At 64.4% G+C, this 53,595-nt stretch carries 64 protein-coding genes and 1 tRNA gene (2 of these 65 running past the window's edge); 23 read left to right on the forward strand and 42 right to left on the reverse strand.

Annotated features, from left to right (window positions below; translation table 11 throughout):
• The 22 genes from HNQ08_RS15045 to HNQ08_RS27945 all read right to left on the reverse strand — a co-directional run.
• Nucleotides 1-51, reverse strand: the beginning of a protein-coding gene (locus HNQ08_RS15045; protein WP_184133759.1) for a hypothetical protein. It extends 399 nt beyond the left edge of the window; the window shows 51 of its 450 coding nt (coding positions 1-51); it begins with the start codon at nt 49-51; the stop codon falls past the left edge of the window.
• Nucleotides 51-440 (reverse strand): hypothetical protein, encoded by a 390-nt coding sequence (locus HNQ08_RS15050; RefSeq protein ID WP_184133762.1) that lies wholly within the window; start codon nt 438-440, stop codon nt 51-53. Before HNQ08_RS15050 ends, HNQ08_RS15045 begins: the two co-directional genes overlap by 1 nt.
• 53 nt (nt 441-493) lie before the next feature.
• Complete coding sequence (locus HNQ08_RS15055; protein WP_184133764.1) at nt 494-823, reverse strand: hypothetical protein; 330 nt, start codon at nt 821-823, stop codon at nt 494-496.
• Nucleotides 823-1,215, reverse strand: a complete 393-nt coding sequence (locus HNQ08_RS15060; protein WP_184133767.1) for a hypothetical protein — start codon at nt 1,213-1,215, stop codon at nt 823-825. Before HNQ08_RS15060 ends, HNQ08_RS15055 begins: the two co-directional genes overlap by 1 nt.
• Nucleotides 1,212-1,370 carry a hypothetical protein gene (locus HNQ08_RS15065; protein ID WP_184133769.1) on the reverse strand — a complete coding sequence of 53 codons (159 nt, stop codon included), beginning with the start codon at nt 1,368-1,370 and terminating at the stop codon, nt 1,212-1,214. Before HNQ08_RS15065 ends, HNQ08_RS15060 begins: the two co-directional genes overlap by 4 nt.
• Complete coding sequence (locus HNQ08_RS15070) at nt 1,367-2,047, reverse strand: HlyD family secretion protein (RefSeq protein WP_184133772.1); 681 nt, start codon at nt 2,045-2,047, stop codon at nt 1,367-1,369. The genes HNQ08_RS15065 and HNQ08_RS15070 overlap by 4 nt, the downstream gene beginning before the upstream one ends.
• Before the next feature lie 2 nt (nt 2,048-2,049).
• Nucleotides 2,050-3,207 carry a major capsid protein gene (locus HNQ08_RS15075; protein WP_184133774.1) on the reverse strand — a complete coding sequence of 386 codons (1,158 nt, stop codon included), beginning with the start codon at nt 3,205-3,207 and terminating at the stop codon, nt 2,050-2,052.
• The gene (locus tag HNQ08_RS15080; protein ID WP_184133776.1) at nt 3,204-3,623 is read right to left on the reverse strand and encodes a hypothetical protein; all 420 of its coding nucleotides are present in this window, start codon (nt 3,621-3,623) and stop codon (nt 3,204-3,206) included. Before HNQ08_RS15080 ends, HNQ08_RS15075 begins: the two co-directional genes overlap by 4 nt.
• Entirely contained in the window at nt 3,620-4,450 is an 831-nt protein-coding gene (locus tag HNQ08_RS15085; protein ID WP_184133778.1) for a hypothetical protein, read from the reverse strand. Before HNQ08_RS15085 ends, HNQ08_RS15080 begins: the two co-directional genes overlap by 4 nt.
• A gap of 78 nt (nt 4,451-4,528) precedes the next feature.
• The gene (locus tag HNQ08_RS27155) at nt 4,529-4,735 is read right to left on the reverse strand and encodes a hypothetical protein (RefSeq protein ID WP_189366227.1); all 207 of its coding nucleotides are present in this window, start codon (nt 4,733-4,735) and stop codon (nt 4,529-4,531) included.
• A gap of 9 nt (nt 4,736-4,744) precedes the next feature.
• Nucleotides 4,745-4,957, reverse strand: coding sequence for a hypothetical protein (locus HNQ08_RS15095; RefSeq protein ID WP_184133782.1), 213 nt, complete (start codon nt 4,955-4,957; stop codon nt 4,745-4,747).
• A gap of 17 nt (nt 4,958-4,974) precedes the next feature.
• A complete protein-coding gene (locus HNQ08_RS15100; RefSeq protein WP_184133784.1) occupies nt 4,975-5,721 on the reverse strand; it encodes a minor capsid protein in 747 nt (248 codons plus the stop codon).
• 77 nt (nt 5,722-5,798) lie between these two features.
• Entirely contained in the window at nt 5,799-6,053 is a 255-nt protein-coding gene (locus tag HNQ08_RS15105; RefSeq protein ID WP_184133786.1) for a hypothetical protein, read from the reverse strand.
• Nucleotides 6,054-6,063: 10 nt separating this feature from the next.
• Nucleotides 6,064-7,815: a hypothetical protein gene (locus HNQ08_RS15110; protein ID WP_184133788.1), complete on the reverse strand. Its 1,752-nt coding sequence runs from the start codon at nt 7,813-7,815 to the stop codon at nt 6,064-6,066.
• A gap of 191 nt (nt 7,816-8,006) precedes the next feature.
• Nucleotides 8,007-8,309, reverse strand: coding sequence for a hypothetical protein (locus HNQ08_RS15115; RefSeq protein WP_184133791.1), 303 nt, complete (start codon nt 8,307-8,309; stop codon nt 8,007-8,009).
• A gap of 18 nt (nt 8,310-8,327) precedes the next feature.
• Nucleotides 8,328-9,989: a terminase large subunit gene (locus tag HNQ08_RS15120; protein ID WP_184133793.1), complete on the reverse strand. Its 1,662-nt coding sequence runs from the start codon at nt 9,987-9,989 to the stop codon at nt 8,328-8,330.
• Complete coding sequence (locus HNQ08_RS15125; RefSeq protein ID WP_184133794.1) at nt 9,977-10,468, reverse strand: terminase small subunit; 492 nt, start codon at nt 10,466-10,468, stop codon at nt 9,977-9,979. The genes HNQ08_RS15120 and HNQ08_RS15125 overlap by 13 nt, the downstream gene beginning before the upstream one ends.
• 202 nt (nt 10,469-10,670) lie before the next feature.
• Complete coding sequence (mgrA, locus tag HNQ08_RS15130; RefSeq protein WP_184133796.1) at nt 10,671-11,669, reverse strand: L-glyceraldehyde 3-phosphate reductase; 999 nt, start codon at nt 11,667-11,669, stop codon at nt 10,671-10,673.
• A gap of 199 nt (nt 11,670-11,868) precedes the next feature.
• Complete coding sequence (locus HNQ08_RS15135; protein WP_184133798.1) at nt 11,869-12,120, reverse strand: hypothetical protein; 252 nt, start codon at nt 12,118-12,120, stop codon at nt 11,869-11,871.
• Nucleotides 12,113-12,478, reverse strand: coding sequence for a DUF1064 domain-containing protein (locus HNQ08_RS15140; RefSeq protein WP_184133800.1), 366 nt, complete (start codon nt 12,476-12,478; stop codon nt 12,113-12,115). Before HNQ08_RS15140 ends, HNQ08_RS15135 begins: the two co-directional genes overlap by 8 nt.
• The gene (locus HNQ08_RS15145; RefSeq protein WP_184133802.1) at nt 12,475-13,077 is read right to left on the reverse strand and encodes a hypothetical protein; all 603 of its coding nucleotides are present in this window, start codon (nt 13,075-13,077) and stop codon (nt 12,475-12,477) included. The genes HNQ08_RS15140 and HNQ08_RS15145 overlap by 4 nt, the downstream gene beginning before the upstream one ends.
• Nucleotides 13,074-13,202, reverse strand: a complete 129-nt coding sequence (locus tag HNQ08_RS27945) for a hypothetical protein (RefSeq protein WP_268240017.1) — start codon at nt 13,200-13,202, stop codon at nt 13,074-13,076. Before HNQ08_RS27945 ends, HNQ08_RS15145 begins: the two co-directional genes overlap by 4 nt.
• 33 nt (nt 13,203-13,235) lie before the next feature.
• Here HNQ08_RS27945 and HNQ08_RS15150 point away from each other — a divergent pair, with 33 nt between their 5' ends.
• Together HNQ08_RS15150 and HNQ08_RS15155 are read left to right on the forward strand one after the other, a co-directional pair.
• Complete coding sequence (locus tag HNQ08_RS15150; protein ID WP_184133804.1) at nt 13,236-13,472, forward strand: DUF7669 domain-containing protein; 237 nt, start codon at nt 13,236-13,238, stop codon at nt 13,470-13,472.
• Between the two features lie 95 nt (nt 13,473-13,567).
• The gene (locus HNQ08_RS15155) at nt 13,568-13,783 is read left to right on the forward strand and encodes a helix-hairpin-helix domain-containing protein (RefSeq protein ID WP_184133807.1); all 216 of its coding nucleotides are present in this window, start codon (nt 13,568-13,570) and stop codon (nt 13,781-13,783) included.
• A 100-nt stretch (nt 13,784-13,883) separates the two neighbouring features.
• Here the strand turns inward: HNQ08_RS15155 and HNQ08_RS15160 are convergent, their stop codons facing one another.
• The 11 genes from HNQ08_RS15160 to HNQ08_RS15210 all read right to left on the reverse strand — a co-directional run bounded on the left by HNQ08_RS15160 (nt 13,884) and on the right by HNQ08_RS15210 (nt 20,220).
• Nucleotides 13,884-14,639 carry a hypothetical protein gene (locus HNQ08_RS15160; RefSeq protein ID WP_184133810.1) on the reverse strand — a complete coding sequence of 252 codons (756 nt, stop codon included), beginning with the start codon at nt 14,637-14,639 and terminating at the stop codon, nt 13,884-13,886.
• Nucleotides 14,636-15,937, reverse strand: a complete 1,302-nt coding sequence (locus tag HNQ08_RS15165; protein ID WP_184133812.1) for a replicative DNA helicase — start codon at nt 15,935-15,937, stop codon at nt 14,636-14,638. Before HNQ08_RS15165 ends, HNQ08_RS15160 begins: the two co-directional genes overlap by 4 nt.
• A complete protein-coding gene (locus HNQ08_RS15170; protein ID WP_184133815.1) occupies nt 15,934-17,010 on the reverse strand; it encodes a hypothetical protein in 1,077 nt (358 codons plus the stop codon). The genes HNQ08_RS15165 and HNQ08_RS15170 overlap by 4 nt, the downstream gene beginning before the upstream one ends.
• Complete coding sequence (locus HNQ08_RS15175) at nt 17,007-17,339, reverse strand: hypothetical protein (protein WP_184133817.1); 333 nt, start codon at nt 17,337-17,339, stop codon at nt 17,007-17,009. The genes HNQ08_RS15170 and HNQ08_RS15175 overlap by 4 nt, the downstream gene beginning before the upstream one ends.
• A complete protein-coding gene (locus tag HNQ08_RS15180) occupies nt 17,320-17,862 on the reverse strand; it encodes a hypothetical protein (protein ID WP_184133820.1) in 543 nt (180 codons plus the stop codon). The genes HNQ08_RS15175 and HNQ08_RS15180 overlap by 20 nt, the downstream gene beginning before the upstream one ends.
• 62 nt (nt 17,863-17,924) lie before the next feature.
• Nucleotides 17,925-19,037, reverse strand: coding sequence for a hypothetical protein (locus HNQ08_RS15185; RefSeq protein ID WP_184133822.1), 1,113 nt, complete (start codon nt 19,035-19,037; stop codon nt 17,925-17,927).
• Nucleotides 19,034-19,267, reverse strand: a complete 234-nt coding sequence (locus HNQ08_RS15190) for a hypothetical protein (RefSeq protein ID WP_184133824.1) — start codon at nt 19,265-19,267, stop codon at nt 19,034-19,036. Before HNQ08_RS15190 ends, HNQ08_RS15185 begins: the two co-directional genes overlap by 4 nt.
• Before the next feature lie 17 nt (nt 19,268-19,284).
• Nucleotides 19,285-19,443 carry a hypothetical protein gene (locus tag HNQ08_RS15195; protein ID WP_184133826.1) on the reverse strand — a complete coding sequence of 53 codons (159 nt, stop codon included), beginning with the start codon at nt 19,441-19,443 and terminating at the stop codon, nt 19,285-19,287.
• The gene (locus HNQ08_RS15200; RefSeq protein ID WP_221284217.1) at nt 19,440-19,721 is read right to left on the reverse strand and encodes a helix-turn-helix domain-containing protein; all 282 of its coding nucleotides are present in this window, start codon (nt 19,719-19,721) and stop codon (nt 19,440-19,442) included. Before HNQ08_RS15200 ends, HNQ08_RS15195 begins: the two co-directional genes overlap by 4 nt.
• On the reverse strand, nt 19,718-19,936 hold the full coding sequence (locus HNQ08_RS15205; RefSeq protein ID WP_184133828.1) for a hypothetical protein: 219 nt from the start codon (nt 19,934-19,936) through the stop codon (nt 19,718-19,720). The genes HNQ08_RS15200 and HNQ08_RS15205 overlap by 4 nt, the downstream gene beginning before the upstream one ends.
• Before the next feature lie 56 nt (nt 19,937-19,992).
• Complete coding sequence (locus HNQ08_RS15210) at nt 19,993-20,220, reverse strand: helix-turn-helix transcriptional regulator (RefSeq protein WP_184133830.1); 228 nt, start codon at nt 20,218-20,220, stop codon at nt 19,993-19,995.
• Nucleotides 20,221-20,325: 105 nt separating this feature from the next.
• Between HNQ08_RS15210 and HNQ08_RS15215 the strand changes: the two genes are divergently transcribed.
• From HNQ08_RS15215 to HNQ08_RS15235, 5 genes are all read left to right on the forward strand, one after another.
• On the forward strand, nt 20,326-20,847 hold the full coding sequence (locus HNQ08_RS15215) for a helix-turn-helix transcriptional regulator (RefSeq protein ID WP_184133832.1): 522 nt from the start codon (nt 20,326-20,328) through the stop codon (nt 20,845-20,847).
• The gene (locus HNQ08_RS15220) at nt 20,847-21,482 is read left to right on the forward strand and encodes an ImmA/IrrE family metallo-endopeptidase (protein ID WP_184133841.1); all 636 of its coding nucleotides are present in this window, start codon (nt 20,847-20,849) and stop codon (nt 21,480-21,482) included. Before HNQ08_RS15215 ends, HNQ08_RS15220 begins: the two co-directional genes overlap by 1 nt.
• A 343-nt stretch (nt 21,483-21,825) precedes the next feature.
• On the forward strand, nt 21,826-22,044 hold the full coding sequence (locus HNQ08_RS27955) for an excalibur calcium-binding domain-containing protein (protein ID WP_268240020.1): 219 nt from the start codon (nt 21,826-21,828) through the stop codon (nt 22,042-22,044).
• Between the two features lie 52 nt (nt 22,045-22,096).
• Nucleotides 22,097-22,456: a hypothetical protein gene (locus HNQ08_RS15230; RefSeq protein WP_184133843.1), complete on the forward strand. Its 360-nt coding sequence runs from the start codon at nt 22,097-22,099 to the stop codon at nt 22,454-22,456.
• The gene (locus tag HNQ08_RS15235; protein WP_184133845.1) at nt 22,453-23,604 is read left to right on the forward strand and encodes a tyrosine-type recombinase/integrase; all 1,152 of its coding nucleotides are present in this window, start codon (nt 22,453-22,455) and stop codon (nt 23,602-23,604) included. The genes HNQ08_RS15230 and HNQ08_RS15235 overlap by 4 nt, the downstream gene beginning before the upstream one ends.
• Before the next feature lie 82 nt (nt 23,605-23,686).
• On the opposite strand, the gene HNQ08_RS15240 is transcribed toward HNQ08_RS15235, so the two are convergent.
• A tRNA-Val gene (locus HNQ08_RS15240) sits at nt 23,687-23,761 on the reverse strand.
• A 168-nt stretch (nt 23,762-23,929) separates the two neighbouring features.
• On the opposite strand from HNQ08_RS15240, the gene HNQ08_RS15245 reads away from it, so the two are divergent.
• Nucleotides 23,930-26,725 carry a hypothetical protein gene (locus HNQ08_RS15245; RefSeq protein WP_184133847.1) on the forward strand — a complete coding sequence of 932 codons (2,796 nt, stop codon included), beginning with the start codon at nt 23,930-23,932 and terminating at the stop codon, nt 26,723-26,725.
• Nucleotides 26,726-26,796: 71 nt separating this feature from the next.
• Here HNQ08_RS15245 and HNQ08_RS15250 read toward each other — a convergent pair whose 3' ends face one another.
• On the reverse strand, nt 26,797-27,123 hold the full coding sequence (locus HNQ08_RS15250; protein ID WP_184133849.1) for a hypothetical protein: 327 nt from the start codon (nt 27,121-27,123) through the stop codon (nt 26,797-26,799).
• A gap of 274 nt (nt 27,124-27,397) precedes the next feature.
• On the opposite strand from HNQ08_RS15250, the gene sdhC reads away from it, so the two are divergent.
• Genes sdhC through HNQ08_RS15270 form a run of 4 tightly spaced genes read left to right on the forward strand, consistent with a single transcriptional unit; the run spans nt 27,398 to nt 30,754 of the window.
• Nucleotides 27,398-27,754, forward strand: coding sequence for a succinate dehydrogenase, cytochrome b556 subunit (gene sdhC / locus HNQ08_RS15255; RefSeq protein ID WP_184133851.1), 357 nt, complete (start codon nt 27,398-27,400; stop codon nt 27,752-27,754).
• A gap of 1 nt (nt 27,755) precedes the next feature.
• On the forward strand, nt 27,756-28,133 hold the full coding sequence (locus HNQ08_RS15260; protein WP_039684240.1) for a succinate dehydrogenase hydrophobic membrane anchor subunit: 378 nt from the start codon (nt 27,756-27,758) through the stop codon (nt 28,131-28,133).
• Nucleotides 28,134-28,171: 38 nt separating this feature from the next.
• Nucleotides 28,172-29,923: a succinate dehydrogenase flavoprotein subunit gene (gene sdhA, locus HNQ08_RS15265; protein WP_184133852.1), complete on the forward strand. Its 1,752-nt coding sequence runs from the start codon at nt 28,172-28,174 to the stop codon at nt 29,921-29,923.
• A 60-nt stretch (nt 29,924-29,983) separates the two neighbouring features.
• The gene (locus HNQ08_RS15270; protein WP_425321352.1) at nt 29,984-30,754 is read left to right on the forward strand and encodes a succinate dehydrogenase iron-sulfur subunit; all 771 of its coding nucleotides are present in this window, start codon (nt 29,984-29,986) and stop codon (nt 30,752-30,754) included.
• Between the two features lie 267 nt (nt 30,755-31,021).
• Here HNQ08_RS15270 and HNQ08_RS15275 read toward each other — a convergent pair whose 3' ends face one another.
• Genes HNQ08_RS15275 through hemB form a run of 4 tightly spaced genes read right to left on the reverse strand, consistent with a single transcriptional unit; the run spans nt 31,022 to nt 33,563 of the window.
• On the reverse strand, nt 31,022-31,534 hold the full coding sequence (locus HNQ08_RS15275; protein ID WP_229790075.1) for a hypothetical protein: 513 nt from the start codon (nt 31,532-31,534) through the stop codon (nt 31,022-31,024).
• Nucleotides 31,535-31,590: 56 nt separating this feature from the next.
• Nucleotides 31,591-31,902, reverse strand: a complete 312-nt coding sequence (locus HNQ08_RS15280; RefSeq protein ID WP_184133854.1) for an antibiotic biosynthesis monooxygenase family protein — start codon at nt 31,900-31,902, stop codon at nt 31,591-31,593.
• A 27-nt stretch (nt 31,903-31,929) separates the two neighbouring features.
• Nucleotides 31,930-32,505 carry a cyclin-dependent kinase inhibitor 3 family protein gene (locus HNQ08_RS15285; RefSeq protein ID WP_229790074.1) on the reverse strand — a complete coding sequence of 192 codons (576 nt, stop codon included), beginning with the start codon at nt 32,503-32,505 and terminating at the stop codon, nt 31,930-31,932.
• The gene (gene hemB, locus HNQ08_RS15290; RefSeq protein ID WP_184133856.1) at nt 32,502-33,563 is read right to left on the reverse strand and encodes a porphobilinogen synthase; all 1,062 of its coding nucleotides are present in this window, start codon (nt 33,561-33,563) and stop codon (nt 32,502-32,504) included. Before hemB ends, HNQ08_RS15285 begins: the two co-directional genes overlap by 4 nt.
• Nucleotides 33,564-33,641: 78 nt before the next feature.
• On the opposite strand from hemB, the gene HNQ08_RS15295 reads away from it, so the two are divergent.
• From HNQ08_RS15295 to HNQ08_RS15340, 10 genes are all read left to right on the forward strand, one after another.
• On the forward strand, nt 33,642-34,640 hold the full coding sequence (locus HNQ08_RS15295; RefSeq protein ID WP_184133858.1) for a heme-dependent oxidative N-demethylase subunit alpha family protein: 999 nt from the start codon (nt 33,642-33,644) through the stop codon (nt 34,638-34,640).
• 10 nt (nt 34,641-34,650) lie between these two features.
• Complete coding sequence (locus HNQ08_RS15300) at nt 34,651-35,109, forward strand: ribonuclease domain-containing protein (protein WP_184133860.1); 459 nt, start codon at nt 34,651-34,653, stop codon at nt 35,107-35,109.
• On the forward strand, nt 35,106-35,504 hold the full coding sequence (locus HNQ08_RS15305) for a barstar family protein (RefSeq protein WP_184133863.1): 399 nt from the start codon (nt 35,106-35,108) through the stop codon (nt 35,502-35,504). The genes HNQ08_RS15300 and HNQ08_RS15305 overlap by 4 nt, the downstream gene beginning before the upstream one ends.
• A 259-nt stretch (nt 35,505-35,763) precedes the next feature.
• Nucleotides 35,764-36,756: a protein-methionine-sulfoxide reductase catalytic subunit MsrP gene (msrP, locus tag HNQ08_RS15310; protein WP_184133866.1), complete on the forward strand. Its 993-nt coding sequence runs from the start codon at nt 35,764-35,766 to the stop codon at nt 36,754-36,756.
• A 2-nt stretch (nt 36,757-36,758) separates the two neighbouring features.
• Entirely contained in the window at nt 36,759-37,439 is a 681-nt protein-coding gene (locus HNQ08_RS15315) for a protein-methionine-sulfoxide reductase heme-binding subunit MsrQ (protein WP_184133868.1), read from the forward strand.
• Nucleotides 37,440-37,572: 133 nt separating this feature from the next.
• Nucleotides 37,573-38,595 (forward strand): phosphate ABC transporter substrate-binding protein PstS, encoded by a 1,023-nt coding sequence (pstS, locus tag HNQ08_RS15320; protein WP_184133871.1) that lies wholly within the window; start codon nt 37,573-37,575, stop codon nt 38,593-38,595.
• A 193-nt stretch (nt 38,596-38,788) separates the two neighbouring features.
• The gene (gene pstC / locus HNQ08_RS15325; protein WP_184133873.1) at nt 38,789-39,799 is read left to right on the forward strand and encodes a phosphate ABC transporter permease subunit PstC; all 1,011 of its coding nucleotides are present in this window, start codon (nt 38,789-38,791) and stop codon (nt 39,797-39,799) included.
• Nucleotides 39,799-40,662, forward strand: a complete 864-nt coding sequence (gene pstA / locus HNQ08_RS15330; RefSeq protein WP_425321353.1) for a phosphate ABC transporter permease PstA — start codon at nt 39,799-39,801, stop codon at nt 40,660-40,662. Before pstC ends, pstA begins: the two co-directional genes overlap by 1 nt.
• A 97-nt stretch (nt 40,663-40,759) precedes the next feature.
• Nucleotides 40,760-41,518 (forward strand): phosphate ABC transporter ATP-binding protein PstB, encoded by a 759-nt coding sequence (gene pstB / locus HNQ08_RS15335; RefSeq protein ID WP_184133880.1) that lies wholly within the window; start codon nt 40,760-40,762, stop codon nt 41,516-41,518.
• Nucleotides 41,519-41,677: 159 nt separating this feature from the next.
• Nucleotides 41,678-42,292 carry a phosphate signaling complex PhoU family protein gene (locus tag HNQ08_RS15340; protein WP_184134131.1) on the forward strand — a complete coding sequence of 205 codons (615 nt, stop codon included), beginning with the start codon at nt 41,678-41,680 and terminating at the stop codon, nt 42,290-42,292.
• Nucleotides 42,293-42,650: 358 nt separating this feature from the next.
• On the opposite strand, the gene HNQ08_RS15345 is transcribed toward HNQ08_RS15340, so the two are convergent.
• Complete coding sequence (locus HNQ08_RS15345; protein ID WP_184133882.1) at nt 42,651-42,914, reverse strand: acylphosphatase; 264 nt, start codon at nt 42,912-42,914, stop codon at nt 42,651-42,653.
• 150 nt (nt 42,915-43,064) lie between these two features.
• On the opposite strand from HNQ08_RS15345, the gene HNQ08_RS15350 reads away from it, so the two are divergent.
• Nucleotides 43,065-53,015, forward strand: coding sequence for a translocation/assembly module TamB domain-containing protein (locus tag HNQ08_RS15350; RefSeq protein ID WP_184133892.1), 9,951 nt, complete (start codon nt 43,065-43,067; stop codon nt 53,013-53,015).
• A gap of 82 nt (nt 53,016-53,097) precedes the next feature.
• Here the strand turns inward: HNQ08_RS15350 and HNQ08_RS15355 are convergent, their stop codons facing one another.
• Both HNQ08_RS15355 and HNQ08_RS15360 read right to left on the reverse strand, forming a co-directional pair.
• Nucleotides 53,098-53,553, reverse strand: a complete 456-nt coding sequence (locus HNQ08_RS15355; RefSeq protein WP_184133894.1) for a hypothetical protein — start codon at nt 53,551-53,553, stop codon at nt 53,098-53,100.
• A gap of 36 nt (nt 53,554-53,589) precedes the next feature.
• Nucleotides 53,590-53,595 carry the final stretch of an ABC-F family ATP-binding cassette domain-containing protein gene (locus HNQ08_RS15360; RefSeq protein WP_184133896.1) on the reverse strand. The gene runs 2,139 nt beyond the window's last position, so only the last 6 of its 2,145 coding nucleotides appear in the window; its start codon lies off the right edge, out of view — the gene reads right to left on this strand; its stop codon occupies nt 53,590-53,592.

Genomic DNA, 53,595 nt, shown 5'->3' on the forward strand with positions numbered 1-53,595 from the left:
GGACTGCACCAGCTCTGCCTTCAGGGCGTCGATAAAGCCGAGGACGCCCATCAGCGCATCGCCTGCCGGATGGTCTGGCGCAGGAACTGCGGGTACTTCTTGCGGGTGGCATCCAGCGCGTCCCTGGCCCAGCGGCGTTCAGGCAGCACCACGCGCATGGCCGTGCGCCAGCCCACACCGGGAATGAAGAAGCGCAATCGCTGGGCCTTCTTCGGCACGATCACCGCGCCCCGGTCATGCACCCAACCGTAGAAGGCCATGCCCAGCGACAGCTCGCCGCCGTTCGGTTTGGCCTTGAGGTAGGTACGGATCGAACGCAGCAGCCGTCCAGAGCGGACGCGCAAGCCATTCGGGCCGCCCTTGCTGGCGTTGCGCCGGGCCTCGTCGCGCAAGAAGTCACGCGCCGTGTTCAGGGCACGGTACGCGGCATCCTCGGGCATCTTCTCCAGCCGCTTGACGGACCTGGGGACCTGGATGGAAGCAGAATTCCTGGTCATGGTTCATACCCGGAGGTGTCAGCTTCTGCCCGCACGTACAACTTCCAGATGCCCGCCTGCTTATCAATCCCATTCCGGAGGATCCGGAAGCTCTGCAGGCGGTCCGGCTCCACGTCCACCGTCACCAGCGCGTTGTCCACCAGATCAGCCGGCGGATTGCCCAGTGCAACATAGACGGGGATGGTGTGCGTGGCGTTATCGCTGACCACCCCGCCGGGCCTGCCGCTAACGCCAAGAGCCAGCGGATTCAACTTCGGCGGGCCAGCTTTAATGACCGCACCCGAAGGCGTGGTCAGCTGGCGGAACGGGCGAGCATCGACCGACACTAGAAGACCGCCTCAACAGGGGCGCTGCCGCTGGGCACCTGGCCCCACTCCTCAGCCGTGCTGGGCAGCAGATGCAGGATCCCAGCCAGGGCGTCCATCTGCCGCTGCTTGGCCTTGAGGCTCTGGAGCTTGCGGTCAATCCGGGCAGCCAGCCCAGAATTGACCTCGTACTCCGTGTTTTCCTCGATCAGCCGCGCCGCTGTGGCCCAGGGCCGGACGTGAAACTGCACCCCCTCCATGCTCGGCGGGCCGTCATGGATTCCATCCACCGATAGCGCACGGGTAAGTGTGGCTGGATCAGTGGCCCCGCCATAGTTGCTGCCCAGCGCGTCTTTCAGATGCGTCAGGGCGTCAGCTTCCGACAGAGGGAACTCAGGGGCAGTCAGGGTCACTTCAGGGCCTGCCTTTTCCCTGTATCTGCGCGAACCACGACACGCGGATTGGGCAGAGTCACCGGACGGACCGTGAGAGCGGTCAGGACCTCAGCGCGCGGGTCAGGCGCCTGCGCGAGCATGTTCACGCTTTCAGCGCAGCGGACGGTGCTCATTTCAGGGCCGCCTCAATGGCCATCAGGGTCTTCTTGCCAATGCCCTGAACGTTCTCCACAGGCGACTTCTCAGCGCCGTCTAGCTTGACCAGTCCGGCCCTGACCTTCTCCAGCGAGTCGAACCCGCTTTCCAGCAGCAGGTCCCGCATGGGGAAGTCCTCAGGCAGAGGGGTGCTGCTGGTCACAGCCTCAATCTGCTGAGAGGCAGCGTTCAAGGCTGCCGTGTTGGCATCCAGAGCGGCCCGCGACTGGTCCAGCTTGAGGAAGCTGATCTCGCTGTCTGCCTCTTCCAACTTCTGCTTCAGGTCAACGCACTCGGCTTCCAGCTCGGAGACACGAGAGGTCAAGGTGGAAACTTTGGCCTCCTGCGCGTCAGAGTAGGCCGCATAGCCGTCGCGGGTCTTCTCGTGCTGCTGCTGCTCGTGGGCGAAGTCGGCGCGGGCCTGGTCCAGATCAGCCTTCAGGCTTGCGTTCGCGTCCAGCAGCTGCTGAACGTCCGCGCCCTCTGCCTCATCAGCTTCAGGCTCACCCGTGTACTCCGGTGCGCCGCTCACCAGCGCCACCCACAGCGGCACTTCCAGGAACGGACGTTCCGCCGTGGCCCGGAAAGGGCCGAAGCCCTTGCCGTCACGCCGATACGTCTGTCCCAGCGCCGTGACTTTCACGGTATCGCTCATGGTTACGCCTCGCTCTCGATGATGAACAGCCGCTCGCCGTTGCGGATCACGGGCAGCCCGTTTTCCACGCCTTCCCCCACCAGCAGGTAGGGGTTGTTCTCCGGGCTGTAAATGCGGCCCCAGCGGCCCAGCGCTTCGCCGCGCCAGGTGCCTTCCACCGTCGGAGCGACGTGGTAGTACCCCAGAGCCTGCTGTGGCAGCGGCGTGCCATTGAGCGACACCAGTTCGTTAGAGGTATTGCGCCCGATCACCGCCACCACGTTGTCCGGCACCATCTGAACACCAATGGTTTCCCCAGGCGTGGTGGGGTCAATGATCTGGCCCTCGCGCCCGTAACCGATCAGGGTGGCGCTCGTCCGCTGGTCGCTCGTGGTCTCCGCCGTGTACCCCACGCCGCCGTCTGCCGTGGCCACCATGCGGGCCAGCTTGCGGATTTGCACGGTGCGGATGTTGCGCTCCGGGCTGTAGACGTCCGACACCACTTCAATCCGGTGAACGGGATTGTCCAGAATCACCTGCAAGGTGTCCTGGCTCATGACGACGCCCACGCTCCCCTTGACCTTCTTCTCGCCAGCCGTCAGCTGTTTCCAGAACTGCGAATCAGGCCCGCTGAACTTGGCGGTGCCGGTCAGGCTGACGCGGTTCGCAGCGGGCACCTTGTAATCGACCTTCAGCTGACGTCCGTTGAACGTCCAGTCGATCTTGCCGCGCGTCAGGGCCTGCATGGTCAGGTACTCGGCAGAGTCGTCCAGGGACTGCACCACGCCCTTCGTGAACAGGTTCAGGCCTGCCTCACCCATGAAGTCCTGCACGCTGCGGCCCTGAGCCTGCCCGGCCTGAGCCAGCAAGAGCAGCTTCTGGAGATTGCGGGCGGGTTCTTCACCCAGCTCGATGGCCTGCGCCAGCTTGGCCGTCTTGTGACCGTAGTCGCGCAGCTGGATGGCGCTGCCCTGGGGATAGGCGCTATCCATGCCCACGTGTCCGGCCATGACGCTGCGGATCTCTATCTGGCCGCCAGCGATGTCGTAGTCGGGACGCTGGACGCGAGGCAGGAAGCGGCCACCCAGGTATTCAGCGGCAGCGGGCGGGGTATTGGCAATCTGAATCAGCGCGCGGCCTGCGGACAGGCTGGCGATCACTTGCGCCCAGGTTAGATTCATCGCTTGTCCTCGTAGGTCATGAAGCGGAAGTAGCTTCCGAGCTGCGTCTTCAGAGCGGCGCTCAGGACGCGGGGATTGCCGCTGGCATCAGGGAGCAGGGTTTCGTAGACCACGCCGCCGCTGTACGCGCCGTATCCGGTCACGGCGTCTGCCCGGCTGTCTTCCTCGGCGTCCGTCTTGAGAATCAGGGCCAGCTTGCCCGCGGTGCCGCTGGCTGGGCCGCACAGGTAGGCAGGTGCGTCAACGTCGGCGACGGGTTCAATGACGGTGCCTGCGGGAATGATGCGCTTGCCTGCAGTACCGTATTTGGCGTCCACGAACTTCGAGAAGTCGAGCTGGACGCCCGTCCCGAAGGTTTCCATGCTGTCTCGCGCGGCCACAAAAGCGGCTAGGGCGAAGGTGCGGAGTTTCGTCATGCGGTGTTGCCTCCAGTTGAGGGAGTGGGATTGGCGGCGGCTTGACGTTCAGCGAGAATTCGGGCGGCGTAGCTGCTCACGCCGTCCCCTGCATTGCCGCCTGCGCCCGCCTGCGGAGTGACCACCGTGCCTTGCACCTTGGGCGTCGTGGTGGTTTGGGCGGGGAACAGTGCTGGGACGTAAGCCACCTCATGCTGGGCAGCCCAGGCCCGGGCCTCGCCCACGTCCTTGCCGTCCTTGTCGAACAGGTGCACAGCCCGCTTGTCCTCTTCACCAGCCTTGGGCGCTTCGCCCTGCACTTTGGCGGTGAGGTTGTGGCGGGTCAGTACGTCGCGCAGCACGCCGGGATTGGCTTTGACAATGCCTGCCGTGCTTTCGATCTCGCGTTCCTGCTTCAGCGTCCCCAGTTCCTTGGAGGCGACTTCGCCGCTTTCCAGGGCGGTCTTGAGGTCCGCTGGTTTCTTCCCGAGGGCGCGGTAGGCTTCCCACTCTTTGGCCTCGTCGGGGGTGAGGGCTTTGCCCCCATCGGGGGTTTCACGTTGCCGCAGCTTGAAATTGGTGGCCTCCAAGTCGATGACCTTTTGCATCAGGTCTTTCATGTCGGCATCGGCCAATTGCGTGCGGCGCATGGCCCGCCATTCGGCGTCGGTGAAGCGGCGCTCGCCGTCTTCTTTGGAGCCGGTGGCTGGCTTGTCCTGGGGGGGCGCTTCGCCTCCATTCCAGAGGGTGCGCGGGCCTGCGAACAACCCGGTGCGGGTCTCGTACAGGTGCGCGAAGGGGTTGGCGGCTCCTTGAGCCTTTGTGCTGGATTGCGGGCTTCCCGTCATTGGTCAAGCATGAATTCCGTGCTGACACCCCAAACAAAAGAAACCCCGCTCTGCGCGGGGCGTAACTCCTACGCTGGATCAGTCGTTTTCAACCACAACATCTCGAATCAGGGTGATGTCGATGCTATCAACCCCCAAGCCATCACTTATGACAACTGGCAAGATGTTCGGGCCGGGTTGCTCTTGGAATTGCCTGAACAGCCCTTCAACCTGTTGGCACTCTTCTTGCGATCCAGTGCGCTCAACAACACTGCCATTGCGTAGAAATACCTTCAATGTCGCCATCTCTGCACTTTACCGCTTGATCTTGATGATCACGCCTTCCTGGAACCTCGGTACGCTGCCCACGAACGGCTCCTTGTGCAGGCCGAGCTCGATCAGGTAGAAGGGCTCCTCAATCCAGCGCCGCGGCGTGGCCTCTTTCGGCGCAGGTACCTTCTTGGGTGGCGTCTGAAGTTCGAGCAGCTTGGCGGCCTTGGCTTTGCGCTGCTGGCGACGGGTGGACATGGTGCAGCCAGCATGGGTCAGGGGCTGACAGGCGGCGGCGCAGCGATGCACCGGCACCTCACCGCCTGCCCAGGTAGCTCGGGCGCACCCCGGAAGCTGTAGACCTGCCCGTCCCGCTCCTGATGCGCTTTACGCACGTCGCCGTCCCGCCGGCTCACCCACAGGAAGGACGTGAAGCCGAGGTCCCGCATGCGCTTCTGGCTCGCCAGCTGGGCCACCGTGAGGGTCTGGTCCACCGCGATCAGCACCGCCCGTGAACGGTGCACCCCCAACCGCGCTTGTAACAGGTCCGCCACCTGCTCCGGATCCAGGCCACGTCGCGCCGCTTCCCGCATGGTGGCGGCCACGTCACCCATGAAGCGGTCTCCTTCTTTGGTCCAATACTTCCGCATGACCTGGCGCTGCCGGGTGACGGCCGCCCGCTGCAGCTCGCCCGAATCGTTGAACTTCAGCGCCGGGTTGGACAGTGCGGCCAAATCATCCGTGTTCAGCACCCGGTCACGCACGGCAGCGCGCAGCACTGGCCCCAGGTCAGCCGGGGGAATGCGGAGGGCACGAGTCGCCGTATCCACCAGCGCCACAGCCTCACGGATCGCTTTTGGCCTCTGACTCTTTGGAAGGTTCAGCGCAGCCTTCAGCGCTTTCTCGGCGTCCACCAGGGCCACTTGCCGGAAATGGGTCAGCACCAAGCCCCTTGCGGCAGTCAGATGGGCATCCTGCTGACGCTCAGCCAGGGCCAGCAGGCGCCTGTGTGCTGGGGTCATGGCCATGCTTCAAAACTAGGCGGCAAGATGACACGGCAAAGCCGCCCCGAAAGGCGGCCTGACCTTTTCCCCTGCCCCTACTCCACTCCAAACGGTTGAAACTCGTAACCCTGTTGCAAAAACATGGCTGGCGGCCCTACAGGCAGCAGCACCGCCACCCTAGGGGCGAGATGATCTCTGACCCGCACGCGAATGTCGTCGGGAACCGTTGCCGCCGCAAGCAGCGCATGGGACTCCTGATCAGGATGGACAAATAGCCACCAGCCCGTCAGGGAAGGGAGAACCTCGTCAATGCCCCTTCGGAGCCAATCGGTGTCGATCACGGCGCTCATCGCCGCGAGTTTAGGGTTGCGCAGGATCTTCCGCCATGAGGTCAGTGGGGGGTATGGGGGCAGCCAGGTCCATGTCCCGCTGGGCTGCCACATCTGCCTCGGAGATGCCGAGCGCAGGCAGGGCCAGCATGAGCGCTTTCAGCACCACCCACTCTGGCGCACCCGCGTTGCTGATCATCTCCACCAGATCAAGCGTGATGCCTTCAGATGCCAGCGCTGCTGATTCTGCGGCCTCATCGTCAATGCCCACGCGGGCGTACAGGCTCTCGCGGCTGATGACGCCTGCCTTCCGCAGCTTCAAGGCCACATCAATCTCGGCGGGCGTCGGCTGGACTGCACTCAGCCGGGCCTGCGCGGTCACACGGAACTCTTCGGCCTCTTCCCTGCGCCCGGTGAAGTGCAGAGCCATCTGAAGCACCGTGTTCAGCAGCCAGCGCACCAGTTGTTCCAGCGCCATGCGGGTAGGTTCCAGGCTGCTGATGAAGTCGTTGACCGCCTGCTGCCGGCTGACCCCGGACGCGGAAGCATCCCCAGTGATCAGGACGTGCAGCTGGTTCGCCTCGTCCAAGATCATTTCCCTGGCCTTCTCGAACGCCTCAGAAAATACGGTAAACGCCGTCGGGTCCTTGTAGACGATGCTGGGCGTGGCGAACTGACCCGAAGGTTCAAGCGCGCCCGTCTCCGAATTCTTGGCGTACAAGCTGTGACCGGTCAGGAAGTTGGTCACGCCTGCGCCCACGTTGTACTTGCCCGGCACAAAGACCTTGCTGCCGTCCTGCATCGTCTGATAGCCGCCCGGCATCTGCCCGTTCAGGATGGTGCGCTCCAGGAAGCCACCCAGGTCCACGTTCCGGCTGCCCATGGTCAGGGTCTTGTTCGCCATCTTCAGCAGGCGACGCACGCTGTCCGTGATCAGCGGATCGAGCCGGATCTCGTAGATCAGCAGGTCCGGCACTGGGTAATCGACGGGCGGTTCAAGGTCCGTCCCACCATCTCCAATGAAGGGATGCACGCGGGTAGAGGTCTGGCCGTTCGCCTTCACGCGCTCCTGCAGCTCCCAGCGCGTCTTGCCCTGTTCCTCCTGGCGGGTGAAGTACGCGCCAGTCACATGGCCGTCCAGGTCACGGGTCACGCCAGCCTGATCCCAGGCAGGAGCATGGATGCTGATGCGCCGGGCCGCTTCACTCAGGGAGAGGCCAGCCGGAATCATGCGCTGCTCAATGCCCTGATCGTCTGTGATGGCGAGAGTGCTGTCCGCGTGAATGTACAAGCGCACTGTGCCGTGGCCAAGGGCCAGCGCGGTATCCAGCGCCTTCTGGACGGCGAGCCACGCGCCGGAATCGTCCCACCAGTCGGTCAGGGCGCCAGAGTATTGCTCAATCCGGATCTGTTCCTCGCCTGTGGGTTTCTGGCCCTTCTTCAGCGGCCTGCGCGGCAACACCGTCCACAACGGCTCACGGCCTGCCACGCCCGAACGGTGACGGCGCACGATGTCCCGCGCGAGGTTGCGAGAAACGAAGGTGCGCTCGATCTCGGCAGTAACGGTGGTCCGGTCTACCGAGTTGCCTGGCTGAGCTGCTGGAAACGGGCCGCCCCACCCCTGACCATCGGCCCAGAGATCGCCAGTCAGCAGGGATTGAGTCAGCTTCAGTGTCGCGTCCCCGCCTCGTTTCTGCTGCTGTTCTTTGGCCTTCCGGAGCAGCAGTGTCTCTGCGGGCAGGGCAGCCCCGACGGGCAGGACAATTCGGGACACGGCACTCATGGTCTACAGCGTGTCAGAGCGGGTGACACGCCCCTCGGACTACTCAGGGAGACACCACCCACGGATGCCGACGTCTACGGTATGCCCATTGAGGCACATAAGTGGCATTTTCGTAATCCTGGCTGTACGCCAGGGTGGATCCGTGCCGTGACCTCTTGGCGGCGGCCAGTCCTCCTCTTGGAACTCTTGAGTTAGGGTGCGCGACGACGCAGGTGAGGAGCAAGCCAACTCCAAAGTCCTACAGCGAGGAGGAGCACAACAACAACCAGCTCTATGTAGTCTAGGAGATCATCAGCAACCCAGTACAAAAACGGTTTCCAAGCGGGAACAAGCTCGGGAAGTACCAGGAACACCGCGAGGAAAGCAAAGATCATTGCGGCTGCACGTCCAACCTCTTGCCAAGAATCACGTTTGAGAACCTTTTTATAGACCAAGAGATAGGCGGTGAGAACGGCTACGCCGATCAATACATTTTGCACGGACGGCCCTAGCATGGTTCTAGGGTAAGCCATTTAGTACGTGCTGCCGGCCTCTCCGAAACCCATAGAAACGGTCCCAGGATCGTAAACCTCAGCAGGCGCAGGCGCTGCAGGCGCGAACGCGTACATGATGACCTCGGCCAGATCCGGCGAGGCTGACCCGTTTCCCTTCTTGTTCACCCTGATCTTGTCCGCCACGCCCGCCTTCTCGTAGGTGGCCTGAGACAGTTGGGCGCGCACCGCGCTCTCAAGGGGATGCCCACGCAACTCCGCGAGGCTGATGCACTCTTCGTCCGGGTGGTACTTGACCAGCGTCTCGCGTTCAAACGTCGTCTTGAAGCGCAGCCGCAGACGCCACCACAGCTCGGCGGCCAGGTTGGCAAAGCGTTCTTCAGCCCTGGCCTGTGCATCTGGGTAGACCGTGCTGCTGGGCTTGTGGCTGTTGGCAATGCCACGCACCGTGAAGGGCAATCCCTCCACCTTGGCCAGGGTGGCGGTCAGGGACGCGCCCACGCCCAGCTTGTCGTAGTTCAGTTCGGTGATGCCATCCGCCTGACCAGTTTCGATCAGGTCAGAGGCCCGGTGCAGGCCCTTGAACTGGCGCAGACTGGGCAGCACCACCGGCCCCTGCCGAGCGGCATATGCGCTCTTGTCCGCGCCGTCGTCGGCCACGTCCACCCCTGCCGCACCATCCGTCCCCCTGGGCAGCACCAGACGGAAGGCCGCCTCCACCCACTTGGCCGGGATGACCACACCAGCCACACTGGCGGTGTAATCGATGTCCACCTCCTGCGCCAGGATCAGCGCATCCAGGTTGGCCTTCTGCTTTTCGTACCAGGGAAAGGCGAGCTGCCCTCCTACATCCAGCGTGAAGTTCTTGTCCGGGTTGTCCTGCCAGCGCATCGTGAACACGCTGAAGCGGCCTGAGAAGCGCTCGGTGTAAAACACGTTGCCCACGCCGTTCGGGGTGCTGCCCTTGATCACGACGTTCGTGTTCTGACTGATGGCGGCGTTGACGCTCTCGGGGTTGTCCACGAAGGCCCACTCGTCGAGCAGGTACATGGTGGTCCGGCCACCGCGCCCGATGTTGTCTCCAGCCTCGCCAGTCAGGCTGGCGCCATTGACCGGGTTGAGGATCCGCATGTGGTTGTCATGCAGTTTGGGGCTGAAGCCTGCGGGCATCATCCAGCCGGGCAGGTGGCTGATCATGTCCCGGAACTTCCAGAACAGCGATTTAGGATCGCCCTTCCGATCCACATACTCTTCCTTGCGGCTGCCCACGCCCGCGGCAAATCCCGGAGTGAACAACCAGCGGTGCAGGAAGTAGGCCAGGACCACGTAAGACATGCCCTCGTCCCGGCTCTTTTCCACCAGGCCGTGCGTCTGGGTGGACTCGCGCTCTTGGAGCCATAAGACCAGGCGTTCTTGCGTGGGCCGCAGCACGAAGGGCACCACAGGGGGCAGGTTGCGGCTGATGTTGCGGGGGTCATACGTCCACACCCAGTCGTTGATGAAGCTGAGCGGATCGGCGGCCAGCACCAGCAGCACCGCCCGCTGTCGTTCATGGTTGCCCTGCAGTTCCATGGCAAAGCGGGCGCGGCGCAGGATCTCGGCGTGATAGTCGCCCAGCTTGCGGGCCGCCTGTTCCTTGAGGGCCGCTTCGATCAGGGCAGGCTGAAGGTCTAGCGCGTCCATGTCTTGTACAGCGCCATCAGTTCCTCGATGGATTTGCCTTCCAGGCTGAGCGCCGTCTCCTGCTGGATCGGGCCGCCCGCCTGGCCAGTCAGTTCATGACGCTCCACGAAATCTGCCTGCGCCTTGCCCAGCAGCTCGGAAGCTTTCAGGCGATCGGCGAAGCGTGGTGGCTCATCCCCCTGAGGCTCGCCGCGCATCACAGAGGTCCAGAATTGCTGTCGCTCTGCCCTACTGGCAATGCGTGACTGTTCGGCGGGTTGCGTCAGTGTCGCAACGTACCGCATCACTTCAGCATTTTTCAGCATCCGGTCTGATTGACTGCGCGCACTGTTCGGGGAATACCCCGCTGCAATCGCACTTTGCAGGGCGTTGCCAGATGCAGCGTAATGCTCAGCCCAGCGCCGTTGCCGTTCGTTCAGTGCCTTCTCGGGTGCCTGTGCTAGCCCCTTGGGCCGCGCTTCTCGCGCCTTGCGCGTCATGGGGCCAGAATGCCGCCCAGGATGACACGCAAAGAACAGCCGCCTGGCGAGGGGCGACAGATGGGCGAGGAGGTTGTTAAAAACGGCGTAGGTTGACGCCTATCTCAAGTGGCTGATGAACCGTAAGGACCATTCAGTACGTTGCCAGAACACTCCGCTTGGAGACGCTCCGTCTCTGTCCGATCGTTTGCCTTTGTTACCCTCAGGCCAGCAACTGCTCAATCCGACCTAGCTCTTCCTCACTGAAGTTCAGGTCTCTGAGCGCGCCCACAGCGTCGTCAATCTGCTCAGGACGGCTCGCGCCGACGAGAGCGGACGTGACTTCGGGGCGGCGCAGCACCCAGGCGAGCGCCATCTGTGCAAGGGTCTGCCCACGCTCTCCGGCAAGGTCGTTGAGCCCCCGAGTCCGGGCCAGCACCTCGTCGGTCACGTGTTCGGGGCGCAGGAACCGTCCAGAGGTCACGGCACGTGAGTCAGCGGGGATGCCTCGCAGGTACTTGTCCGTCAGCAGGCCCTGTTGCAGCGGGCTAAACACGATGGACCCGATGCCTTCCTCTCGCAGCACGTCCAGCAATTCGGGCTCCACCCAGCGGTTGAGCATCGAGTAGCTTGGCTGGTGAATCAGGCAGGGCGTCCCCAGCTCGCGGAGCAGGCGGGCAGCCTCACGGGTCCCTTCCGGCTTGTAATTGCTGATGCCCACGTACAGTGCCCGCCCACTGCGAACGATATGGTCGAGGGCCGCCATCGTCTCCTCCATGGGCGTTTCGGGGTCAGGCCGGTGGTGGTAGAAGATGTCCACATAGTCCAGGCCCATCCGTTTCAGACTCTGATCCAGGCTTGAGACCAGGTATTTGCGCGATCCCCAGTTGCCGTACGGCCCTTCCCACATGTCGTATCCAGCCTTGCTCGAGATGATCAGCTCGTCGCGGTAGGGGCGAAAGTCTGCTGCCAGCACGCGCCCAAAGGTTTCCTCGGCACTCCCAGGCGGGGGCCCGTAGTTGTTGGCGAGGTCGAAGTGCGTGACGCCGAGGTCGAAGGCGCGGCGCAACATCGCGCGGGCGTTTTCCACACGGTCCACGCCACCGAAGTTGTGCCAGAGACCCAGCGAGATGGCCGGGAGCTTCAACCCACTGCGGCCTGTGCGGCGGTAGAGCATGGCGTCGTAACGGTCAGAACGGGCCTGGTAGGGATCGTGCAACATGGGTGCTCCTGGGGATTAAGCGGGACGGAAGTGAGGGCAAACTGTCCAACCGGCGCTCAGCATAAACGCCTCCTCGCTCCCTGAAGTCAGGGAAAGGACCACAGGAAAAAACGGACCTCTAACTGCATCACCCTCTGGCAGATGGGTCTTGCCTCAACTACAGTCAGAGAGCGGATCAGCCATACCGGCAGCTGATCGCTCATGCTTCATCCCAAGCCAGCTCAGGCACCGGTATGGTCTCGCGCTCGCGCTGTTCGGACAGCAACCCAGACTGATTACGCCGCCGAGGCTGGCCGCCCTCATCAAGCAACTCTTCCAGCGCAGCGATGCGTTCGGCTTGGGCCTGCAGTGTGTCCTGTGCCTCACGCAAGGTGGCCTTCTCTTCCTTGCTGGCCTCGCGGGCTTCCCGAAAGCGGTACAGGATTTCCAGCCTAGCGGTGAGGTCAGGCATCCTGGCCACCAGTCGTGGCGATCTCAGCCACCCAGGTCTTGCGCTTGAACGTCAGGGACCGCACCACCGCCCACGGGTACAGCACCTGGAGCTGGCGCATCTTGGCCCGGTACACGGCGGTTTCCATGCCTTTGGGGTCATCGAACGTGCAGGAGCCATCGGCCCAGAACACCAGGAAGTCGCAGACGTACCGCACGCTGCCGGGCAGGTGGAAGGGCACCTGCCGAAGGAAGCCCACCACCTCACCTGCCTTCATCAGCCCGGTCAGGTGATCGAAATAAGCGGCTTCCAGCTTCGAGTCGAACTTCTGGCCTCCGCGTTGACTGCGGACGGCGCTGAACTTGTGCCGGGCAGTCATCTCGCCCCTCTACAGACGGGGGTGGTCTCGCGTTCCCTCAGCTCCGCCAGCAACCCGGAATGGTTCATCCTCGGATTGATCCCTACCGCCAGCGCGCAGCCCGCCTTCAACCGGCGGCGGCAGGTCTCCAGTGGAACCCCAGACAACCTGGACAGCCATGCCGGGAAATCGCCCGCAACCGCGTGCCGGGTGAAGTCCAGCCAGAGCCCATGCGCCGCAACAGCCGATCTGTCTAGACCAATTCGGCCCACACCGCCAATGTTTGCCCACTCTCGCGCCTTGTTTTCCAGCGCCAGCACATCGTTTCTCAACTTTCTGTTCCCAAAAACCTCAGTTTGGGGGCAATTTTGGCCTGTTTCGGGAAGCAGTTCGCCCCGTTTGCGCCGGACCCGCTTGATCGGATGGCGGGCCTTGACCTTCTCCCTGGCCTTCCTGCCGTTCTCTCTCCAGAACTTCGACGCCTGCCCCAGCATGAAGTTCTGCCACTGGAACTCCGACCGGGCTCCAGCGTCAATGGCCTCTTGAGGAGAAGTGAAGGCCGTCCCGCGCAGAAAGTCACGGGCAGCCTTGTTCGCGTAGTGGCGTTTCGGGATGGTCACTGCTTGCTCCCAGCCATGACCTCAGCAGTTTGCGGATCGAACTCATTCCGCAGCTCGCCCCTTGAGGCCCTGCGGGCTTCACGCCAGCGCATGGAGGTCTTGAAGCGGACTGGAAGATCAGTCATTCGGGACCCCAGTCGGCAAGGCAGAATGGAGGCATGACTTGCCGTGATGAAATTCTTACCGTCGCCCGCAAGTTGAGCCGAGAGCGCACCGACGGGATCTTTACGGCCCAGGAGATCGTCACCGCCATGCGCGAACGCGGCACCCGCCACCTGGACACCACCATCCGACGCCATGTGGCCACCGAGATGTGCATCAACGCCGTCGGCCCCAAGGCTGGGAAGTACCACGATCTGGAACGCGTGGGGCGAGGCCAATTTCGGCTGCTCTGACGTCATTCCTCAGACCCCTTCTTCCCTTCTCCCGTCCAATTCTCGCCCTGCGGCACAATGCACAGCATCACCTCGCGCCTACAGGAGGACGAACGATGAACACCCCCCCCGCAAGCGATCTTCCGCAGAATCTGGGCAGACCGGCCCAGCGTGCGCTGGATCAGAAGGGCTATACCCGTCTTGAACAATTCACAGCGGTTACGGAAGCGGAGATCTTGAGCTTGCACGGCATGGGGCCCAAAGCGATCAGACTCTTGCGTGAGGCACTGGAAGCCAAAGGGCTGGCCTTTGCCGCCCCTGGCCGCAAGTAGTCCCCGCTCCAGCTCGGACTCGTGATCATTTGTGCTGACGGGCGTGTCATTTCGTGTCCTGGCCTGAATCTCCGGGCCGTCTACCGGGGTAGACAAAAACTCACTGCTCGTCACGGTTCGCCTCCCCTTCCCACAGCTGGCGGGCATGCCGAATCGCGTCCCAGATGTTCTTTCTGCCCGGCCCCAACCGCGCTTCACCCGTTGCCCGGTCAATTGCGGTGAACTGCCAGCCAGCGGCGTCACCGCTCAACATGACGTCAGCCACACTGCGCATGTCTTCCGCCCACACCCACGGCTTCACGTCATCGGTGCCTTGGAAGTCGCGTCGGTCCTGTGCGCCGCGCTGCACCGCTTTGGTGATGGCTTCCACGCGGCGCTCGGGGGGAATCTTGCTGAGGGGAACGGACTCCTGGGTGTCCGGGTGCTCAACCTGCATCCCAGCGGCCATGTTCCGCACCGTGTCAGCCACGCCCTGCACGTCTGCGCTGCTGGGCAATTGCTTGCCAGTCACGGCGCGGGTCACGTCCAGGACCAGGCGGTAGTCCTCCGGGGGCACGCCGCCCAACGCGCGCGCCACCCGCTCAACGGGCACCTCCAGACCCTGCGCCTCAAACTCACCCGCAGCGGCGGCGTAGTCGATCAGCTGGTAGGCCCGTGGGCGCGAGAAACGGAACCGCGCCAGGGCGTATTCCTCGAAGGTGGCAAACTCGCCCCGGTACAGGCGGGCGTCCCGGATCTCGGTCAGGGCCCGGCCTGCCAGCAGGGCAGCGGACGCACCGACGAGCACCTGTTCTTCCAGCTCGGCCAGGCGAGCGCGTTCCTCGGGCGTCAGGCGCTGCAACAGGGCCGCCGTCATCCCACCACGTCCCGCGCCAGGTTGCCGAACCGCACGAACTCACTGCTGTAGCTCAGCAAGACGCTGCCCACCGGGCCGTTGCGCTGCTTGCCCAGGATGATCTCCGCCACGCCCTGCTGATCGGTGTGCGGGTTGTAGTACTCGTCCCGGTAAATGAACATCACCGTGTCCGCGTCCTGCTCAATGGCCCCGGACTCCCGCAGGTCACTCAGCATGGGGCGCTTGCTGGGCCGCGCCTCCACACCCCGGCTGAGCTGCGACAGCACCACCACGGGAATCTGCAACTCCATCGCCAGCTTCTTCAGGCTGCGGCTGATCTGGCTGACTTCCTGCTGCCGGTTCTCGCCCCCGTTCTTGCCGGACTCGATCAACTGCAGATAGTCGATCAGCAGCAGGTCCAGCTGCCCGGCGGCGTGCAGCACACGGGCATCACGGGCAATACTCGCGCCGGTCTGATCGGTGGCGTCCATGAACTGAATCGGTAGGGAGCGCAGACGGTGGCCAGCTGCACCCAGGCGGTTGCGCTCCATCGGGCTCAGGGTGCGATGACGAATGCGGTTCAGGTCCACACCGGCATCCGTCGCCAGGGCGCGCAGACTCAGGGCCTTCGGGGACATCTCCAGGCTGGCCACGGCCACGCCATGTCCCGCGCGGGCCGCATTCAGGGCGAAACCGTACCCCAGGGCCGTTTTCCCCATAGCTGGGCGGGCCGCCAGCACGTACAACGCTCCCGGCTCAAAGCCCAGGATTTCCTGATCAAGATCCGGGAAGCCGGTATGGATGGCGTCGGGTACCGGGTTATCCAGATCCGCCAGCGCCGCGTCAATGGCCTGCGCGTGACTCACGAACTGGTGCCGGGCGCGCTGGTCCAGCGGCGTGACCACCTGCGAGGCCAGAGTCGCCAGCTCTTCACCCGTCAGGTCACCCTCGGCGGCGTGGTGGATCAGCGTGTAGGCGGCCCGGATGGTCAGGCGGCGGGCGTGCAGACCGCGCACCACAGCGGCGTACTCGGTGGCGTAGTGTCCGCTGGTTTCGGTGGCCATGACGCCGCTCAGGAAGGCCAGGTCAAACGATGGGTGGGCGTGCTGCTGGCCCTGCTGGGCAATCAGGCCAAGGTCATCCACCGGCAGGCCGGCGGCATGCAGGGCGGTCATGGCCTCGAACACGCCACGGCAGCCGAGGCTGTAGAACGTTTCGCTGGGCAGCTCGGCAATCACCGGCCACTGATCGGCGTCGATCATCACGGCGGCCAGCAGCTGCGCCTCGACGTGGGGGTCAGACGGCGGCGGGCGGGTCACAAGATCTCCAGCGTCCGCAGGCGGCCCAGGGGCACATCGGGGGAGTCGGGATGATCGGTGGCAATGCCCCGGCTCAGGACGGACAGCACCGTGGCCTCGCTGCCATCGGGGTAACGGACGCGCTGGCCGGGCTTGAAGTTGGTCTTGCGTTCCACCTCGACAGCGGGCAAGGGGGCGGGTCCGGCGGGGCGGGTCATCCGGTGCTTCAAGGCGGCCCAGGGCATGTTGTACGTCCCGGCCTCAATCAGCGCTGTGACGTGGGTTTTCAGTTCCTCGGCCTGTCCGCCTGTGACCCACTCGGCCCATTGCAGGGCGTGAAGTTCCTGGCTCACGCGCTTGATGCCCGTCAGGCGCACCCAGCCGCGCCAGGTGTCCTGCAATCCGGCCCCAGCCAGCACGGCCATGGCCTCGCGCGGCGTCCGGCCGGGCGGAACCTTTTCAGAGTCAGTCACGTTATCGGTCTCTCCGTTGCCAGTCACAGTTTTTGAAGCTGTGAAGGGGTTGAGGGTGGGGTCGGCCTCGCCAGAGGCCACGCCGTCAGGCGTCTGCCCTTCCGTCTCGCCTGCGGCGTCGAGTTGTGGTTGCGGTTGCCCGTCCGCCTCGCGCGTCTCTTGAAGACCAGGAACAACATCTTCTTTCCTTCCAATTCCTTCTAATTCCTTCGGGGCTTGAGATTCTTCGTCCTGCACGGTGATCTTGCTCTTAACTGACGTACGGTCATTCGCACATGCGTTCGCAACTCCGTTCGCACGGACGTTCGCTTTGCCGGGCTGGGTGTAGATCACGCCACCCTGAACGCGGCTGCAAAAGCCCTGCTCGATCAGTGCGGCGATGGCCTTCTCGGTGGCGCGTTCCTTGAGCTGGCAGGCGGCCATCAGGTCAGGAATGGTCATGGCCCTCTGCCGGTAGTTGCTGCGCTCGGAGAGGGCGGTCAGCACGCGGGTGACGGCGCTGCCGTTGACCTTCTGGAAGGCCACCACGGCGCTGTCGGTGGTGGTGTAGGTGCCGGCCTCGCGCTTCGCCCTAGTCTTCTTGGCGGGTGCGGGGAAAGGGATGTTGGTGATGGCACTCATGGCGTGCCGCCCTGGCTGACCCGGTAGCCCAGGGTGCAGCAGATGGTCCACAGCTCATCGATCTTGGCCGGGTTGTGGATGGCGGCGGTCTGGAGTGCGGCGGCGAACTTCGACAGCTCGTCGTCGGTCATGGTCTTAACGCCCTCCCCCCGGTATTCGGGGGCGGCGAGGTTTTCAGGCTGGTAGATGGCGCGGAAGGCGGCGGGGTCTGTGGGGTAGATGGTCTCAACAGCGGGCGTCAGGTAGGCGTTCTTGTACTTCGGCAGGCGGGCGAGATCAGGATGAAGAGGGGCCGAAGCCCCTCCAGTTTCAATCGGCGGCTGGTGCATCCTGCCCCCCGTTGTCAGGGCCATCGGTGTCCATGAAACGGAACTCCGCGTCCTGAGCCTCGCTGCTGGGCAGGGCCTGAACCTCTTTCGGCGCGTTTAGGACGCCCATGGCCACGGTCTGCGGCTGGTCATCCTCGGGTTGTTCTTCGTCCTGGTCAAACAGGCCAGCACCCTTGTCAGCCTCATGAACCTGGACGATCAGCGCCAATTCATACCGGGAGGCATCGAACAGGCTGTTCAGGTTGTCGCCCGCGTTCGCCCACTTCTGGAGCGTGGCCACCGGCACGAAGTCCTTCATCTTGCTGCCCTTGCTGGTGAAGACCAGCTTGCGGAAATCGCCGTCGCTGCGCTGCGCCACCCGCACCGTGAAGGTCACTTCCTTGCTGTCCTGGGCATTGTGAGCGGCGCGCAGGAATTCCAGGGCATCGGCGGGCACCTGCACGTCCAGCAGGCTGATCAGGTCATCGTGGGTGTCGTATTTGGTTTCGGTGCGGTAGGCCCGGACGGTGTATTCGTTTTGCATGGTGGGTTCCTCGAGTTGAAAGCAAGAAGTAAAGCCGGGAAACCCTTTCCCGGCCTGTGAGTTCAGAACGCCAGCACTTTCTTCTGGGCTTCGGCGAAGACCTGTGCGGCTTCGTGGTTGTCCCAGCTGCTGAAGGTGTCGAGGATGCCCACCGCCTGTTCCTGGTTCAGCTCTTTGGTGCCGATGGCTTTTTCATCGTTGGCGAGGTAGCCCCACAGGACGGCCCGCTCCGCGCTGGTCTTGGCCCCGGCACGGGCGGCGTGCTGGCTCAGCAGTTGCCGCTGTTCACTGGTGGCCAGAGCGGGCGTCAGCACGGCGTCCACAACATCAGGTGCGGTGTGGGCTTGCTCGGCCTCCTGATGGGCTTCTACCTTGGTGGGCAGCCTCCCCAGCACGGCTTTCAAGTCCTGGCGCAGTGCGGCGGCCTGACCAGCATTGGTGCGCCATTCGCTGTACTTCGCGGCGTAGGCGGTCTCGTCAATGTGGGGGCGGGCCTCGGTCCACAGCGTCTTGATCTCCCCCGTCAGGGCTTCGCTGGGCGCGGCGGTGCGGACAGGTGTTCCGGCCTGCTCCTGAATCTCACGGGTAATGTTCGCGGGCCGGGCGGTGGGAGCAGCCTTGACCTCCTGAGTCACCGTCATGGCCCCGTCTTCGTCTACCTGGACGTCCGCGCCCATTTCCTCAGGCGTGTACAGACCATCGATCACGTCCGGGAACACCACGCGGGCACAGGCAGCCACCGCGCGCCACTGGTACATGACGGGGGCCTGCTTCTGATAGTTGTCCTTGCCGTCCAGCTTCATCGCCCGCGCCTCAGTTGGGCCGAATTTGGCGGTGAAGGGGGCGCGGCCCCGGCGCTTCATGGTCACGCAGGCCCCGTCCACACCAGTCACAACTTCGATGTTTTCCAGTTGTCCGCTGCGGTTGATCAGGCTCAGCATCAGTTGGGGGCTGACGGTGGGTTTGCCCTGGATCACGGTGATGCCGTTCAGGGCGGCCATGGCGGGCAGGCCCAGTTCCATGCCTTTGACCATGATGGCGACGGCGGCCTCTGGACTCTGAACGCTGCTGGGCAGCATGCGGCTCTTGACCAGCATGGCACCGAATTCCAGCAGTTGCATGGCCTGTCCGGCGAGGGCCAGGGTGTTCGTTTCGCGGTGCATGATGGCGGTCATTCCGTCACCGTTCCTTCGCCCCGGCAGTGGGGGCAGTTGATCAGGGGTTGATTGCGTCCGCCGTCGGTGCAGTCGCACAGGCGTGACGCGCCGGGCGTCTCGGCCCAGTCCGCTGCGTAATCGACACGCCCCGCGCGGTAGACGACGAGGCTGCACCGGCCTTCGGCCCACAGCTCACGGGCCAGGGTGCCGGTGCGGACGGGGAGGCCCACGCGCACGCGGCCGTCCATGGAAAGCGTGAAGGCGGTCATCCGAACATCACCAGCAGCTCGTCGATGTCGGCCATCTTCCAAGCCTTGAGGCTCAGCCCAGCACCCGCACCGATCAGGAGGGGCGATTCCAAGACACCGCCCAGCGCGAGACAGACGATGGCCAGCACGATCATCAGGAACGTGGCGCGCCTCACGCCGCACCGCCCTGCTGGTACGTGGCCAGCGCGTTTTCAGGGATGCGGATCTGGCGGCCCACGCGGGTGTGGGTGATGCGGCCGTCGCGCACGTCTTTGTAGATGGTGTCGGGGCAAACGTTCAGCAGCGCAGCGAACTCAGGCACGCTGTAGTACGTGGTGGGACTGAGGGTGGCAGCGGCAGGTGCGGGCGTGAACTCCGCCAGCGCTTCAGACACGGCCAGCCGCACCAGCGCGGCCAGTTCCTCGCCGGTCATGACGACGATGGGGGCGGTCATGCCCGTCCGCCTTTGATCTCCGTCAGATCCCAGCCTTCGCAGGTGGCGCCGTCGATGGTGGGGTGGCTGGCGTTGCAGCCGCGTCCGATCATGCCCAGGCCGTGAACGTGGCCGCAGGAGTCGCAGCGAAGGCCGGTCACGCCACGCGCGCGAGCATCAGCGGCGAGGACAGCCCAGGTAGGGCGGAGGGTGCGGGTGGGTGCTAAGATGGTCATGTCTAAAACCTCCGGGTAGGCGGGCGCGTCTGATACACGCGCTCTTTTCGTTTGCCTCAGGCCACTGCTTTTAACGTTACAGCCTTAAGCTGTGCCGAAAAAAGGTCATCCAAACGAAGCTCAAGAGCCGCCGCGATTCGGAACGCGATGGACACGTTGACATCGGTGGTTCTGCCGTACTCATGGGCCTCGATCGTCTTGGCAGAAACGCCAGCAGCGCGAGCCAGGGCTTCGCGAGAGAGCCCTTGAGCTTCTCGGTGTTCACGTAGCCTGTCCATTCGCATAGCCCTAATATAAGTCTATGACATTCATACGTCAATAGGAATAGAGCTGTAGCGTTTTGATAGTGGGGAACCACTAGCCTACTATTTGCGTAGTGCTATGGCGTTATGACATTCGTTGCCGTCGCCTACCCTTTTATGGCCAGAAACCGCTCCACTTCCCCTCAATACGAGCCGACGCAAGCAAGCTTGGCGTTGAAGATGCGGCGCGTCGAACTGGGCAAGAGTCAGGCGGATGTTGCATTCGAGTCTGAGGTGTTGACCCAGACTACCGTGAGCGAACTGGAGCGCGGGAAGTATGGCCCTGAGGATCTGACCGCTGCGCGATTGTCAGCACTGGCTAGAGGGCTAAACTGGACAGTTGCCGAATTAGAAGCGGCAACGGGCCTCAATCTTGGTCTGAGCCCTGCATCCGATGATCAGATGACGGTAGTTTTGCGCCCGCTCCCCGAAGGCCTGCAAGCCGCGATCGACATCTACGGCAAGCGCTTCAGCGATCTGCTGGACCCTACCTGGCAGCAATACATGGCCAAGTTTCGCTGGCGCGAGGGGCAACCGGAAGACGCTGAATCCTGGCTGGATCTCTATCGTGACCTCTCCCGTGCCGGAATCGTGCCGGGCGAGAACTGATGCGGGATGCTTCCCACGCTGCGCTGGCCTACGCTGCAAAGATTCACGCACAGCATGGCTATGAAACCTGTCCTGAACGCTTGTGTGCGGCCCTGGGCATCCGCGTCATTCCGGGCCGCGAGAACCGCGCCGTCAACGGGCCGCCCAGCATCATCACCTTGCGGCAGGACCGCTACGCGCCGCGCCAGAAGTTCACCATGCACCATGAGATTGCCCACGTCCTGATTCAGCGGGCGGGTCTGGAAGATGCGGTGCTGAACGAAGTTGACGGGGATGATGCGAACGAACATCTAGAGGCGGTGGCCAGTCACATGGGCGCGGCGCTGCTGATGCCTGCTTCGCTGGTGCGGCAAGCCATACGGGATTGGGGGGATCGTCCCGAGGCGATCTTGAGGATTCAGCAGGGCAGCGGCGCAAGTTTTCCCGCTGCCCTGGTGCGTTATGTGACCCATGACCTTGAAGCCAGCCGTGGGGCGTTCGCCACCAGCGGGAGCTATGTGGCGCACGCGGCCAGCATCAACATGCGTCCGATCTACCGCTATGACCGTGTCCCAGATCCGCGCGCCAGTTTCCCAGAGGCGGCGCTGCTCAGCATTCCCAACCGCGCCCGCACCGTGGGCGTCATGGTCTTTTAAGGAGAGGACGATGAAAAAGTTGCTCGCGCTTGCCGTAATGGCACTCCCTGCTGCGGCGGCCGTCCCGGCCAGTGGACAATTTGGCGCATCCGCAAAAGTGGCGTTGTTGATGCTGGAGGGCAAGACTGCGCCATGCAAAAACCCGGCCCTGAATACAGCCGCCTTTCAAACGGCCTGCGCCACAGTCCCATAATATGCGGCGGCGTTCAAGGCAAACTGGCCGCTGGTGGAAGAAGTCTCGTTCCCCGGTCTCACGCTTGTGCAGGACTGGAAGGCTGATCCAGATCCCGCGTCTAAGGGTGCCTTCTCACGTGCTTACGCCTTGAACGAGACGCCCTTCCTGGTGTACTACCAGCCCACCGGCACCACAGGCCACCTCACCTTGATTTACAGATCTGATCTCCAGCCGACTGCGCCAGCGCCTGCTTCCAATGCATCGTCTCCCAGGTTCAGTTCCTGCGCCGCTGCCCGTGCCGCTGGCTACAGCAACATGCGACGGGGTCAGCCGGGCTACAGCAGCAACCTAGACCAGGACAATGACGGGGTCGCCTGCGATCAGTGAGCAGCCCCCGCACCATCGGCGTCATGGTTTTTTGAGGAGATCCGTGAAAAGAATGTTCCTTCTTCCCTTGCTGCTGGCCGCCTGTGCGCCAGCGGTGCAGACCAACCCAATCACCACCGCCAGCCGCACGTATGCCGCCAGCTGCCCAGCCGTCCTTGACGCCCTGACCGCCGTGGCGATCCGCACCCAGCCCTCAGGTGCCGTGGGGGTTGGGAGCTGGTCGCTTCTTGGCCTGGTGTCTCGTACCGAGAGCACAGCGACTTATTCCAGTCAGTCCATGAATCAATTCGCCACAACGGTCCAGGCCACCTGTACGGGTGAGGCCACACTGACACTCGACAGCGCAGGACAGACCCCTCCCCTGCTCAACGCTCTGAATTCCACCCTGCTGGATGGTGTCAAGCTGCCATGACCCGCAAACCCCCAGCCAAACGCGGGAACGGGGAAGGGACAACCCGTCAGCTGCCCAGCGGCAACTGGCGCTGGGAAGTGATGGTGGAAGGCCGACGCCACGGCGGGACCGCCCCCAGCAAGACGCTGGCCCGTCAGGCCGCCGCCCGTCTGATCGCCGACGCCACACGGGGCGGCGTGGTGGACCCGAGCGCCGAGACGCTGGGCGAGTACCTGACGCGCTGGCTGGAAGGCAAGCAGGCCAGCCGCGCCGTCCGCACCCACCAGATTCAGTCCGATCACCTGGAGCGCCATATCTTGCCCGTGATCGGCAAGGAACGGCTGCAGAAGCTCTCCCCTGCCCACATGCGCCGGTTGTTCGACTCCCTGAACAAGGCTGGGCTGGGGGCGTCCTCTCAGCGCCAGGTGCATCAGATGCTGATCTCGGCATTAGGCGAGGCACTGCGCCTGGAACTCGTGACCCGCAACGTGGCCGAGGTGGTCAAACCCACACCAGCCAGAGGCAAGGAGAAGACGGCACTGGCCAGCTTCACGGCTGAGGAGGCCGCCCGGTTCGCTGCTGCCGCTGCTGCAGACCGCTGGGGCGCCCCGTTCCTATTTGCCCTCAGCACAGGAATGCGCCGCGGTGAGGTGGTGGGCCTGCGCTGGCAGGACGTGGATCTGGACGCGGCCCAGGCCCACGTCCGCGAGATCGTGACCACGCCCAAGACGACGGGCAGCCGGCGGACGGTGTACCTCTCCCCCGATACCGTGACGCTGCTGCGCAGGGTGCTGGCCAGCCAGGCGGAGCAGCGGGCCGCCCTAGTGGGCAGCGTGCGCGGCCATGCCAAGGGGTATGAGCGCAAACGGCAGTGGGCGGACAGCGGGCGGGTGTTCGTGAACAGCTACGGCGGGACGCTGCTGCCGGGGAACCTGAAGCGGGATATGGGGCGGATCTGTGGGGCAGCTGGCGTGCGCGAACTGCCGATCCATGGGCTGCGCCACACCTATGCCTCGCTGGCCCTGCGTGGCGGTGTCCCGGTGGAGGTGGTGAGCAAGCAACTGGGCCATGCCTCCCCGGCGTTCACCCTGACCCAGTACCGGACTGTGTTCACCTCGGAGCGGGAAAAATGGGCCTTGAATCTGAGTCAACTGGTGGGGGCGGATTGAGCGGTTACGCACGCGTTACGCACGGAGCACCTTGGACCCTTTTGGTTGAAATGAAAAAACCCGCGCTAGGCGGGCTTTTTATTGGTGGGCGGTATAGGATTTGAACCTACGACCACTCGCTTGTAAGGCGAACGCTCTACCGCTGAGCTAACCGCCCACGCTGGGGGCCTATGCTAAGGGGTCAGACGGACAGGATCAAGGGGTAGGCCCATCCTATTCAATACCCCGCTATCTAGTCCAGCATCTTAATGAATGCGGGGGGCGCGACGGAACAGGCAAATCTATAGTTCACTCTATCGGATAGATATTAGAATCCTGAAGTTTTATGAAGAAACTTCTGATTCTCCCGGCTGTTCTCAGCCTCAGCGCCCTTCTCTCTGCCTGTGGCGGCGAGGGTGGCACATCCAATCCTCCACCCACTTCCAAGTTCGTAATGACAGTCCAGATTACTGGCGCTGCCACCGCCCCAGTGACGGTCACTAACACCACGAGCAAGGCCACCGTCTTCAGTGGGATGCTGACGGGCAACAAGACCTTTAGTGATCTGGCCGCCGGAAGCGTGCTCAGCGTTCAGGGCGGCGCGGTCAACGGGTACACGACGCCCGACGTGCAGACAGTCACGCTGGACGGCAACAAGAGCGTGACCCTGGAATATAAGGCGTCCTCCATAGTTGGCACGGCCTGGAACAACACCAGTATTGCTGGCCAAGTTGTTGGCACTGATCTGCAACTGAGCAACGCATATCTGGGTAGCTTCAGTGATGACCTTTTCGGCAAAACCACGCTGGTGAACAACGTCGTTTCTTTCGATCTCTCTGCCTTGGTACCTGGGCCACGGGAATTGCTCCCCGATTATTACGGCCCCCGATCTGGCTGCATCGGCAACAACAGTGATCCCGACGCGCAGATCTACGGTAGTACGAACATGACTGTTTTCGGTCCACAGGGCGATCTGCTGGGATACATTGACGAAAAAATTGTGGCTGGGCCGGATTCCGCGCTTCCGCAGGCCACCTTAAACCGCCTGTATTCGGATCGTCGATTCACATACAAGGGTACCTGTACCTTTTACGACAGTGCCGGGAATCCCTACACGGAAACTGTGGATGTCAACATCAGGCGTGGTTGGAACACGTTAGTGGTGTCGCAGGAAGCAAAGGCATTCAACACCCGCAACGCCTCGTCGGATGACCGGATCAAATTGGCCTTCACCTCTGCCGAGCCAAGAGTGGTTGTCGCTCTCGGTGATACCAACCTGAATTTTGTGAACAGTGAGAACGTCACAGTCAACGCTGAGATGATTCAGGTGGGCAATTACTCAGGCGAGATCAGCCTCAGTACCGATCTGCCTGGCCTGACGGTAGAACCTGCCACATTGACCCTCAATCCTCTACCAAAGGTGTCGGCCCAAGCTGCTGGGAGCCGCCCCCCCCATTTCTCAGCTCTCAGTCTGCGTTCTCAGAGACTCAGTGCCAAGCTGACCTTCAAGTACAGCGGCAATGAAAACGTCTACAACCGATTCTTCTCGCTACTCGTCAAAGATTCGGGCGGCAAGCAGGTTGGTCAGGGCAATGGCTTGATCAACGTTTCACGTCCTGGAATCAGCGTAGCAGTGTATGGACCAGAATTGGAACTGGCCCCCAGCAGCACCAGAAGCTTCCCAGTTTCATTGACCGCCGTAGGGAACTTCAGTGGCGAGGTCACGGTCAGCCTCAGCGGTCTGCCTGCCGGGGTGAGCGCTCCCGCCAGTAAGGTCAATCTCCAATATTTCGGTTCTACCGAACTCACGCTGACCAGCGGGGCAACCGTCAAGAGCGGCACCTACCCCCTGACCATTACCGCGCAGGGCGGCGGCAAGAGCGCAACAACCACCATTAATCTGGTGGTTCCCAAATCCAGCGTAAGCGTCAGTCTGGAGAACTCCTCGCTCGCGGTCGCTCAAGGCGAAAAGGCGACCATCGGGGTCACGGTCCAGAGTCGGAATGGATTTTCTGGTTCCGCAACGGTACAACTCACGGGATTGCCCAATGGAATCACAAGTGATCCGACGACAGTCGTTGTGACGCCCAACACCACCACGACCGTCCGGCTCCCTGTCACAGCCGCAGCGAGCGCCACGCTGGGAGAAACGCAGGTGACCGTCACGTCCCCGGACCTCGATCCCCAGCAGTCCAGCTACGGCAACACCTTCACCCTTCTGGTGCGGCCCGCCCGGACAGCTCTGGGAAACAACCTTTCCAGTATTCTCGTGGCAGGCAACAGTGGGGTCTGGACTCTGACTTCAAACTACAACTCCAGCACCTATACCACCACCTCAACTTTCAAACATCTTGTCGACGGGAAAGTGACTTCCACGGCAACCGTGAATGGCGAAATCAATAAGGCGTACTCTCTTTCTGACGGATCGATTCTCGCCTACCACATTTACGATACAAAAGCGTATGTGATCAACGATACCGGCATTCAGACCATTACGAGCAGGCCCTCTGGGCTGGCCGGATATTACAACAGCAATGCTGCAGTAGATGACCAGGGCCGTCTCTGGTTCACACAAGAGAGTGCATCAGGCGCCATGTCCGGTTATTCATTAATGTCCTGGAATCCAGTGACCAGCACTCTCAAATCCTACGTCACCACCAACGACCTGACCTACTTTGGTTCGTATATTGCCAGTAACGATGGCAAGCATCTCGTTTATCAGTCGAGTACTTCGGCAGACTTCAAAATCGATACATCAACCGGAGAAATGAGCAGCCTGGGCACCAATATTTCAACGTCGCCTGAAAACGCAGCTCTCAAGAATGACGGGGTAATCTACTTTACCGATTATTACGGCAGTTCTCTGAAGCGTCTGAATCTGGATGGCACCATCACCGGCTTTCTAGAATTCAATAATATTAACGGCGTGATTGGCATGGACAAGGGCAACGATAACTATCTGTGGGTGAGCACTTATTATGGCGTCGCAAAAATCAACTTACAGACGAACGCAATGACAATAACAAAATTTGATTCTATCTCAGGAAAAATTCTCCTCACTGAGGGGGGAATTGGTGTGCTCACTACAGAAAGCATAAATGGAAACACCGGAACACAAGCTTACTTAACTCTCGTCCGCTAAAAGGCCCTTCAATTAAAATCCGCCGCAATAAACGCGGCGGATCCCATTTTTATCCTTTCAGTCTACATTACTTAGTCCAGTTCCATATCGATCATCAAAGGGTTTTCCTTTGCGTCCTTTCCGCCAGCCCGAACGTCAGGAATCGCGATAGGTGTGCTGCGATCCATCTCTTTAGGAGGCTGACCAGGTTTGACCCAGCGAGTGCCGGGACCCGCTGGCCCAACAGCAGGTGCCGGTGTGACCGGGTAAGCGGCCAATCGGGCGGCGCGCAGGATCGAGTCCAGTTCGGGCGAGGTCAGCAGGCCCTTATTTTCCAGGGTGCTCAGCAGGCCCAGCACCAGCTTGCGCGTGAATTCGGCCTCCTGTTCGGGAGTCTTGAAGGGATTGGCATCGGTCATGGGGTTCAGAGTAGCGCGGCTGGGCTGTTCGCAGGAACCACCTGGGGGCAGGTGTGCTCCCCACCGGGTGACAGCTCCGTCCGGTGCCTGCGGACTAGTCCGGGGCGTCAGGGAGGAGGTGGGTGTTATCCTGGGCAGGTTGAAAATTACCGGATAGAAACGGTCATGATGGTTACCCACACGGCAAAATGTTCGCCTTAAAATATGGACTGAGCAGAAGTCCGGGCTGTGGGTTTGGGTTCAAATGGCCCACGGGCAACCTGGGGAGGAACGAATGTACAAGGGAAGAGAGGGGCAATGGGCATTTTTGCTTCACCGCCTGTCGGGAATCGCGATCCTGGCTTATCTGCTGATTCACGTTTTCAGCATCGGCTCGTTCATCTTTGGTGAGCGGTTCTACATGGCAATTCACGAAACGTACGACTGGCCGATCTTCCGTATCGGACTGGTGTTCATCACGGCGGGGGTGGTGTACCACGCCTTCAATGGCCTGCGCATCATCGTGATGGACTTTACCGGGGCTGGCGTGGCCTATCAGCGCCAAATGTGGTACGCCGTGATGGCGCTCACCGTGATCAGTGGACTGTACGCAGCCTGGACGCTGCTGCCGCGCCTGCTGGGAGGCTACTAGAATGATCCGCGCGAGAACGTTTATCGACGCCAAACAGCAGTCGCACAGCAACGCCGAGCTGAACTGGTGGATCTTCATGCGCATCAGCGGACTGATCCTGGTCTTCCTGGTGCTGGGTCACATCTACATGACCTTTATCCAGGTTTCCGAATCCGATGCCACGTTTACGGCGGTGGTGGGCAAACTGGCGAATCCGGCCTGGAAGTTCTATGACTGGCTGATCCTGGCACTGGCGCTGATGCACGGCACCAATGGGGCGCGGTATTCCATTGAGGACTACATCCGCACCCGTCCCAACCGGGCCTGGGTCAAGGGCGTGTTCTACACCGTGGTGGCGCTGGTCTTCGCTTTCGGCACCATCGGCCTCTTTTCCATCTGAGCACCTTCTCTTTGAGCTTTCAAAGGACGTAACTAACTATGCAACATCGTTATGACGTACTGGTCATCGGCGCAGGCGGCGCAGGACTGATGGCCGCACTGTACGCCGCCAAGGGCAATGTCTCGGTGGCGTGCATCTCCAAGCTGTATCCCACCCGCTCGCACACCGGGGCGGCACAGGGCGGCATCGGCGCAGCGCTGGGCAATGTCGCCGAGGACCACTGGGAATGGCACATGTTCGACACCGTCAAGGGCGGCGACTACCTGACGGACCAGGACGCCGCCGAGGTGTTTGCCAAGGACATCATCGATGCCGTGTACGAGTTGGAGCACATGGGGTTGCCCTTCTCGCGCACCCCGGAGGGACGGATCGCCCAGCGCAAGTTCGGCGGTCACACCCGCGAGTTCGGCAAGGCCGCCGTGGAACGCAGCTGCTACGCCAAGGACCGTACCGGCCACATGATCCTTCAGACGCTGTACCAGCAGAACGTCAAGGAAGGGACCAAGTTCTTCAACGAATTCCACGTTACGGACCTATTGATCGAGGATGGACGCTGCCGCGGTGTGGTGGCCTATGAGCTGTCGACGGGCGAGATTCACACCTTCCATGCCAAGGCTGTGATTCTGGCGGCGGGCGGCTACGGGCGTATCTTCAAGATCACCAGCAACGCGCTGACGCTGACCGGCGACCTGATGAGCATCTACTACCGCAAGGGCCTGCCGCTGGAGGACATGGAGTTCTACCAGTTCCATCCCACCGGCCTCGCCAAGCTGGGCATTCTGGTCACCGAGGGCATCCGTGGTGAGGGCGGCATCCTGCGCAACGACAGCGGCGAACGCTTCATGGAACGCTACGCACCGACGATCAAGGACCTTGCCCCGCGGGACATCGTCTCGCGCAGCATCATCAGCGAGATTCGCGAGGGCCGGGGCGTGGGCCGTGATAAGGACGCCGTTAACATCGACCTGACCCACCTGCCGCGCGAGGTAATTGAAGGGAAGCTGGCCGAGATCACCGATCTGGCTCGCACCTACTTGGGCATGGACCCGGTCAAGGATCTGGTGCCCGTGCAGCCCACAGCGCACTACGCGATGGGCGGTATTCCCACCGACCTGAACGGCCTGTGCCTGAGTGACGGTAACGGTGGCAGCATCGAGGGGCTGTACGCGGCGGGTGAGCAGGCCTGCGTGTCGTTGCACGGCGCGAACCGTCTGGGTACCAACAGCCTAGGTGACCTAGTGGTGTTTGGCCGCCGCGCAGGGATCTACGCGGCGCAGTACGCCCGCCAGGTGGAATTCCCCGATCTCCCCGACGATCCCCAGAGCGGCACCAAGGACATGTTCGATGGCCTGCGCAATGGCAGCGGCAAGGAAAACCCGGCGCTGATCCGCAAGGAGATGCAGGAGTCGATGATGAATAACGTCGGCATCTTCCGCAATGGCCCAGACATGGAGCGGCAGGTCGAGATCCTCAAGGAGCTGAAGTCGCGCTACCAGAACGTGAACGTGGGCGATCCCAGCCTGCGCTACAACAGCGAATTGATTGAGGTGATGGAGCTGGGCTTCATGCTCGACTGCGCCGAGGCCATGACCGCTAGCGCCCTGAACCGCACCGAGTCACGCGGGGCGCATGACCGCGCCGATTACCACACCCGCGACGACATTAACTGGCTCAAGCACACCATGGCTTACAAGGACCTGGACCGGCCCGGCAATGTCCTGATTGGCTACAAAGATGTGGCCCTGAAGGGATTCACCCGCGCCTTCGAGCCCAAAGCCCGCGTTTACTGACCCGTGACTGAGGAGATGGAGGCAGGGTCAGCCCGCTTCATCTCTCCAAAGGAACTTCAAATGACCCAAACGCAACACGAACTCACCGGTATTCCCGCCGCTGCCCAGCAGGGGTTGGCCATGATGCACATCAAGGTCAAGATTCTGCGCTTCGATCCCGAGAAGGACCGCAAAGCGCACTGGGAAACCTACACCATGGACGCCCAGGCCGGGGACCGGGTGCTGGACGTCATCAACGAGGTCAAGTGGTATCACGACCAGAGCCTGACTTTCCGGCGCTCATGCATGCACGGCATCTGCGGCAGTGACGCCATGCTGATCAACGGGCGCAACCGTCTGGCCTGCAAGACCCTCGTCCGGGACGTGGTGAAGGACGGCGGCACCATCACCGTCGAGCCGATTCGCGGCCTGAAGGTGGAAAAAGATCTGCTGGTGGACATGGAGCCGTTCTTCGACTCCTACAAGGCGATCATGCCTTACTTCATCAACGAGTCGCCCGCCCCCGCTGCCGAGCGCATCCAGTCCGAGGAAGAAGCCGAGCGCATGGCACAGTCCAGCAACTGCATCCTGTGCGCGTGCTGCACCACATCCTGCCCGATTTTCTGGGTCAACGGCTCGTACCTGGGACCGGCCAGCATCGTGCAGGCGCACCGCTTCATCTTCGACAGCCGCGACCAGGCCACCCAGCAGCGCCTGAACATCATGAACCAGAACACGGGCGTGTGGCGCTGCCGCACCGCCTACAACTGCACCGAGGCGTGCCCACGCGACATCCCGATCACCCAGCTGATTGAGGAAGTCAAGCGCGCGGTGATGTACCAGCAGTCGTAACCCGAACTCAGAAAGGCGCGGAGGCTACAGCTCTCCGCGCCTTTCGCCGTGGGCGTCCAATCGGCGGGTGGTCTGGGACGCTCGCTTTCGTCAGCGTCGCCGCCAACCCAACCCAATACGACCCGTTTCTCTCTAGCAGTGACCCCTTGGCCAATTCACAGACCTTAAGTCCCAACGCTTGGGCCGCCGCCTACAAACAAGTGCAAGTCGAACTCTTCCAGAGAGCAGACTCTGCCGAACAGCTCTGCGCCTGCGGCAGCCGCGGGCTCAGAATTGCAGGGCGTACTTCACGCCATCGTTGCCGGTACACTCGCCGATCCCATGCTCAGCTTCATCTACAGTTAGGGTACACGTCAAGGTCAGCGTGGGGGCACTTGCGGTGCGAGCGATCAAGTTACCGCTACGGACCGTGGCGGTGCCGGGCCGGGGCGTGTCTAGACGCGTGCCCAAGGCAACTGCGCCGTTTTCACCGATAGCTGCGCTACCACCCACAGACAGACTCAGACCCAGTCCTGCGGGCAGAAGGCTCGCCGCACTCCCACTCAGGATGGCGGTGCGTCCGCTGTAGGTCTGACCGCCGATCCGGATGGTGGCATTGTCCGCCGCAAAGGGATTGCCCAGACGCGGTTGCAGGGTGCCCCGCACGAAACTGACCGTCCCCTCCTGTCCGGTCACGCTGTTGACGATGCGGCCCATCTGCGGGCCAGTCATGGTGGGGGCACAGGAGGCCAGAACGCCCGCAAGGGTCACGCCCAGCAGCACCGGGATCGGTTTCATCATGCCCTCAGTGTAGGAGGCGGGCCTGACGGGGCCATGAGCGACGGGACGGGGACTGCTTACCCTGCGCCGAACTCCAGCACTTCATGCACCTCCAGCCCTCCCTGACCGTTAAACGCCTCCTTGGGCAGGGCACCGCTGCGGGCGTGGCCCTGACGGAAGGCGTCACTGGAGGTCCAGGCCTCAAAAGCCTCGCGGCTGTCCCAGAACGTGAGGACCACGTAGGGCTCTCCGTCTTTGGTGGGGCGCAGAACGTGGTTTGCGATGAAGCCGGGCATACCGTCCACCAGTCCGGCGCGCTGGCGAAAGCGGTCCTCGAATTGCTCGCGGTATTCGGGGCTGACATACATGCGGTTGGCAACAGTGATCATGGGAAAACCTCCAGCGGGCCAGCCCGCTCAGACGGGCAGGGCGTCGGCAAAGTCGTGGACAAACTGCAACTGATCCGACGTTTCGATGGCGTGCGGGCTGCGGGTCTTACGAACCAGTGTGACCGCCTCGTCCGCCCCCATGCCGCCCTGCACCAGCAGGCAGGCGGCGGCCAGCCCGGCCCGGCCCAGCCCACCCCGGCAGTGCACCACCACACCGCGCCCGTCGAGCAGATCGGTCATCAGTTCATCGACGAAGGCGGCGAAATCCGCGCGCCTGGCGGGGGCGTGCTGATCGGGAATGGCGAAGGCCTTGACCTCCAGATTGTTCAGCTCGGCGGCGGCGTGGTAGCCGTCCATACCCAGCATGTCGAACTCGAAATCCTCGATCAGCGGGGCGAGAACGTTCGTGCCGCTCGCCGCCAGGGTCTGCATGTCCCCGTACACGTCACGGTCATGCGTGACCCCTGCCTGCATGACGCTGCGCCCCTTCTTGCCCGGAGCGAAGGTCAGGCCCAGCCGTCCGGGCCACAGGCCGGTGGGAATCCAGTCCACACGAATCGGGTCATCGGGGAGTGCGTTGCCGGTATGGGAAGAATCGCTCACGCCCCATTCTCCGGCGCGGCGTCTTGCCCCGGTCTGACGGGACGCAGGGCGTCCTCCTGCATCACGTCCTCACGCAGCCAGCGGGCGGCGTCCAGCGCGTGGTAGGTGATGATCGCGTCCGCCCCGGCCCGGCGCATGGCCGTCAGGTTTTCCAGCACCGTGCGCCGCTCGTCCATGAAGCCCAGTTGCGCGGCGGCCTTGACCAGCGAGTATTCACCACTGACGTTGTAGGCCACCAGCGGCAGATCAAAGTGGTCGCGCAGCAGCCGGAGCACGTCCAGATACGCCAGTGCGGGCTTGACCATCAGGGTGTCCGCGCCCTGTTCGGCGTCCAGCCTGGCCTCGCGCAGCGCCTCGCGGTGACCTCCCGCCGGGTCCATCTGGTAGGTGGCGCGGTTGCCCACGCTGGGCGTGGACCCCGCCGCGTCGCGGAAGGGACCGTAGTACGCACTGGCGTACTTGACCGCGTAGCTCATGACTGGAATGTCGCTGAAGCCCGCAGCGTCCAGAGCGTCGCGGATGGCCCCCACTTGACCGTCCATCATGGCGCTGGGGGCCACGACATCGGCCCCGGCGCGGGCCTGAGACACCGCAGTGAGAGACAGCAGCTCCAGACTGCGGTCATTGTCCACCGTCCAAGCCTCTGCACCGCTCTGGCCGGGAACCTCGCACAGCGGGCCGCAGTGGCCGTGATCGGTGTACTCGCACAGACAGGTGTCGGCGATGACGGTCAGTCCCGGCACCGCCGCCTTGATGGCCCGCGTGGCCTGCTGAATGATGCCCTCCTCGGCGTAGGCTTCACTCCCGTGGGCGTCCTTGTGGTCCGGAATCCCAAACAGGATGACGCTGGGCACCCCCAGCCGCAGCGCCTCGCGTGCCTGCCCCACCGCACCTTCAATGCTGTGACGGCTGACGCCCGGCATGGAGGCAATGGGAGACTCTTCTGGCCGTTCGTGGACGAAGATCGGGTAGATGAAGTGGGCGGGGCTGAGACTGACCTCGCGGGTCAGGGCGCGCAGGGCAGGGGTGCGGCGCAGCCGGCGTGGACGTTCGAACATGGCGTCAGGCTAACGCGGACGCGTTTCCGAAATTGGAAGGTGAGAAGGGACTCCCCAGGTTTCTGCGACAATGCCCCCATGTCCGCGCCCATCGTCTACCGCCCCTTTCTGAACGGCGTGTACACGGTCTCGGCGGGGCTCTTCCGGCTGGGAACCTCGCCGAAGGGTCAACCTCTCCCCTGGCGCGAGGACGGCGCGGCGGAGACGCACACCTTCGCGCTCGATGACGATTACGAACGCTTCATGGTCAGCAAGTGGGCGGCGCACCGCCGAGCTTTGCACGAGTACGCAGGTGAGGCGAATCTGTCGCCCAAACTTCGGCAGGCTGCCCTCGAGTTCACCGCCGGCGGGCTGGCCGCCGACAGTGGCGGGGCGATGACCTGGGACGGGCAGCTCTTCCGCAACGCATTGCTGGGCTGGGAGGCGCGACTGGAACCGTGCTGGGGTGGACTGGCAGATCTTCGCCGTTTCGATGCGCCACTGGCCGGACTGCGCTCGGATCTCGAACCAACAGGCGCGTTCGATTTTCTGGCCCTGAACGCTCAGGAAGACCTGGCGATCATCGCCCAGGATCATCAGGGCGGGCGCGACTGGCTGGCGGCCACGCACGTGCTGTCGCCGGAGCGCTGGGACCCCCGCGACAAACTGGGGCGGGATTTCGTGGCGGTCCATTCCCCCGTTGCCGGATCCGGCCCCATGAACACCACCGCGCCACGGCTGGTAGACGCGGTGATCGGGCGCGGGCCGTTCGTGCGTTTCGCCTGGGGCGTCACCGGGGATGACCGGCTGGACCACCATCCCGCCGTGCTGGACGCGAAGGAGGCAGCCGGTTTCAGTCCCAACACCGCCTTTGTGCGGGTGGAGCGCCAGACGCTGACCGGCTTTCCGGCGGCGCATGGGGCGCTGTTTACCATTCGGCCTTACGTGTATCCACTGGAAGTGGCCGTTGGGACGCCGGAGCAGGCCCGCGCCCTGGCGGCGGCACTCCGGACCATGACGCAGGAGCAGCAGATTTACAAGGGTTTGCGAGGTGTTCTGCCGGACCTCCTCATCTGGCTGGAAGAACGCGGACTCTAGAGTGCGGGACGTGAACGTGCGCGCCCTCCTGCTGACACCCCTGCTGGCGGTTTTCCTCGCCGGGTGCGATCTGCCCGCTGCGGGGCAGGAGACGGCGCAGCCGCAGACCACCGCCCAGACCACCCAAACACAGCCTCAGTCGAGCCCGCCCGCCTCCAACCGTGATCCACAGAGCGGCCTGCGCTGGATCAACGTCGGCGAACTGCCCCGCGAGGGCGCCCAGCTGCTGCAAACCATTGCCCAGGGCGGGAAATTCCGCTACAGCAAGGACGGCGTGACCTTCGGCAACCGCGAGCGCATCCTGCCCCGGCAGCCGGGCGGCTATTACCGTGAGTACACCGTGCCCACCCCCGGCGAGGGGGACCGTGGTGCTCGGCGGATCGTGTGCGGAGGCCAGCCCGTCACCAGCACCGCCGAGTGCTACTACACCGCCGACCATTACGCCAGCTTCAGGAGGATCCGTCCGTGACGCAAGTGTTTGACCAGCCCCCTGAGGGCATTCAGAAAGCCCCTCACGAGCCGCGTATGCTGGCTGCCGGTTATCAGGTGGCCCTGCGCGAGGTGGGCTTTTCGGACGTGCATGACAAGGAGTCGCTGATGATGGCCATGCTGCGCGGCCTGGCCCTGACCGACAATTTCGGGCACAACTGGGACGCGCTGTACGACGTGCTGACCGATCCGGAAGCGCGCCAGGCCAAATTGGGGCTGCTGCTGCGCGACTTTGAGTATTTCTGCCAGCGGCATCCCCAGCTGAGCGCGGAGCTGGAACGGGTGATGCTTGACGCTCAGCGCGACGCTGCCAAGCATGGCCGTCAGCTGTGGCTGCTCTCGGAAGAACTGGAGAGTGATCCAGGGAACTGGTGACCCAGCCAGAACAATTGGGCGAATAGAGGCGGGGGCACCTCCCCCGCTTTCTGCTGCCGCCTTTGTCCCTGCCCACCCCGGCCTGACATGTCAGCGACGCGGTCCCGTGATTGGCCCAACCCTCACGAGTCCTTAAGGTCGGATGGGTGGCTCTCCTCATTTCGCAAAGCCCGTGACGGTTCAATGAACCGATCACGCGCAGACTGCGTATAGCTAAGAGGCAGGACCCATTCATTTCGCCCTTACAGGAGGCTCAGGCATGAGCGACAAACCCGAAAGCAACGACACCGATCCACAGGATCCCCGCATCCTGATTCCCGGCAGCGAAATCAACCCCCGGCGTGAGTTTCTGCGCAGCGCCGCGTTATTTACAGGTACGGTGGCCGCGCTGGGCGGCGGCCTGGAAATTCTGACGCGCCGTCCCGGTGCGGGCAGCGCCGAGGCCCAGGGCACCGATTTTGTCCGCCCCGCCCGCCTGCTGGGGCCCTATGACACGAAGGAAGCGGTGACGCCATATCAGCAGGCCACGACCTACAACAACTTCTACGAACTGGGCACCGATAAGGCCGATCCGGCGCGCAACGCGGGCAGCCTCAAGCCGCGCCCCTGGACGGTCAAGATTGACGGCGAGGTGAAAAAGCCCCAGACGGTGGACATCGACACCTTACAGTCGTGGTTCCCGCTGGAAGACCGGATCTACCGGATGCGCTGTGTGGAAGGCTGGAGCATGGTGATGCCGTGGCTGGGCTTCCCGCTGGCCGGGTTAATTCGCCGGCTGGAGCCGACGAGCAAAGCCAAATACGTGCAGTTCACGGCGCTGCTGGATCCCAAGCAGTTGCCGGGGCAGCGCAGCAATGTGCTGGACTGGCCTTACGTGGAAGGGCTGAGGCTGGACGAGGCGCTGCATCCGCTGACCATTATGGCCGTCGGCCTGCACGGCAAGGTGCTGCCCGGCCAGAACGGCGCGCCGCTGCGGCTGGTGGTGCCGTGGAAGTACGGCTTCAAGAGCATCAAGAGCATCGTGAAGATCACCCTGACTGAAAAACAGCCGCAGACGACCTGGATGAGCGCCGCGCCCAGCGAGTACGGCTTCTACGCCAACGTCAATCCTGCCGTGCCACATCCGCGCTGGAGTCAGGCCACTGAGCGTCGCATTGGTGAACTGGGCCGCCGCAAGACCCTGCCGTTCAACGGTTACGCCGACGAGGTGGCGGGGCTGTACAAGGGCATGGATCTCAGGAAGAACTTCTAAGCATGAGCACCGGAGACGCGCGTCCGGGAACGCCCGTGGCGAAGACAACACCAGCCAACCGTTCATACAGACCGCGCCGCAAGGCGGCCTCGACAGGCTGGCTGGTACCCGCCATCACCGTCGGCGGCCTACTCCCGGTGGCGGTGTTGATCTGGGACGCGTTCACCGAGGCGCTGGGCGCGAATCCCATTCAACGGGCCACCCTTCAGACCGGGCTGCTGACCCTGACGCTGCTGGTCGCGTCCCTGGCCTGCACGCCGCTGCGGCTGCTGACTGGCTGGACGTGGCCCGCGCGTATCCGCAAGGCACTGGGGCTGCTGGCCTTCGGGTACGCCGTGCTGCACTTCCTGATCTACCTGTTCGATCACGGCTTCAGCCTGAGCGTGATGTTTGAGGACGTGCTTAAACGTCCGTTCGTGACGGTGGGATTCACATCGCTGCTGCTTCTGCTGCCCCTGGCCCTGACGAGCGGCAAGAACGCGGTCAGGAAGCTGGGCTTTCAGACGTGGACGCGGCTGCATCAGCTGGTGTATCTGGCCGTCGCATTGGGGGCGCTGCATTACTACTGGGGCGTCAAGAAAGACCACGTGCCGCCGCTGATCTACGTCGGGGTGATTGCCGCCCTGTTTGCCCTCCGGTTTGTCAGGCGCAGGCCGCCGAGAAAGAAGGTCAGCCCGCTCTGAGCCCCTGTTTCAATGCGCCGCCCCCTTCCATATCAGAGGGAGTGGCGCGGTTTTTAGCGTGTGGCAGCAGGCCTGACATTCCGCTGACGTGCCAGTGACCCTGGCCTGACATTCAGCCCCCAGACTTCCAGGCATGAAGAAGACCTTCCTCCTGGGCCTGGCCCTTGTTGCAACGTCCGCGTCCGCGCAGAGCCTGACCGGTGCAGGCGCCAGCTTTCCCTTCCCGCTGTACAGCAAGATGTTCGCCGAGTACAAGAACGCCACCGGCACCAGCGTGAACTACCAGAGCGTCGGCAGCGGCAGCGGCCAGAAGCAGATCCTTGAGCGTACCGTGGATTTCGCCGGCAGCGACAACCCCATGAGCGACGAGATGCTCAAGACCGCGCCCGCCAAGCTGCTGCACATCCCCACCGCCATCGGCGCCGTGGTGCCCGCCTACAACCTGCCCGGCGTGACCGCGCCTCTGAAGTTCACGGGCAAGGTGCTGGCCGACATCTACCTGGGCAAGATCAAGACCTGGAACGACAAGGCCATCGCCGCCCTGAACCCCGGCGTGACCATTCCCCCGCTGCCGATCACGGTCGCGCGCCGCAGCGACGGCTCGGGCACCACCTTCGTGTTCTCCGACTACCTAAGCAAGGTCAGCAGCGAGTGGAAGTCCAAGGTCGGCACCGGCAACAGCCTGGACTGGCCTGTGGGCACCGGGGCCAAAGGCAACGACGGTGTGGCCGGCGTCGTGAAGAGCACGCCCGGCGCGCTAGGCTACGTGGAGCTGGTGTACGCCAAGCAGAACAAGCTCCCCTACGGCAGCGTCCAGAACCGTGCGGGCAAGTTCGTGCTGGCCGACAACGGCCCGGCCAGCAAGGCCGCCGAGGGCGTCGTGATTCCTGCCGACACCCGCGTGAGCATCACCAACAGCCCCAACGCCGACGCCTACCCGATTGCCAGCTTCACATACGTCATCTTCTACCAGGACCAGAAGTACGGCAACCGCACGGAAGCGCAGGCCCAGGAACTCAAGAAACTGCTGTCGTGGATGACCACCTCCGGCCAGCAGTACAACGAGCCGCTGGACTACTCTAAGCTGCCCAGCAACGCGGCCAACAAGGCCAAGAGCATCATCAACAGCATGACCTACGGCGGCAAGAAGCTGTAAGCACGGTGTCCAGTCCTGGACGGCCCTGGAGAGACTCCGGGGCCGTTTTCCTTTGGCTCTTGGGGGATGGAACGTGCATCCGGCGCCCCACCGGCGACGCACACCACAGCCCCATGTCTGTGCAGGATGCCTGACACCACCCTGACACCCTTGCAATCAACTGTCAGACGTATGCCCGCCAGGGAGAGAAACCATGAGTGAACCCGCCCGTCGTCTGCCCACCCGCTCCGGCATGTCCAGCGGTAGCGACCGCGTCTTTCAGTCCCTGATCCTGATCCTGGCCAGCGTGATCGTGCTGGTGTTCGTGGTCAGCCTGTATCTGCTGGGCAAGGACAGCTGGCCCGCGCTGCAACGCTTTGGGACAGAGTTCTTTACCACACGCACCTGGAATCCGGTCAACGGCACCTTCGGGGCTGCGGCGATGATCATCGGCACACTGGTGACCAGTTTCGTGGCGCTGGTCATCAGCGTTCCCCTGGCGATTGCCAGCGCACTGTTCGTGGCCGAGTACGCCCCCCGCTGGCTGGCCAATCCGGTGGGCTATCTGATCGAGCTGCTGGCCGCCATTCCCAGCGTGGTCTACGGCCTGTGGGCACTGTTCGTGATCGCGCCGGTGCTGGCGCGGTGGCAGATCACCTTCTTCAACCCCGAATACCCGGAACGGCTGGCGCTGTACACCAAATGCGCGGGCATCTGGGCCAATGACCAGACCACGCTCCAGTGCTTTTTTGTGCCGTCGTCCGGGGCGGGACGCGGACTGGCGCTGGCGATCATCATCCTGACCGTCATGATCCTGCCGTACACGGCCAGCGTGGCGAGGGATGTGATCCGCTTGGTCCCCGCCGATCAGCGCGAGGCGATGTACGCGCTGGGCGCGACCAAGTGGGAAGTCATCTCGCGGGCCATCCTGCCCTATGCCCGCGCCGGCATCATGGGCGGCGTGATTCTGGCCCTGGGCCGGGCACTGGGCGAGACACTGGCGGTGGCGATGGTGATCGGTGACAGTCAGGACATTATTAAAAGCCTGTGGGGCAACGCCAGCACCATGGCCTCGGTGATCGCCAACCAGTTCGGCGACGCGCAGGAAACCCTGCACCGCTCCAGCGTGGTCACCCTAGGCTTTATCCTGTTTTTCGTGAGCGTGGGGGTCAACCTGCTGGCCCGCGTGCTGATCCAGCGGCTGACGCCCAAGGGGACCCGATGATGAGTACGGCCACATCCGCCAAGCCCCGGCCCACGCCTGGCCTCAGCCCCGCGCGAAAGGCCCAGAACGCCGTGATGGGTGGTCTGATTCTGCTGGCAACACTGCTGGTGGTTGCCCCGTTGATCCTGATCTTCGTGTACCTGATCCGCGAGGGACTGAGCGCGGTCAACCTGAACTTCTTCACCAAGGTGCCTGCACCCGAGGGCGAGGCGGGCGGTGGTCTGCTCAACGCCATCGTGGGCAGCCTGTACATGCTGGGGATGGCCTCGGTGTTTGGCGTGTTGATCGGCATCGCAGGTGGCATCTTTCTCGCCGAGTACCCCCGGCATCCCCTGATGCCCACCATCCGACTTGTCAGCGACGTGTTGGCGGGCATCCCGGCCATCGTGATGGGTCTGGTGGCGTACGGATTGATCGTTCTGAACTTCGGCTTCTCGGGCTTCGCCGGGGCGCTGGCGCTGGGCTTCCTGATGATTCCGATTGTTGTGCGGACCACCGAGGAAGTGCTCAAGCTCGTTCCTCAATCAGTGCGCGAAGCGGGCCTGAGTCTGGGCCTGCCACAGTGGCTGGTCACCCTACGGATCGTGCTGCCTGCCGCTGCCGGGGGCATCATCACCGGGGTCATGCTGGCGCTAGCGCGGGTGGCGGGAGAGGCGGCCCCGTTGCTGTTCACGGCCTTCGGCAACCCCAACGTCAATCTGGATCCCAGCAAACCCATGAGCGCCCTGCCGCTGGAAATCTACCGGGGAGCTACCAGCGCCTACGACGAGAATCAGCGAATGGCCAAGGCCGGGGCACTGCTGCTGATCGTGCTGATCTTTGCCACGAGTCTGCTGGCGCGCAGATTCAGCCGTAAGGTCTGACCGTTCAAACGCGCAGCAGTCTCTCCCACAACCCTTACTTTTCAGGCGGTCTGACGGTTTGAGCTGCGGACCATCAGACCGCTCCGAAGGAGCCACCATGAACCCCATCCTCAGCGCGAAAAACGTCAACATTTTCTACGGCGACAAGCAGGCCGTGCAAAACGTGAATCTGGACGTGCAACCAGGCACCGTCAATGCCCTGATCGGTCCCAGCGGCTGCGGCAAGACCACCTTTCTGCGGGCCATCAACCGCATGCATGACCTGACGCCAGGCGCGCGGGTTAGCGGACAGATTCTGCTGGACGGGCAGGACATCTATGCGGCAGGGATTGATCCCGTCGCCATGCGCCGCCGCGTGGGCATGGTGTTCCAGAAACCCAACCCCTTTCCCACCATGAGCGTCTTCGACAATGTGGTGTCTGGTCTGAAACTGGCTGGCATGAGGAACAAGGATCAGTTGATGGCCGTCGCCGAACGCAGCCTGAAGGGCGCGGCGCTGTGGGAGGAGGTCAGGGAGCGCCTGAACACCCCGGCCACCGGCCTGTCGGGTGGGCAGCAGCAGCGGCTGTGTATTGCCCGCGCGCTGGCCGTTGACCCCGAGATCCTGTTGATGGACGAGCCGACGAGCGCGCTTGATCCCTCCAGCACGGCCAAGATTGAGGAACTGATGACCGAGCTGAAGAAGGTCACCACCATCGTCATCGTGACCCACAACATGCACCAGGCCGCGCGGGTCAGCGACACCACCTCGTTCTTCTTGGTGGGCGATCTGGTGGAACACGGCCCCACCGAGCAGGTCTTCCAGTCCCCCCGCGACGAGCGCACCGAAGCATATGTAACTGGGCGCTTTGGCTGAGCGCCACGTGGCCGCAGCGTGAAGATCGTGCCGCGCTCTCCTGACCCCGACATCACAGGGGAACGCGATACTGGATGGGTGAGCACACCGGTTCAACGCAACCCGGTTCAATCCGGCGGTTCCGCCAGCGTGGCGCAGATCACAGCCCGCTTTTTGCGGATGCTGAGCATTGCGCTGGAGCAACTGGAGGCAGTCCGCCAGGCCGATGTCCGCGCCGAGTTCGCCGGACTGACCGCCCGCGCCGGGTTACTGGAGCAGGAAACCAACGAACTGGAGCGCGAGATCGAGGACGCCTGCCTGGCCGCCTTTGCCGCGCCGCTGAGCGAGGACGAGCTGGCCTTTCATCTGGTGGTTTTCCGCAGCCTGACCAATCTGGAGCGGGTGGGGGACTACGCTCTGAAGCTGGCACGCGATCTTGAACACTTCGCCCCGCGTGCCCGTAGCGCCACCCTGCAGGACGTGCTCCCGCTGGTGCGGCTGCTCTCGGAGATGCTGGAGCGACTGGTCTACGCCTTTGCCGAGCGCGACGTGGCGGCGGCCCGCGAGGTGATGCGGCTGGATTACGAACAGGTCGACGCCCTGTACGAGCAGATGCAGCGTGCCAGCCTGACGCGGTTGCTGGAGCGCCCCGAGGACACCGAGGTGGCGCTGACCGCCGGGCAGATCGCGCGCAACCTGGAACGGTTGGGCGACCATCTGGTCAACGTGGCCGAGCGGCTCGAAGCACTGGTGCTGGGCCGGGTCGCGAGCTACCAACCGACACATCCGTTCTAACCTGGATCGGAAACGGTGATCGATACTGTCTTGTCTACCCAGCAGGGGCACAGGACGATGAAGGGGCGCCCATTCAGGAGGGTGTCAGGCACTTTGGCCTCCCCCTGATCGGAGCGGCCTCAAGCATCGGGACCAGGAGACGCTGCCAGATTTCTTCCCACGTCCCGGCAATCACCTGAGTTCTCAGAACGTGAGCGTGGCCCAGCGTTCAGGCGAACTGTCGCGCCTGATCTGCAGAGCCACCAGAACCGGCGACACTGGAATGAGCCCTCTCAGACGCACCTGACCTTGGCAGGTTGGGGCGCGGCTGTCGCAACCCGCAGCTCTAGATAAGGTCAGCTCTGAGCAGTGACCGTCACTAGTAAATGTGGAAGTCCCGCAGGCCAGTCTCCTCACTCATCTGGGTCTGCACGTCGCGAACACGGGCGTGGGGCGGGCCGCGCCTGAGCCAGTGCAACAGCCGTTCCAGATCGACCTCATGACCCTCGGCGACGACTTCCACGCGGCCGTCAATCAGGTTCTCGGCATAACCTTGTAAGTTCAAATCTCGGGCATATCTCTGGACGTACAGGCGGTAGCCGACCCCCTGAACATCGCCGATCACCAGGGCAGTCAGACGCATGGGCACCAGGGTAACGCGCGCAGCGAACACAGAGGGTGGAAATCTGACGGTCCGGTGAGGTACCGGGCTGCCAACTCACGCGTCGCCCTCTAGAATACGATCAATGCGCGCGGTTCTGAGAAAATGTGAGAAAAAGAGGAAGGGGCGCGCGTGACCGACGATCCTGCAGCCCGCGAGGTTCGTGTACAGCCAGAAGCCACAAAGCCGTCACGCACAGCATCCCGGCGGCGCTGGCCGTGGCTCGTGCTGGGCCTCTTGGCCTTGCTGGGCCTGCTGACGGTCTTCTCCCCCACCCTGTTCGGCGGCTGGCTGCTGGCTCGCTACGGTTCGGAGCTGAACATCAGTGCGCAACGGGTGACCGGGCCGGTCTGGTCTCCCCGGCTGGAAGGCGTGACGGTAACCCGCCCCGGAGTGAACGCACAGGCCGGGGCGGCAGGCGTGTCCGTGGAGGCCTTCAATCCGTTCACCCGGACGCTGCGGCTGGGCGCAAATATTCAGGATGCCACCATCAACTTGAACGCCGCCGAGCTGATCGGGAGCCTGGGCAATTCGAACGGCGGCGGGGGTACAGGCGGCGGCTGGACCGTGATTCCTGGCAAGATCGAGGTGCAGAACACCCGCCTGAACGTGGACGGCAAGACGGGTGAGATTCCGGACGGACAGTTCCGGATCACAGCGCGCCCGGAGGGTGGCTGGGCGGTCCAGGGCCGCACGCCCCAGGGCGAGCTGAGCGCCGACGTGACCCTGGGCGAGAACAATGCCGTCATCGCTGATCTGAAGGCGGACGCAAGGGTCATCAACTTCTACTGGCCAGGCGTGACGGCGGGGCGGATCACCGGGCGCTACGTGTTGAACGACGGCCCTGTGCGCGGCGACCTGAAGATCGCAGACGCCGCCCTGCGGGTGCCCGACGCGAAATTCGTGACCGTCACGGGCATCGGCGGCACTGCGACCCAGCGCGGCGACACCATCGCCCTGAATCTGGCCGGACAGGGCTGGAACGGCCCGGTGGACGCCAGCGGCCGGGTGGACCTGAAAGCCCGGAATTGGACGGTGACGGCGAACGCTGCTCCCACGGTTAGGGGGCTGGCACGGGCGCTGGGCACCACGGGCGAGGGCGCGTTGACGCTGCGGGTCACGGCAGGCGGCTGGCAGGACGTGCGGGTCTCGGCGCAGGCCATGGGGGCGGGGCGACTGGCGGGCATCGCCTTTAACAACGCGTGGGCCAGCTACGCCTTCGTGCGCGGTGCAGGCGAGAAAGCGCCCCAGAACAACGACCTCACCTTTAGCGCCGACACCCGGTTGGGTGAGTCGCCGCAGCAGCTGACGGGCAACTGGACCTTCGGACAGATGGGCGAGGCGCAGCTGGTGGGCTCGTTTGGGCAAAAGCCGCTGGACGTGCAGGCCACCATTGACGCGCAGAACCTGATCACCCTGGAAGGGGAAGCGTTGGGTGGGCCGCTGTCGGGCACCTTTGCCCTGAAGGATCAGCAGCTGTCGGCCATCCTCAACCCTGCTTACGGCGCGGCCGGGGCAAGGGTGGCCCTGAGCGGCACCCCGAAAGACCTGCGGGCCCTGATCACCGACGGAGCGGCGGGGCCTTTCGCGCTGGCCGGCACGGCACGCCTCAACGAACAGGGCCTGCAGGCAGATCTGGACACTGGATCTTCCGGAAGGGTGCAGCTCGATCTGGACCGGACGTTCCGGGGCCGCTGGAACGCCCGGAACGTGAAGGGGGCGGGCCTGACCCTCTCCGGCGCGGGCCAGCTGGACCTGACCGGCGGGGACGTTGCCGGCACCCTGACCGCAACGGTACCGGGCGTGGGCCAGATCCTCAGTGGGCCGCTGGACGTGAACTACCTGCGCCAGCAGGGCACGTTTGCCTCCGGTCAGCAGCAACTGCGCTGGAACGGCGACGCCTTTGCGATCACGGCGCGCAACTTGGATGTCGTGGGCGGTCTGCGGGTCAGCGGCGACGTGACCGTGACCAACACCCTAAAAGCCTTCGGCACGCTGACGGCGAGTGGGAACGGCTTTGATCTGACCGCCACCGGACGTGGCACCAGGGCCAGCCTGCGAGGCAGCGCGAACGGCGTGACGGTGCTGGCCGACACGGAACTGCGCGCCCCATACAACACGGCCGCGCGTATTCAGGGAGCCGAGATTCAGGGTGACCTCAGCCTGACGGACGCGGGGATTCGCTTCGACCTCACCACGGCGGGCCAGACGGCCCGGGGCGTGATCGACGGCCAGAACGTCAACGCCAGCGGGCGCGTGAATCTCAGCGCGCTACGCCCGCTGCTGAACGTGCCGGACCTCACGGGCACGTTGGATCTGAGGCTGGCCGGACGCGGAGGCTCGGCAGCCGTGGACGCCAGCGTGGCGGGGACGGACGTCACCGGAACGCTGACCCGCCGGAACGGCGACGTCACCGCCGATCTGAAGGCCACCTCTGCCGGGGTCACAGCCCGCCTGAGCGGTCAGGTCTACCCGCAGGTGAACGCCGACGGCACCGTCTCGGCGCAGGGTCAGACGCTGAACGCAGCGGTGAATGGTCCCTACGACGCCCTGCGGGCGCGGGTCACGGGCCGCAGCGGCGAGCTGTCGTTCAGCGGTGTGACCCTCCCGTCCCAGGCCGTGGACCTGAGCGGAACCCTGACGCCGGAGCTGGCCGTCAACGGCACCTGGGGCGATCTGAACGTCACCTACGACGGCGCGACCGGGCTGGCCCGCGTGACCGGCACGCAGCCGCTGACCGCCTTCGGGCAGGAGGGAAGTGTGCAGGGCCGCGCCACCTGGGGGCCCGGACCCAAGAACACCTTCCGGGGGGCGGTGGACGCCCGCGGCCAGCTCGACCAGTACAGCGTGGCGCTGAGCGGCCCGTGGAGTGACCTGAACGTGCTGCTGACCGACGGCGAGGGCCTGCGGGCGAGCGGCACCGCCTCGTTGCCGGAGGGGCGTTACAACGTGGACGTGCGCGGCCCCATTGCGGGCGGGCTGTACGTGGAGGGCAACGTGCAGGGGCGCGGCACCGAACCCCGCGGGCGCATTGCTGTGCGCGACCGTCAGGGCGGCGCGGCCACCGTGGATCTGCGCGGTTTCTCCGATTTCGATGTTCAGGCGCGGGGGCTGACCCTGGCCGGACAAAAGCTCGTGGGCGATCTGAAAGCGCGCGGCGGTGTCCTGGGCGGCACCCTGCAGGCCGGACCTTTCACGGTCAACGCACAGAATGGGCGCATCAGCGCTGAAGGCGAGATCGCCGGTCAGGCTGTCAGCGCCACCGGACACCTGACCCTGCCGGCGACGGTGGAAGACCTGCAAGTCAAGCTCAGCGGGCCGTATTTCACTGCCAACGCCAGCGGCGGCGTGGCCAACCTGCGCGGCACGGTGAATGTCCGGGCACAGCGCTTTGGCACAAACCCCCTGACCCTGAGCGTTCCAGCGCAGCGCTTTCCGCTCACGGCGTCACTGACCGGGGCGCGGGCGACAGTGGGCGGGCTGACCTACGCGGGCGGGGAGTGGACCGGCAGTCTGGCGGCCCGCTACGCACTGTCCGGCACGCCCGGCACGGTCCGGCTGGTCGGGACAGGCGAGACGCTGGCGGCCGTGCCGTCCGGACCACTCACGGGCCGGGTGCAGGTGCTGCCGGAGGTGGACGGCGCGGTGACGGCCAGTCTGTCCCCGGCCCTGCCACTGCTGCCGAACACTCTACGGGCGCAAGTGATCCCTGGATCGGTGACCGCGCAACTGACCTCAACCGGGGCCAGCCTGACCACCATGGGCACTCGGTATCTGGACCAGCCGCTGAGCCTGAACGCACGCGTGGACTGGCAGAACCGGCTCACGGCGTCGGGCACCCTGAGCCATCCGTGGGCAAGATTGCCCTTCGCCTACGACGGTCAGGACCTGAGCGTCAGAGGGGCCGCGCTGGAGGCCCGCGCGCTGGGGCCGCTGCTGAGCGGTCCACTGGCGGACCTGACGGGCCGGGCCACCCTTGACCTGACCGTGCCCAGATTGGACCCCGCCCTGGCCAGTGGTCGGGCACGCGTCAATCTGCGCGCCCAGGGGCAACAGGCGGTGGGCACCGTTTCGCTGACGAAAGGTCAACTCAGCGCCGATCTGAACAGCAATCTGGCAGGCCTGAACGTGCGGGTGCGCGGGCCGCTGTACCCGCAGGCCGACGCCGCCCTGACGCTGGACGACTTGCGGGCGACGTTGCGTGGAAACGCGCAGAACACCCTGACCTTGCGGGCAACGGGCCAGTACGGCGGGCGGGCGGTGGACGTGACCACGACCGCATCGGGCCTGGCCGACGGCGCGCCTACCCTGCAACTCGGCGGCACGGTGGCGGGCGCGGCGCTCAATCTGGCCGTCAACCAGGGAACGGGAGAGGGCCTGGCCGCGTGGCAGGCGACGGGCAGCGTCAGCGTTCCTGATCTGGGGCCAGTCCTGCTCTCGGACACGACGGGCACCCTCACGGCGACGGTGGGCGGGACGCTGGCCGACCTGCGGCTGGAGACGGCGGGAACGGTGGCAGGCGTGACGTTCACGGCTCCTGTCTCGTACCGGGGCGGCGTCCTGCGCCTGCTGGGCGCCACGGCCACGCTGCCGCAGGGACGCGTCCGGGCCAGTGGACCCGTGTTTCCAGCGCTGGAGCTGAGTGCCAAGGCCAACGTCACCGATCTGCTGCCCGGCGACTACACGGCGCAGATCACGGGGGCGTACAGCAAGCCCGACGTGAGCGTGCAGGGTGTATTGACGCAGGGCCTTGCGGGCCTGCAGGCCCAGGGCACCCGCCTGAGCGCCCGCCTGCTGGGCCAGGACTGGAAGGTGGGCCTGAGCGGCAGCCGACTGGCGGGAACCCTGCGCGGCAGCCTGGGGACCAACGGGCTGGGCGGGCTGTCCAACGCCGACCTGACCGTCAACGCCACCTACGTGGGCGGCAGCCTCGAGACACCCATTGACGTGCGCCTGAACGGCCATCCAGGCTGGAATGCCCGCAGCGGCTGGAGCGGCACCCTGCGCGCGGTCGGAGACATTCCCGGTGGACCGCTGGACGCTGTTCTGGACGGCGATGGAGCTTTAAAAGTGGCCGCCTTGGTGGGCACGGGCCAGACCCAGGCCCGCCTTACCGGCACCCTGCCCGCCGATCTGGCGTTCAAGCCGGGCGGCACCCTGAACCTGCTGGCGTTCGATGTGGGGGCGCTGTGGGGCCGCCCAGAACAATTGCGTGTCAGTGGAGCGGTCAACGTGGGCGGCGCGTCGTGGAACGCCCCCGAAGCGGCCTTTGCCGGAACACTGGCGGACACCGGCGGCGATCTGAGCGGCGAATTGGGTGCGTCCTACCGCGCTGGAGACCTAAGCGTGCGCCTGAACGGAGCGAAAGTGGCGGGAGCTGGCACGTTGGAGGGCGGGCGCTACGCCGTCAACCTAAAGGCCGACACCCTGCGGATCGCCCGTCTGCTCCCGCGCGGGCTGGACGTGGACGCGCTGACCTTTGCAGGCCGCCTCCAGGCGGCGGGCACGCTGGCCGACGGGCCGCAGATGGTGGGGCTGCAAAATGTGGCCCTGAAAGGCCAGCAGGAACAGGCCGGTCCATTCAGCCTGTACGGAGAGGCGAGTTACCGCTGGCGGGCGGGCGGGACAGATGTGCTGCAAGCCGACCTGAGCGGCAGCCTGCGCGGCGGCGTGCTGAAGGCCGAGGGGCAGTTGCCAGAGGGCGTGCACCTGACCCTGCGCGATCTGGGCACCAGTTTCCTGAACACGCCCCTCCTGAGTGGCGGCAGTGTTGGCGCGGATGTAACTCTGCGGGGCCCGGTCGGTAACCCAACGCTGGAAGGTTCGGTCACCGCCAGCACGAAGACATTCGACGCCCTGGCCACCCTCTCCGGACGAACGCGCGAGCCCCGCGCCGTGGCGCGCGTCAAGCTGCTGGGGGACGCAGGCGGCACGCTGTATGCCGACGTGCGGAACCTGGACCTGGCGGCCGGCACGGTACGGGCCAGGCTGTACGGCACGGTGCAGAGCGGCGGCAGCACTGCAACGGTGAACCTGAACGGCGTGTGGCCTCAGCTAGCGGGCAGCGTGGAGGCGACGCTGGCCGGATTGAACCAACCCATCACTCTGAATGCAGATGGACGCGGCAGCTACGCGCTGGAGGGCGGCGATCTGGGAGGGGGCACGCTGATGTTGCGAGGGGGTCAGGGCTTCATTCCCGCCCTGGCCGGAACTCTGAAGCTGACGCCCTTGCCGCTCGTGGAGGGCACCGGGCAACTGGATCTGGCCGCCACCCTGGCCGGGACCCTGACGGCCCCCACCCTGGCGGCCACCGTGGTCTCGCACGATGCCTCCGCCTATGGCCTCACGCTGGCAGACACGACAGGGCGGCTGGGCGGCACGCTGAGCGCGCTGACCGGCATGCTGAGTCAGGCAGGCGGTACCGTGGCAACGCTGGATGGCAACACAGTGGGGTTAAGTGGCCTGCAGGTAGAAGCGGCCGGCAGCGCTGTGCGTGTCAGCGGGACAGCCGGGCTGGACGGCAGGGCGGACCTCGATCTGAGCGCCAGTGGAACGCTGAGCGGCGCCCTGAAGGCCAGATACCGTGCCCGCTCACTGTCGCTGGCAGGCCAGCTGAGCGGGCCACAGAAACTGGCGGCGGCGCTCGATCTGCGGGCTGATCCCTTCACCGGCTGGCACGGCGACGTGCGCGTGACGGGCGGGCCCTCACTGGGCGGCAGCGGCGATGTGTTGACGGCCCCCGCGGTATTGAGTGTTTCCGGACCACTGGCACACCCGCTGGCGCAGGGCACGGCGGGGCTGCTGGGTGCGGGGGCACGCATCGTGGCAGCGCAGACTGGCGTGCAGGTGCGGCTGGTGGACGGTCCCGGCGCAACCGCGAACGGCGCGGTCGGCGTGCGTCCTGACGAACAGGGCCAGTGGCGCTGGAACGGGGCGGCCAGCCTGACGCGCCCCGAACTGAGCCTGAGCGTGACCCCCAGCGGCGCACTGGCCGATCCTCAGGTGCTGCTCAGCGTGCGCCGGGGCGAGTGGCGGGCCAGCGGCACGACCACGCTAGAGGGCGCGAACCTGCGGGTCAGCGACGGCGAACGCGACGGCAGCCTCAGTTACCGGGCCGGACAGCTTCAGACCAGTCTGCCGGGACTGCAACTGGCCCGCCTGGGGATCCCCAATCTGAACGGGGTCCTGACGGCCAGCGGCACCCTGAACACTGACACCCAGGATGGGCAGGTGGCCCTGAAGGTCACCGACTTTACCTCCCCCTACGAGATCCCCTATCTGGGCCTGCAACTGTCCGGCGAGGCCAGCGCGAACGTGACCCTGCGCGGCGGACGGCCCACGCTGACAGCGCAGGTCGCGCTGCCCTCGGGCACGCTGCAACTGAGCGCCTTGCAGGGCACGGACACCTGGACTGGACGGTTGACGGGCAGCCTGCGCCAGCAGGGCGGAACGCTGGACGTGAACGTCGGCCTGGACAGCGGCGGCCTGAGTGGCCTGCTAGCCGTGAAGACGTATCCGGTGGAGGTGGCCAACCAGCGCCTGACCGTGAACGGCGAGGTGGCCCTGAAAGGGCAGAGCTTCGCAGCCACGCTGAACGCCCGCAACGAGGTGGGGGGCGTCAATGTGGACGCGTCGGGCGGCATTGCCGATCTGGTACCCGGCGCTCCGCTGAGCGCGCTGGGGCTGACCCCCACGGGCGAGGGCTATAGCGTCCAGGCGGTGCTGAATGATCTGGAGGTCAGTAACCTGAAGATCGCCCCCGATCTCTCGGGACGCCTGAGCGGCAACGCCAACCTGCAAGACGGCGGCGGCACCTTCGTCCTGCGCTCGCAGGGCCTGATGGTGGGGCCAAAAACCTTGCCCGCCCGCCTGGAAGGGACACTGGCAGGCGGAAGCTGGCGCATTCGCGGCTTCCTGGGGGAGTCGGATTTCACGGCGGGCTTCAGCACCTCCGGCGAGGGCAGCGGTGAGGTCTTCGGCCAGGGCAGCCTGCGCGCCCTGCCGGTCGGCGCGCTGGTGGCCGCCTTTACCGGAGCGGCTCCTGGTGAGGGTGTCGTGACCGGGGTGGCCCGCTTCCGCTTCCCACTGGCCGATCCGCTGTCCGGCAGCGCCAACGTGGTGGCCGAGCGTATCCGGGTCAGTGCCAGTGCCACCAGTTCGGATGCGGGCACAGTTGTCGGCCCCGCTGTCGCTGGTACAGGACAGGCTGCTCCCACCGAGACGCTGACCGGCATCGGCACGCTGGAATACGCGGCGGGAGAATTGCGCGGCGTGAACATTCAGCTTACGGGGGCAGGCACCTGGGACGTGCGCGGCCAGTACACGAAGCAGACGGTGGATCTCAACGCCCGCTTTACCAACACCACCTTTACCCCGGTTTTGCGCCTGATTCCTGGTCTGGCCGAGCTGGACCCCAGCCTGCGCGGCAGCCTGACCCTCAGCGCGGCGGGCACGTACGAGCGCCCGCGTGGGCTGCTACGGGTACAGAACGTCAGCGGCAGCGTGGCGGGTCTGAGCCTGGAAATTCCCAACTTCACGGGCGATCTGCCCGACAGCGGCGCGTTCACGGCGCGCGGCACGGTGCTGACCAGCGGGGCCCTGGGGGCCAACGGTACCCTGGACGTGAAGGGGCAACTCACGCTGGGCAAGCTGAGCGCCGCGCGGGTGGCCTTCAATGGCCTGCTGGCCCCCCAGGGCCTGGGCGCCCTGCCGAACACCACGGTGGTGCTGACCCAGAGCGGCGAGGCGTTCACGGTGGACGCCCAGAGCCGCAGCACCAACCCAGTCACCGGGGCGGGCAGCCTGCGGCTGACCGGTCAGGTCTCCCCCACCCTTGACCTAAGCCTGGCCGCCCGCAACTACAACTTGCCGCTGTCGGTGATCTTTGCCCGCGAGAGCGCCCTGACCGCCGACCTGCGCGCGGTGGACGACGGCACGCTGATCCGCGTGAGCGGCGCGGCCAACTTCCAGCGCCTGACCCTTGGCCGCGCCGACGCGAAAACCGCGGTCCCCACACCGGGACAGACCGACGGGCAGGCGCTGAACGGACCGGTGACCGGCACCGGGCGAACGACCGACAACTACGTCAGTCCACTGCCCGAGATCTATTCGACGTTTCCAGCCCCGGCGACGGACGAGGCAGCCCCCCGTCCTGCACGTCCTTTCCTGGAACGGGTGGTGTTCGAGGACATTCCCATCCGTGCGCCGGGCGGCATCCGGATAGACGAGAGCCTGGCCCGCGCCGAATTCAGTACGGCGGGCCTGACCCTGGCGGGCAGCGGCGCGCGGCCCCGCCTGAGCGGCAGCATCCGCTCCGATCGGGGTCTGATCTACCTGCGCGAGAACGAGTTCACGCTGGGCAACAGCAGCGTGACCTTTGGCGGCGACAGCCTGCTGCCCGCCTTCAACATCACGGCGGCGGGACAGGTGCAGGCAGCTACCACGCGCCAGCGCGTGCCCGTGACCCTGAACCTGAGTGGCGAATTCGTGACCCGCGAGGACGGTCAGGCCGCCCTGGACCTGAACACCACGCTGCGCTGCAGCAGCGAGGGCAGTACCTGCCGCGACCCCGACACCGGCCTGGACTACACCGAGCCGGAACTGTACGCTCTGGTCGCCACCGGAGTGCCCAACCTGACCGCGCTGCCCGGCAATATCGGCGCGCTGGGAGCGAGCGCCGTGCAGACCGCCCTGAACGTCTTTGTGCTGGGTGAACTGGAACGGACCCTGGCCCGCGCTTTCGGGCTGGACGTGTTCCGCCTGACGCCCAACCTGACTGCGGAGGACGGCAATCTCGGCGCCACCCTGACGCTGGGCTCCTACCTGACCCGCGACCTGTACCTGCAGTATCAGGTGGATCTGACGGGCAAGGGCTTGCTGGACGCGACCTACAGCACCCCGGACGACCGCTTCACCTTCCGGGTCAGCACCCCGCTGACCGGCCTGGACCTGGGCAGCCTGCGCCCCAGCTTCAGCGCTGGGTACAACGTCAACCCCCGCACCAACCTGAGCATCGGGGTGCAGAACGGCGACGTCAACACCCGTCTGCGCTTTGGCGTGACGTACAGGATCGGTGGGCGCTAGGCCACTTTGCCGCCCCGGGCTAGCTACCGCTTAAACGAGGAAGGGCCGCCCACTTTCGGCGGCCCTTCCTGATGCCAGGAGCTTAGCGGCTGACCGTCACGCTGGCGCGGGGTTCCAGGGCGTAGAAGGCCACCAGCGCCACCAGGGTGCCGACCCAGCCGGGGGCGCTGCCCAGTTCCAGCTCGAAGGGGCGGCCCAGCACGGTGCTGCCCAGCTGTCCGCTCAGGCGCTCGCCGGTCTGCTGCGCCACCACGTTCCAGCCGACGATGGGTTCTCCCATGAAGCCGGTCACGCGGTCCACGCCGCGCAGCACCAGCTTCTGGCTGCCCACGTTGCCCCGCAGCTCGCCGCCGTCCAGCTCGATCTTCACAGGATCGCTACCCACAGTGCCCTGCACGCCGCGCTCGGTGATTTCCAGCTCGATGTCCTTGCCGTGTAACTTGCCGCCCGCGCGGCCCGAAATCGTGTCGCCGTCGATGGTGCAGCGGATGTCATATCCGTCTGTGCCCCCGAGGCGTCCCTTGATGAGGTCGTCCATGCGCGGAAGTATAGCGGGCAGCGCATGACCGTGGCGTTACCG

Origin of the sequence: Deinococcus humi (genome assembly GCF_014201875.1) — a bacterium.
GTDB classification, from domain to species: domain Bacteria; phylum Deinococcota; class Deinococci; order Deinococcales; family Deinococcaceae; genus Deinococcus; species Deinococcus humi.

Excerpts from the sequence above, each read along its gene's own strand:
- HNQ08_RS15050 (WP_184133762.1), bottom strand. The coding sequence starts at position 440 with ATGCCCGAGGATGCCGCGTACCGTGCCCTGAACACGGCGCGTGACTTC.
- HNQ08_RS15065 (WP_184133769.1), bottom strand. The coding sequence starts at position 1,370 with ATGAGCACCGTCCGCTGCGCTGAAAGCGTGAACATGCTCGCGCAGGCG.
- HNQ08_RS15070 (WP_184133772.1), bottom strand. The coding sequence starts at position 2,047 with ATGAGCGATACCGTGAAAGTCACGGCGCTGGGACAGACGTATCGGCGT.
- HNQ08_RS15075 (WP_184133774.1), bottom strand. The coding sequence starts at position 3,207 with ATGAATCTAACCTGGGCGCAAGTGATCGCCAGCCTGTCCGCAGGCCGC.
- HNQ08_RS15080 (WP_184133776.1), bottom strand. The coding sequence starts at position 3,623 with ATGACGAAACTCCGCACCTTCGCCCTAGCCGCTTTTGTGGCCGCGCGA.
- HNQ08_RS15085 (WP_184133778.1), bottom strand. The coding sequence starts at position 4,450 with ATGACGGGAAGCCCGCAATCCAGCACAAAGGCTCAAGGAGCCGCCAAC.
- HNQ08_RS27155 (WP_189366227.1), bottom strand. The coding sequence starts at position 4,735 with ATGGCGACATTGAAGGTATTTCTACGCAATGGCAGTGTTGTTGAGCGC.
- HNQ08_RS15095 (WP_184133782.1), bottom strand. The coding sequence starts at position 4,957 with ATGTCCACCCGTCGCCAGCAGCGCAAAGCCAAGGCCGCCAAGCTGCTC.
- HNQ08_RS15100 (WP_184133784.1), bottom strand. The coding sequence starts at position 5,721 with ATGACCCCAGCACACAGGCGCCTGCTGGCCCTGGCTGAGCGTCAGCAG.
- HNQ08_RS15105 (WP_184133786.1), bottom strand. The coding sequence starts at position 6,053 with ATGAGCGCCGTGATCGACACCGATTGGCTCCGAAGGGGCATTGACGAG.
- HNQ08_RS15110 (WP_184133788.1), bottom strand. The coding sequence starts at position 7,815 with ATGAGTGCCGTGTCCCGAATTGTCCTGCCCGTCGGGGCTGCCCTGCCC.
- HNQ08_RS15115 (WP_184133791.1), bottom strand. The coding sequence starts at position 8,309 with ATGCTAGGGCCGTCCGTGCAAAATGTATTGATCGGCGTAGCCGTTCTC.
- HNQ08_RS15120 (WP_184133793.1), bottom strand. The coding sequence starts at position 9,989 with ATGGACGCGCTAGACCTTCAGCCTGCCCTGATCGAAGCGGCCCTCAAG.
- HNQ08_RS15125 (WP_184133794.1), bottom strand. The coding sequence starts at position 10,468 with ATGACGCGCAAGGCGCGAGAAGCGCGGCCCAAGGGGCTAGCACAGGCA.
- mgrA (WP_184133796.1), bottom strand. The coding sequence starts at position 11,669 with ATGTTGCACGATCCCTACCAGGCCCGTTCTGACCGTTACGACGCCATG.
- HNQ08_RS15135 (WP_184133798.1), bottom strand. The coding sequence starts at position 12,120 with ATGCCTGACCTCACCGCTAGGCTGGAAATCCTGTACCGCTTTCGGGAA.
- HNQ08_RS15140 (WP_184133800.1), bottom strand. The coding sequence starts at position 12,478 with ATGACTGCCCGGCACAAGTTCAGCGCCGTCCGCAGTCAACGCGGAGGC.
- HNQ08_RS27945 (WP_268240017.1), bottom strand. The coding sequence starts at position 13,202 with ATGACTGATCTTCCAGTCCGCTTCAAGACCTCCATGCGCTGGCGTGAA.
- HNQ08_RS15150 (WP_184133804.1), top strand. The coding sequence starts at position 13,236 with ATGACTTGCCGTGATGAAATTCTTACCGTCGCCCGCAAGTTGAGCCGA.
- HNQ08_RS15155 (WP_184133807.1), top strand. The coding sequence starts at position 13,568 with ATGAACACCCCCCCCGCAAGCGATCTTCCGCAGAATCTGGGCAGACCG.
- HNQ08_RS15160 (WP_184133810.1), bottom strand. The coding sequence starts at position 14,639 with ATGACGGCGGCCCTGTTGCAGCGCCTGACGCCCGAGGAACGCGCTCGC.
- HNQ08_RS15170 (WP_184133815.1), bottom strand. The coding sequence starts at position 17,010 with ATGAGTGCCATCACCAACATCCCTTTCCCCGCACCCGCCAAGAAGACT.
- HNQ08_RS15175 (WP_184133817.1), bottom strand. The coding sequence starts at position 17,339 with ATGCACCAGCCGCCGATTGAAACTGGAGGGGCTTCGGCCCCTCTTCAT.
- HNQ08_RS15180 (WP_184133820.1), bottom strand. The coding sequence starts at position 17,862 with ATGCAAAACGAATACACCGTCCGGGCCTACCGCACCGAAACCAAATAC.
- HNQ08_RS15185 (WP_184133822.1), bottom strand. The coding sequence starts at position 19,037 with ATGACCGCCATCATGCACCGCGAAACGAACACCCTGGCCCTCGCCGGA.
- HNQ08_RS15190 (WP_184133824.1), bottom strand. The coding sequence starts at position 19,267 with ATGGACGGCCGCGTGCGCGTGGGCCTCCCCGTCCGCACCGGCACCCTG.
- HNQ08_RS15200 (WP_221284217.1), bottom strand. The coding sequence starts at position 19,721 with ATGACCGCCCCCATCGTCGTCATGACCGGCGAGGAACTGGCCGCGCTG.
- HNQ08_RS15205 (WP_184133828.1), bottom strand. The coding sequence starts at position 19,936 with ATGACCATCTTAGCACCCACCCGCACCCTCCGCCCTACCTGGGCTGTC.
- HNQ08_RS15210 (WP_184133830.1), bottom strand. The coding sequence starts at position 20,220 with ATGCGAATGGACAGGCTACGTGAACACCGAGAAGCTCAAGGGCTCTCT.
- HNQ08_RS15215 (WP_184133832.1), top strand. The coding sequence starts at position 20,326 with ATGACATTCGTTGCCGTCGCCTACCCTTTTATGGCCAGAAACCGCTCC.
- HNQ08_RS15220 (WP_184133841.1), top strand. The coding sequence starts at position 20,847 with ATGCGGGATGCTTCCCACGCTGCGCTGGCCTACGCTGCAAAGATTCAC.
- HNQ08_RS15230 (WP_184133843.1), top strand. The coding sequence starts at position 22,097 with ATGTTCCTTCTTCCCTTGCTGCTGGCCGCCTGTGCGCCAGCGGTGCAG.
- HNQ08_RS15235 (WP_184133845.1), top strand. The coding sequence starts at position 22,453 with ATGACCCGCAAACCCCCAGCCAAACGCGGGAACGGGGAAGGGACAACC.
- HNQ08_RS15245 (WP_184133847.1), top strand. The coding sequence starts at position 23,930 with ATGAAGAAACTTCTGATTCTCCCGGCTGTTCTCAGCCTCAGCGCCCTT.
- HNQ08_RS15250 (WP_184133849.1), bottom strand. The coding sequence starts at position 27,123 with ATGACCGATGCCAATCCCTTCAAGACTCCCGAACAGGAGGCCGAATTC.
- sdhC (WP_184133851.1), top strand. The coding sequence starts at position 27,398 with ATGTACAAGGGAAGAGAGGGGCAATGGGCATTTTTGCTTCACCGCCTG.
- HNQ08_RS15260 (WP_039684240.1), top strand. The coding sequence starts at position 27,756 with ATGATCCGCGCGAGAACGTTTATCGACGCCAAACAGCAGTCGCACAGC.
- sdhA (WP_184133852.1), top strand. The coding sequence starts at position 28,172 with ATGCAACATCGTTATGACGTACTGGTCATCGGCGCAGGCGGCGCAGGA.
- HNQ08_RS15270 (WP_425321352.1), top strand. The coding sequence starts at position 29,984 with ATGACCCAAACGCAACACGAACTCACCGGTATTCCCGCCGCTGCCCAG.
- HNQ08_RS15275 (WP_229790075.1), bottom strand. The coding sequence starts at position 31,534 with ATGATGAAACCGATCCCGGTGCTGCTGGGCGTGACCCTTGCGGGCGTT.
- HNQ08_RS15280 (WP_184133854.1), bottom strand. The coding sequence starts at position 31,902 with ATGATCACTGTTGCCAACCGCATGTATGTCAGCCCCGAATACCGCGAG.
- hemB (WP_184133856.1), bottom strand. The coding sequence starts at position 33,563 with ATGTTCGAACGTCCACGCCGGCTGCGCCGCACCCCTGCCCTGCGCGCC.
- HNQ08_RS15295 (WP_184133858.1), top strand. The coding sequence starts at position 33,642 with ATGTCCGCGCCCATCGTCTACCGCCCCTTTCTGAACGGCGTGTACACG.
- msrP (WP_184133866.1), top strand. The coding sequence starts at position 35,764 with ATGAGCGACAAACCCGAAAGCAACGACACCGATCCACAGGATCCCCGC.
- HNQ08_RS15315 (WP_184133868.1), top strand. The coding sequence starts at position 36,759 with ATGAGCACCGGAGACGCGCGTCCGGGAACGCCCGTGGCGAAGACAACA.
- pstS (WP_184133871.1), top strand. The coding sequence starts at position 37,573 with ATGAAGAAGACCTTCCTCCTGGGCCTGGCCCTTGTTGCAACGTCCGCG.
- pstC (WP_184133873.1), top strand. The coding sequence starts at position 38,789 with ATGAGTGAACCCGCCCGTCGTCTGCCCACCCGCTCCGGCATGTCCAGC.
- pstA (WP_425321353.1), top strand. The coding sequence starts at position 39,799 with ATGAGTACGGCCACATCCGCCAAGCCCCGGCCCACGCCTGGCCTCAGC.
- pstB (WP_184133880.1), top strand. The coding sequence starts at position 40,760 with ATGAACCCCATCCTCAGCGCGAAAAACGTCAACATTTTCTACGGCGAC.
- HNQ08_RS15340 (WP_184134131.1), top strand. The coding sequence starts at position 41,678 with ATGCTGAGCATTGCGCTGGAGCAACTGGAGGCAGTCCGCCAGGCCGAT.
- HNQ08_RS15345 (WP_184133882.1), bottom strand. The coding sequence starts at position 42,914 with ATGCGTCTGACTGCCCTGGTGATCGGCGATGTTCAGGGGGTCGGCTAC.
- HNQ08_RS15355 (WP_184133894.1), bottom strand. The coding sequence starts at position 53,553 with ATGGACGACCTCATCAAGGGACGCCTCGGGGGCACAGACGGATATGAC.